Below are 57671 nucleotides of genomic sequence, written 5' to 3'. Positions count from 1 at the left end.
AGCGAGCTCTCCGGCCACACGACGAGGTCGGGCCGCGGGACCGCGCCGGACCGGACCCGGTCGATCAGCACGGAGGTCTCGGCGAGGCTGTTCGCGCGCAGGGTCCGACCGGCGTTGAACAGGCCGAGCCCGATGTCGGGGGCGTCGCCCTGCACGATCGCGACGGTGCGGGTGCCGTCCTGCGCGTCGACGGGCGGGGTCGGCACCGCGAGCAGCACGAGCACGACCGCCACGACCGGGACGAGGCCGACGACCCGGCGGGGACGCTGCAGGAACGCCGCCACGCAGAACCCGGCCGCGACCACCGCGACCGACACCAGCGGGGCCCCACCGATCGCGGCCAGCGGCAGGAACGGCCCGTCGACCTGCCCGAACGCGACCCGGCCCCAGGGGAAGCCGTTGAGGGGGAACCGGCTCTGCAGCCACTCCTGCGCGGTGAACGCGAGCGCCCCCCACACCGGTGCGGCGGGCAGCCGGGCGGCGAGGGCGACGAGCGCGCCGCCGAGCGCCGGGAACCCCGCCATCACCAGCGACAGCCCCACCCAGGGGAACGGGCCGTAGTCGCGGCCGAGGAAGTCCTGGATCCACATCAGGTGCGCGAGGTAGAAGGCGAACCCGAACAGCGCCCCGAGCAGCGCGGCGCGGCGCACCCGAACCCCGGACAGCGCCCACCAGAGCAGCGCGAACGCCACGATCGCGGTCCACCACACGGTGCGCGGCGGGAACGCCAGGTGCAGCAGCACCCCGCCGACGACGACCGCCGCGATCCGCAGCGCGAGTGCCTTCACCACACGGTCAGCATGATCCGGCCGCGGCGCGGGCCCGCGCGCGGGTCCGGGCGGCCACCGCCCCCACCACCGCGACGACGAGCAGCGCGCCCGCGTAGGCGACGACGAGCTGCATCGGCCGCCCGGAGAAGTCCCCCGCGAGCGGCGGCACCAGCACCGCGAACAGCGCCACGACGCCCGTCAGCGCCGCCCGCGGCCGCGGCGGGAGCGGCACGCAGGCCAGCGGGGTCAGGGCCCACAGCAGGTACCACGGGTGCAGCACCGGCCCGAGCACGACGACGGCGCCGAGCACCAGGCCGAGCGCCGTCGTCGCACCGGTCCGGCCGCGGGCCTGCGCGACGAGCACCCCGGCGGCGAGCAGCGCGGCGAGCACCGTCCCGGCGGTCCGCGTCGCCGTCAGGGCCGTGGCCGGGTCGGCGCCGAGCACGCCCGCGAGCGCCGCGGCCCAGTTGGTGGGCGCCATCCAGCTGAACAGCTGCCCGGGCGCGGACACCGCGCCGAGCCAGCTACCCCCGCCGGCGTCGACGGCCGACACCGCGAGCGCGGCCGCCGCGGCCACCCCCGCGACCAGCGCGACCGCCCCCCACCGGTGGGTACGGCCGGGCGCGGACCGGGCCGCGGCGACCGCCAGGACCACGAGCCCGGCCGCCGCGGGGGCCTTCACCAACGCCCCCAGTGCGACGAGCGCGGCGCCCGCGGCGAGCGCCGCCCACGGCCCGCGCAGCCCGACGGCGAGGCCCACGAGCAGCAGCGCGAGCATCGGGCCGTCGTTGTGCATCCCGCCGACGACGTGCCAGAGCACCAGCGGGTTCGCGACCCCCCACGCCAGCGCCGTCCCCGGTGGGATCCCGTGGGCACGGGCCAGGCGGACCACCGCCCACCCGATCCCCACCACCGCGACGACGGCGAGCAGCCGGTACGCCGCCACCCCGGCGACCACCCCGTCCCCGGCGACGGCGGCGACCGCCTTCTGCCACAGGTCGGTCACCGGCCCGTACGGCGACGGCGTCTCCCGCCAGTAGCCGTCGACCCGCGCGAGGACGGGCGACCCGGCGGGCAGCCCGGCCGCCGGACCGGTCCGGTGCGGATCGGCGCCGCCGAGCGCGACCATCCCCTGGGCGAGGTAGCTGTACACGTCGCGGGAGAACAGCGGCGGTGCGACGAGCAGTGGCGTGGCCCAGGCGAGCAGCGCCCGCACCGCCTGCGCCGGGACCACCGGTGCGCGCACCAGCAGCAGCCAGGCGACGACGACGAGCCCGGCCCCGGCGACGGCGGCGCCGAGCGCGACCGTCGAGCCGGGCCAGCGGACCACCGCCCAGGCCCCGCCGGTGAGCAGGACGGACCCGGCCGCACCGAGCGCGGTCGGCACCGCGACCCGACCCACGGGCGGGGTCAGCCGGTGGGGGCCGGGCCGTCGGAGGCCTGCAGCGCCGCACCGGCGGGGAGCCGGTCGGCCCCCCAGCTGCGTTCGATGTAGCCGACGATCGTGGCGATGTCCTCCGCGGGCACGCGCTCGGGCTCCCCGTGCTCCAGCGGGTCGCCGTGGAAGATGTAGAGCCGCGACGCGAACTGGTCGAACGGCAGCGACGCCTCGCCGAAGCGTTCCCCGTTGCCCGCCGTCGAGACGACGACGCCGTCGCCCCAGTCCTGCCCGCTGTCGTTGTTCGGGTTGTAGAAGTACACCCGCATCACGTCGTTCGGGTCCGGCGCGACCCGCAGGATCGCGATGGCGTGCCAGCCGACGTAGCGGGCGGCGCTGTCGGTGACCGCGATGCCCGCGGGCTGCGGGTGGATCAGCGGCTGGCCGCCGTTGTACCCGGGGTGGTAGCCGGCGTGGAACTGGCGCAGGAAGGCGTCGAGGTCGGTGAGGTTGCCGGTCCCGACGTCGACGTTGATGTGGAAGCCGCGCGCCGCCCACCAGCCGTGGAACTCCGGGTTGACCCAGCGGTGCGGGTCCCCGGGCCGGTCGGAGCAGCGGCGGCCCATCTCGGCGTAGATCCGGTCCAGGTGCGGGACGACGACCAGCGACACCGGGTCGAGGTCGATCGGCAGCTTCTCCGCGACCCCGGCTCCGCTCTCCTTCGACGAGATCCGCTGTCCCTCGAAGTGCATGACGATCTCGTCGTCGCGGGCCGCCCAGACGACCATCTGCAGCAGGTAGTCCGGGTCGTTGTAGGCCCACATCGACAGGGCGCGCGCGGACTGGCAGGTGGGGTTGTCGCCCTGCCCGACGCCGAGCGGCTGGCCCAGCATCGACAGCACGCCGGCCAGCAGCCGCACCTCGGGCTCGGGCTGCTCGCCGAACGCGGCGACCAGGCGCTGGCGGGCGGCCGGGCCGATCTCCAGCGCGATCTGGCGCCACAGCCCGGGCACGACCGGCGGCTCGTAGAGGATGCCGCGGTCGAGCAGCAGCGCCAGGCCGTAGATGCACTGCGCGGTGTGCGGGGTGACGGCCTCCTCGATCAGCCGGTGCACCAGGTCCCGGAAGCGCAGCAGGCAGTTCTTGCCGGTGTCGGACAGCCCGAGCGCCTCGGCGAGCAGGTAGTCGCTCTCGTGGCGCAGGAACTGCAGCAGCTCCGCGTGGTACGGCGACACGAGCCCGGTGTCGTGCATGGCCCGGGCGAACCCGGCGGCCTCGTACTGCAGGCCTCCGGTGTCCATCGCCTCCAGCCGGGAGCGGAAGACGTCGATCCCCGGGTCCTCGCGGCTCGCCTCGGTGGTCCCGAACAGCGCGGTGATCAGCCGGTCGAGTCCCTGCCCGGAGGACAGGTCGACGCTCGGGTCGCCGCGCCACACCGAAAGCCGGGTGATCAGCGACGACACCTGGTCGACCTGGATCGGGCGCTGGCGCAGGATCCGCCAGATCTCGGCGACCAGCTTGTCGAGGACGCTGTCGTAGCCGATGCCCTCGGCGATGTGACGGAACAGGTCGCGGATCATCTGGGCCGTCCGGCCCTCGTGGACCCGCTCCGCCTCGGTCGGCGGTGTGAACAGCAGCTCGAGGTTCATCGCCAGCACCTGGGACAGGAACTGGCGGGCCTCGTCGGCCGAGATCGCGGGGTGGTCGTACTCCCCGAGGGCGACCGCGAGCATCCGCAGCTCGCTGGTCGCCTCCATCACCACCGTGTCGGCGACGCCGCTGTGCAGCCCCGCCCCGACGAACGCCGGGACCAGGATGTCCGGCTGGGCCCAGTCGGTGCCGGCGAACACGCCGGCCTCCTCCAGGTCCCGGGCTCGGGCCTGCACGGCGGCGGGGCCCCCGTCCTGCAGCAGGACGCGGCGGAGCTGCTCCAGAACCCTGCGGATCTTCGTCGTCTTGCCGAAGTCCGGGGTCCGGGCCAGGTCCCGGGTGGCGTCGTCGAGCGAGACCAGGCGCCTGTCCAGCACCGAGGTCCCACTCGCGACGTCGACGGTCGGTTTCACACGGCTTCCCTCGTTCGGGCTCCACGGCCGTGGGCGGGTACCCGCCCTCAGACGTAGAAGTCGAGTTCTTCCTGCTTCTTCAACAGATCGCGCATCCGGTAGGGGTCGTCCCCGAAGAAGTAGAGCAGACCCCAGTGCGTGCCGAACGCGGTCCTCTTCGTCACGGTCTCCTCGACCGGCGACGTGAGGTCGTGCGACTCGTAGTAGTCGTCGTCCTCGGTCTCCTCGGGGATCCGCAGGCTGCTGACGACGCGGCGGCGCGGGTAGACCCCGAAGCAGCCGGCCACGCCGGAAGCCCCCTCGACCTCCTTCGGGAAGAAGGCGTCGATCTCCTCCTCGGTGGTCTTCGGGTCGAACGCCAGCACGAGGCCCTGGTAGGCGTTGAAGCCGTAGGAGCGCTCCAGCAGCTCGAAGACCTTGAAGCCCGGCGGCCGGTAGGCGACCTCGCCGAAGTACATCTCGCCGTCGGAGGTGACGAAGTACTCCGGGTGGACGAAGCCGAACTCGATGTCGAAGGTCTTGATCAGCTTCTCGATCTGCGCGGTGATCGCGGGCCGGTACTTCTCCAGCTCCGGGGTCGCCGGCACGAACACCGAGTAACCGAGGGTGACGTACTCGGAGATGTTGAGGAACTTGATCTTCCCGTTGTGCACCCACGCCTCGACGGCGAACTCCCACCCGTCGAGGTGGGACTCCATCAGGAGCGGGAACTCCTCGTCCGGGATGTTGTCGATGTCCTCATAGGTGCGCACCACGCGGTGCCCGAGGCAGCCCGCCTTGTCGAACGCCTTGATGTGGATCGGGTCGTTCGGGTCACCGTCGAGCTTCAGCAGGGTCTGGTTGACGCGCTTGAGGAAACGGACGATGTCGTCACGGTCGTGGGCCTCCTCGAAGATGCCCACCCGGATTCCGCCGAGCTGTGCGCGACGCTTCATCAGCGCCTTGTCCCGGAGCAGCATCGCCTGCCCGAACAGCCGCGGGTTGTCGAGCAGCACGGAATTGATTGCGCCGGCCCATTCCACGGTTTCCTCGAACAGCGGGATGGCGACGTCGACGCCCATCTCCTGCAAGGTCTCCGCGATCTCCATCGAGCGGTCGTTCAGCCGCTCGAAGTTCCACGGGACGTACGGGATCTCGTGTTCCTTGCAGTATTCCTCGGCCCAGTCCGGGGCGACGACGACGTACCGGCGGTCGAAGCGGTCGATCGCCTCCACCGCATTGAGACTCCACCCGAGAAGTGCGACGTATCCCTTTTCTGGATTTTTGGTGGCTGAGTCGGACCGAGGCATGGAAAAGCAACCTCCCGATTTCGACGAATTAAGGCGGCGAATGCTTGAGTCCACACCGTACCCCGAGTACGCCGGAGGGGCGGATCGTGGCGGCGGGACTCAGTCGTCGTCGGGTCCGGCCACACCGGAGAGCCGGACCAGCCTGCGCAGCCGCCCGGCGACGGTGTCCTTCGTCAGCGGCGGGTCGGCGAGACGGCCGAGCTCCGCCAGCGACAGCGACGGGTGCTCCAGACGCAGCAGTGCGGTCTCCCGCAGATGGGGGGCGACGTCGTCGCCGAGCGCGCGCAGCGCCACCCGGACCCGCTCGGTCGTCGCGGCGGCGGCCGTCGCGGCCCGGCGGGCGTTCACCGTCTGCAGCGACCCGTCCGCGGTGGTCGCGCCCCGCGGGGCGACCGGGACCCGGCTCAGCACCTCGGCCACGCCCGGCGCGCCGACACTGCGCAGCAGGGCCTCGGCGCTCTCCGGGTCCCGCACGACGACGCGGTGCTCGCTCACCGTCTCCTGCGGCGCGGCCAGCACCCCGAGCCCGCGGGCCGCCCCGACCAGGGCGAGCACGACGGCCGGGCCCGGGCAGGTGACGACCAGGCGGACCCGCCCGGCCGGCCGCACGACCCGGCCCCGCGCGATCAGCGCCCCACGCCAGACCCCGGCGGCCACGGCGGGCCCCGCCGCGACGACGGCGGGTGGCAGCCCGAGCACCGGCCGTCCGGTCCGGTCGACCAGACCCGTCGCCCGGGCCAGGTCGGTCCCTGGCGCCGTGACCCGCACCTGGTAGCGCAGGGTCGCGCCGCCGCCGGTCACGACCTCGGCCCGCAGCCCGCCGCGACCGTGCAGCGCCCCGAGCTCGGAGCGCATGCGCAGCGCGGGGGCCGGGGCGTCGAACTCGGCGTGGATCGTCGTCCTGCCGTCGCGGACGCCGACCTCCCCCGCCAGGCGCAGCTGGGTGACGAGCCCGGCGTGCCGGACACCGGGGCGCTCCTCGCGGACCGCCCCGAGCTCACGGTGCAGCTCGGCGGTCACGCGCTCCAGGTCGAACACGATCGTCTCCTGCGGATGGGAAGCGGCAGGGCGGGGACACATCCCCCGAGGTGCACCCCGCCCTGCCCGGAAGGGCGGAGCGCCGGAGGCGCCCCACCGTGGCGGGATTCAGTCCTCGGACGGGTCGGCGTGCATCGGGCAGCGCGGATCGATGCAGGGCCTGCTCTCGGCCCCGGCCCGGAACGCCGCGTTCGCGAGCACCGAACACAGGCAGCCCTGGGCCTTCGCCCGCGGCCCACCCGGTGCCAGATCGTCGACCGGCACCGGTTTCGGACCCGGCCGACCCCCGCCGTTCGCCCCCTCGGACATGGCTCCCCCTCCGCACGACTGCGCGCCCGGAGTTCCCCGTCGACGGGGCCCGTGCGCAGATACATCCGGCGGTCGCCACGAGGGTCCGAGACCTGCCGGGACGACCGGCTCGCGACGGTACCCTATACGCGGAGTAACGCCTATTTCGGCTCAACCCTCACGGGGAGTAGTGATTCGGGACTCAGAGTCAACCCCCGCCGCCGGGCCATGCCCTCGATCTGCGCCCAGATCAGGTCCGTCAGGTGGAGGGTGACGACGTCGCGGCCCGGCGCGTCCCCGGTCGTCCGGCCACGCAGCCACCACTCCGCGGTCGCCTGCACCGCACCGACCATCGACTGCGACCACACCCGGACCAGATCGGGCTCGTGGACGTCGAGCATCTCGGCGTAGGACCCGAGCAGGCCGGTCAGCGCGGACGCGATGAACTCCCGGCCCGCGTCGACGACCTCGCCCCGCTGGCCGGGGAGGCGGCGGCGGAACAGCAGGTCGACGCCCGGCGAGTCGTCGAGGAAGCCCATGACCGCGTCGATCGAGTCGTGGATGCGCGTCCACGCCGCGCTCTCCCGGTAGATGGCGGGCATGAGCCGTTCCATCAGGCGGTCGGTCGCCCGCTCGGCCATCGCGTCGAGCAGCGCGGCCCGGTCGCCGAAGTGCCGGTAGATCACCGGCTTGGTCACGCCGGCCTCGTGCGCCACCTGGTCCAGGCCGAAGTCCTGCCCGTCGCGGCCCAGCACGGCCAGCGCCGCGTCGACCACCTGTTCCCGACGGCGCGCGCGGTGCGCGTCCCAGCGCGTACTGCGGCCGTCGGACCGGAGGTCGTCCGCGGCCCCGGGTTCCGTGCGGTCGGACGACACGCCCACCATGCTCCTCCCTCGGCGGGCCCGGTGGGAGGAAGGCCGGGCCCCGGGCGACAGTGGATCACGAAGGCCGCCGGTCGACCCGGCGCGGCGCGGTTCATGACCGCGGCCACACCGACGATCACCGCCGGGCACCCGCGTGCGAGGCTCGCCCACGGACGCAGTGGGCGACGCGAGGAGGCGTGGTGCGACGGGTGGTCTGCCGGGAGTTCGCCGATCCGGAGCGGTTCGAGCTGGTGGAGGAGCCGGCCCCGGAGCCGGGACCGGGTGCGGTGCTCGTCGCCGTCGAGGCCGCCGCGGTCAGCTTCGTCGACGGGCTGATCGCCCGCGGCGGCTACCAGCTGCGACCGCCGCTGCCGTTCACACCCGGCACCGCGGTCGCCGGGACGACCCCGGACGGCAGGCGGGTCGCCGCCCTGCTCACGAGCTTCGGCGGGTTCGCCAGCCACGTCGTCGTCCCGGAGGACCGCCTGGTCCCGGTGCCCGACGGGGTCGACGCGGGCGTCGCGGCCAGCTCGATGGAGAGCCACGGGACGATCGCCTTCGCCTTCCGGGACCGGGTCACCGTCCGCCCGGGCGAGTGGGTCGTCGTGCTCGGGGCGAGCGGGGGGATCGGGCAGGCCGCGGTGGACCACGCCCGCGCCGCCGGGGCGCGGGTGCTCGCCGTCGCGTCCACACCGGACAAGCGCGCGGCCGCGCTCGCCGCCGGGGCCGAGGCCGCCGTCGGCTACGACGCCCTCAAGGACACGATCCGCGAACACACCGGCGGGGGCGCGGACGTCGTGATCGACCCGGTCGGCGGCGACGCCGCGGAGGCCGCGCTGCGGGCGCTGGGCTCCGGCGGCCGGTTCTGCGTGCTGGGCTTCACCTCCGGCGCGATCCCGAAGCTGCCCGCGAACGTCGTGCTGCTGCGGAACCGGACCGTCGTCGGCGTCGACTGGGGCGACTGGTCGCGCACCGACCCCGCCGCGTCGCGGGACCTGGCCGAGGACGTGCTGCGCCGGATCGGTGCCGGGGAGCTGAACCCGGCCCGCCCGCGGACCCTGCCCCTGGCCGACGCGGCGACCGCGACCCGCGCGTACGCCGAGCGCTCCGCGGTCGGGAAGCTCGTGCTCACGCCCTGACCCGGCGTGGTCGGCGCCGTCATCAACGCTGATGACAGGCGGTAATGGCCGCGTCACACCTCTCGATAGGCCGTTCGTCGGAGCGGGAGCAGCTCCGGTCGGGCCACCACGAGAGGACCTCCCATGACCGCCACCCAGCCCTGGGCCACCGTCGCCGAGCCGGTTCCGGCGCACCGCGGGAACACCCCCGCGACCGCGGGCTTCTGGCTGTCGGTGCTGGGCATGGTGGTCGGGTTCGTGCCGGTGTTCGGCCTGCTGGTCACGGTGCCCGCCGCACTGCTGTCGCACACCGGCCGCGCCCGGTTCCGGGCCGGCGGGGCGTCGACGCCGGGCCGCTCGACGGTCGGGATCGTGCTCGGCTGGACGGCCACCGCGCTCTGCGTGCTCATGACCGTCATCGGGATCGTCGGCGCGGCCACCGCTCCGGTGCGACCGCTCGCGGCGGCCCCGGCCGCTCCCGCCGCCCCGGCGGCGCCGGTGCTGCTGACGGTGCCCAACGTCGTCGGGATGACCGACGTGCAGGCGCGGGACACGCTCCGTGCCGCCGGGTTCACCCAGGTCGTCCTCGGCCCGTCGACCGGCTCGGTCGCCGGGGTCGCCGCCGGGACCGTCACCACCCAGCTGCCCGGCCCCGCGGCGCTCGCCTCCGCCGGTGACCCGATCACGATCGGCGAGGCAGCCGCCCCGCCCGTCCCGCCCGCTCCGGTCGTCGTGCCGCAGAGCGCCCCGGTCGCCGAGTCCGCCTCGCCGGCTGCGCCGCTGGTCGCCGACACCGACGTCGACCGGCCCTACGTCCCGGCCGCGCCGCAGCCCCTGGTCTCCTCCGGCTCGTCGTCCTCCGGCTCGTCCGGCGGCGGCTCGGCCTACTACAAGAACTGCGCCGCGGCCCGCGCCGCCGGGGCGGCCCCGCTGAGCAGCGGCGACCCGGGCTACCGCTCGGGCCTCGACCGCGACGGCGACGGCATCGCCTGCGAGTGAGCCGACCCACGTGACACGGTGCCCGGCGGGGCGGTCCCGCCGGGCACCGGCCCGGTTTCAGGCCGGCCGGCCCGTCACCCCGGCCCCGCCGTCGCCGGACACCGGAACCGTGTCCCATCCGTGCCGGCGCAGCCCCGCTGCAACGGCCGCGGGCGGAGCGCCCTCGTAGAGCACGTGCAGCACCCCTCCCGGAGCGAGCAGCGCGCGCAGCACCTCCAGCTCGGGGCCGGGGTCACGGGTCCAGAACAGGTTCACGTTCACCGTGAGCGCGACGTCGACCGTGCCGTCCTCGATCCGCAGCCCGGCCAGGTCGGACCGCACGACGGTGAGCACGCCGGCGTCGACGAAGGCCGCGCAGCGTTCGGCGGTCCGCGCGACGGCGACGGCCGAGCGGTCCACCGCGAGCATCCCGCCGCCCGCGACCGGGTCGAGCCGCGGGCAGACCAACGACGCCACCGCCCCCGGTCCGCAGCCCACCTCCAGCACACGGGTGCCGGGCCGCGCCCCGACGACGGCGGCCGCGAACCGCGCCCGAGCCGGGACCACCCGCGTCGCCACACCGGCGATCGTGGCACGGACCCGGCGCGGACAGGCATCATCGAGGAGGTGGACGAGGTGGTGGGACCCGAGCAGATCCGTATCTCCGACGCCGAACGCCAGGCCGTCGCCGACCGGCTGCGCGCCGCCCACGCCGAGGGCTACCTCGACCTCACCGAGTACGACGAGCGCCTGACCGAGGTCTGGCGGATGCGCACCCGCGGCGACCTGGGCCGGGTCACCCGGGACCTGCCCGCCTCCTCGGCCCCGTCCCGGCGCGACGGTGTGGTGTTCTCCGCGACGGCCGGGGGCGTCGCGATGCGGGTCCTGACGGTGATCTGGCTGTGCATCACCGCCGCGGCCGCCGCCGGGACCTCGGTGCTGGCGTTGCTGACCGACCTGAGCCCGTGGTGGTTCCTGGTCTTCTCCGCGCCGTCCGGTGCGGTGCTGCTGACGTTGTGGGTCGCGGGCGCGGGACGCCCGCGGCGCGGCGGCCGGTAGCCGCCGCGCCGGAGCCCGTCAGCTGCCCGCCTTCTCCTGCTCGTAGCGCTTGGTCATGGTGTCGACGGCGTCGAGCTGGGTCTGCGCGTGCTTCTCGCGCGTGGAGCTGGCCCGGTCCTTGGCCGCCAGGGTGCCCGCGGCCTGCCCCTGGAACTCGGGCACGACGTACTGGGCGATGAGCTCCCAGGACCGCTTCGTCGCCTCCGGGTTGGCCCACTCGTGGCCGAGCAGCAGCATCGCGCCGAACCCGCCGGACTGGTCGACGAGCTTCTGCACCTGGGCCTTCGCGTCCTCGACGGTGCCGATCGCGCCGATCCCGGCGTCGTTGATGAAGTCGATCATCTCCTTGGCGTCGCCGCCCTCGACCGCCATCTGCGGGAAGGCCGCGACCTTCTGGAAGTAGCGGAACCAGTGCTCGATGCCGTACTCGACCTCGCGGTAGGCCTGTTCCCGGGTCTCGGCGACGTGCATGAGGCCGACCAGGCGCCACTTGCTGCGGTCCGGCGCGGGCTGCCCGTGGTGGGCGGCGCGCTCCTCGACGACGCTCCAGTGGTGGGCCAGCGCGTCGAAGCCGTCCTGGGTGAGGGTGGCGCCGATGGACAGCAGGCCGATCCCGTGCTGCCCCGCCATTCGCGGCCCGGTCGGGGACGCGACGGCGGCGACCGCGATGTCGAAGCACGGGTCGCTGTAGGGCGCGAGCTGCAGCTGGGCGTCGATCAGGTTGTGGGTCCTGGTCTCGGCGTTCACGACCTCGCCGCGCAGCAGCCGCATGATGATGTCGAGGTTCACCTCGAGCAGCTCACGGGTGTCGGTGGGGTTCAGGCCGATCATCGACGAGTCGGTGGGCAGCGAGCCGGGCCCGCAGCCGAGCATCGTGCGTCCGCGGGTGAGGTGGTCGAGCATCACCATGCGGTCGGCCACCCACAGCGGGTTGTGGTAGCTGATGGAGGTGACGCCGGTCCCGAGCCTGATGTTCCGGGTCCGCTCCGCCGCCGCGGCGATGAAGATCTCGGGCGAGGCGATGATCTCCGAGCCCGCGGAGTGGTGTTCGCCGATCCACGCCTCGTCGAAGCCGAGCCGGTCGAGGTGTTCGACGAGCTCGAGGTCGCGCTGCAGCGCGAGGGTGGGGTTCTGACCGGGCTGGTGGAACGGGGCCAGGAAGGTGCCGAATCGCAGTCTGCTCACGGTGACTCCTCGTCGGTCCGGTGCCCACTCCGTCGAGGACACCGCCACGACAGTCCCTACCCGCCGTGACCGGCGTCACGCAAGCGTTGCACGACAGTGGCAGACCGGGTGAACGGCCGGTGTACGGACGTCCGTGACGACCCGATAGGTTCCGCGATCATGGGACACCGCGAGGAGCTTCTGGACGGGGCCGCGCAGTGCCTCTACGAGAAGGGGTTCGGCCGCACGACCGCACGGGACGTGGTGGCCGCTTCCGGGACGAACCTGGCCTCCATCGGCTACCACTTCGGTTCCAAGGACGCCCTGCTCACCGAGGCCCTGCTGCGGGCGACGACGGCCTGGGGCGAGGAGCTCGACCGGGCGCTCGCCGAACCCGCGGGCGGGACCACCGACCCGCAGCGCCGGGTCGAGGAGACCTGGAGCCGGGTGGTCGGCCTGTTCTCCACCCAGCGACGCCTGTGGGCCACCCACGTCGAGGCGCTCGCCCAGGCCGAGCGGCTGCCGGAGCTGCGCGCGAAGCTCGCCGAGGCCCAGCGGGAGGTCCGTGAGGGCCTGGCCCTGACCTTCCACACGCTGCCCGACGACCCGGCCGCCGCGGACCGCCGCGTGCACGTGCTCGGCTCCGTCTACCAGGCGCTGCTCACCGGGCTCATGGTCCAGTGGATGCTCGACCCCGACACCGCGCCGTCGGGTGTGGACATCGCCGAGGGCCTGCGCGCCATCGCCGACCGGGCCGACGCCTTCGCCTGATCCCCGGCGGGTCAGTGCCAGGGCTCGACCCGGCCGATGATCGTCCCGCCGCGGACCGCGCCGGGCTCGGCCACCCGCACGGTGAACGTCCCCAGCGCGAGGAAGCGCAGGGTGACCGTGCCCCCGGCGCTGACGTCGACGGCGCGGCCCTGCTCCGGCACCAGCACCCGGCGCGCGACGTCGCTGCCGACGGTGAGCACCACCGTCGTCCCGCGGCGCACCCGCACCGTCGGGACGGCGGGCTCCGGATGCGTCGCGGAGTGGTCGAACCGGACGGCGGTGAGGCCGTGCGAGTCGGCCTGGGCGGTGACCGTCGGGCCACTCGCGACGGTGCCGGCGGTCGATCCGACCGCACCGCAGCCCGCAGCGGCCGGGGAGAGGACGAGCACCCCGGCGAGCAGCAGCCGGGCCGGTCTCCGCATGCCTCCATGCTGCCGGATGCGCGGCCGACGACCCCGCCCGGTGCACCCGTTCGTGGCGTTCGGCACGATCGGGTCGTGAGCCCGCACCCCAGCGCCCCCGTTCCCCCGACGCTCTTCGACGACGAGCGCGAGCAGCGCTGGCGGTCCCGGTTCACCGCGGCGCGCATGTCGCGCCCCGGCTGGGCCCGCGACGCACCGGCCCGCTCGGTCTACGTCTCCAACGCGACCGGCACCTTCGAGATCCACGCCTGGGACCGCGACTCCGGGGAGCACCGCCAGGTCACCGACCGGCGCAACGGCACCACCTCGGCCGTGCTGCCGCCGGACGGCGGGCACGTCTGGTGGTTCGCCGACACCGACGGCGACGAGTTCGGCCACTGGGTCGCCCAGCCGTGGTCCTCCGGTGCGGGCACCGACACCGTGCCCGCCGTCCCCGGCGCGGGCGACGGCTACCCGGCGGGCCTGGAGATCGGCCGCCGGGTCACCGCGATCGGGGTGTCCACCGACGACGGCACCGTCCTGTCGGTGCACGAGCGCGGCTCCGGCACCGACGCCCGGGAGATCTACCGGCACACCGAGGACGCGGGCGTCGGCGCGCTGTCGGAGGACGAGACGCTGCTGGCGATCTCGCACTCCGAGCACGGCGACTCCCGCCACCCGTCGCTGCGGGTGCTCGACGTCGCCACCGGGGACACCGTCGCCGAGCTGCACGACGGGCCCGGCCGCGGCCTCGCCGCGCTGGAGTTCTCCCCCCTCGCGGGCGACCAGCGGCTGCTCGTCGGCCACGAGCGCCGCGGACGCGACGAGCTTCTGGTCTGGGACCCGACCACCGGTGAGGTCACCGAGCTCGCGGTCGACCTGCCCGGCGAGCTGGTCGGCGGGTTCGTCCCGGACGCCTCGGCGCTGCTCGTCGCGCACACCCACGCCGCCCGCACCCGGCTGTTCCGCTACGTCCTGGCCTCCGGCGAGCTGACCGAGCTGCCCACCGCGCCCGGCTGCGTCGGGTCCGCCGAGGTCCGCGACGACGGCACCGTGGAGTACTCCGCCTCGTCGGCGGCCACCCCGTCGCAGATCCGGGGGCTGCGCCCGGACGGCACCGACGACGTCCTGGTCGCCCCGCCCGGCGAGCGCCCGCCCGGCTCGGTCGCCGTCCGCGACGTGTGGACCGGGGTCCCGGCCGGGCAGGTGCACAGCCTGGTCGCCGAGGCGCCGCGCGTCGACGGCCGTCCGGCGCCCGCGGTGTTCGTGCTGCACGGCGGCCCGCACGCCGCCGACGAGGACCGTTTCGACGCCGGCCGCGCGACCTGGGTCGAGGCCGGGTTCACCGTCGTCGAGGTCAACTACCGGGGCTCCACCGGCTACGGCTCGGCCTGGCGGGACGCGATCGAGGGCAGGCCGGGGCTGACCGAGCTGGAGGACGTCGCCGCCGTCCAGGACGCGCTGGTCGCCGACGGCACCGTCGACCCGGACCGCTGCGCCGTCGACGGCTGGTCCTGGGGCGGGTACCTGTCGCTGCTCGCCGCCGGGACGCAGCCGCAGCGGTGGGCCGCGGCCGTCGCCGGGGTGCCGGTGGCCGACTACGTCGCCGCCTACGCCGACGAGATGGAGCAGCTGCGCGCGTTCGACCGGGCGCTGTTCGGCGGCTCCCCCGACGAGCTGCCCGACCTCTACCGGGAGGCCTCGCCGCTGACCTACGTCGACGAGGTCCGCGTACCGGTCCTGGTGCTGGCCGGGGAGAACGACCCGCGCTGCCCGATCCGGCAGATCGACAACTACCTCGACGCGCTGGCCGGACGCGGGGACGTGACCTACGAGGTCAGCCGGTTCGACGCCGGGCACGGCTCGCTGGTGGTGTCCGACCAGCTGGACCTGATCGCGACCGAGGTCGACTTCGTGCGGCGGGCGCTGGGCTAGTCGCCGAGCAGGCCCAGCACGTTCTCCGGCGGCCGGCCGACGACGGCCCGGTCGCCGTCGATCACCACGGGCCGCTCGATCAGCTTCGGCTCGGCGGCCAGCGCGTCGAGCAGGGTGTCCCGGTCGGCGCCGGCGAGGCCCTGCTCGCGGAACGCGGGCTCGCCGGTGCGGGTGATCGCGAGCGGGTCCTCGGTGCCGAGCGCGGCCAGGGCCCGCTCCAGCTCGGCGCGGGTCGGCGGGTCGTCGAGGTAGCGCCGCACCGTCGGTTCGACGCCGCGGTCGGTCAGCAGCGCGAGGGCGGCGCGGCTCTTCGAGCAGCGCGGGTTGTGCCAGATCTCCACCTGCCGAGCCTAGGACGCACAACGGCCCCGGGGTGTCCCCCGGGGCCGTCGCCGTGCCGAGCGGTCAGCCGCCGTTGCGGACGGCCTGCTCGATCCGGTCGCCGATGTCCTTGTCGACGTTGCGCCAGTACTCGAAGGCGCGCTGCAGGACGGGCTCGGTCACGCCGTCGAGCAGGTGCCCGGCGACGTTGCCGACGAACCGTTCGCGGGCGGCGTCGTCGAAGACCTCGCGGACCATGATCCCGGCCTGGCCCCAGTCGTCGTCCTCCTCGCGGAGGGAGTACGCACTGCGGACCATGTCGCCGTCGGCGTACCAGAGGGCCTCGGAGACCCGCTTCGGGTCGGCCGCCGGGCCGCCGTAGGAGTTCGGCGCGTAGATCGGGTCACGGGTGTTCGTGATCCGCATGGCGCCGTCCTTCTGGTAGTTGTTCACCTCGCTGCGGGGCGCGTTGACCGGGATCTGCTTGTAGTTGACACCGAGCCGGGCGCGGTGGGCGTCGGCGTAGGAGAACCCGCGGGCGAGCAGCATCTTGTCCGGCGACAGCCCGGTGCCGGGCACCAGGTTGTTCGGCTCGAACGCGGCCTGCTCCATCTCGGCGTGGTAGTCCTCGACGTTCCGGTCCAGCGTCAGCTTCCCGACCTTGATCAGCGGGTAGTCGCTGTGCGGCCACACCTTGGTCAGGTCGAACGGGTTGTACCGGTAGGTCTTCGCGTCGGCGAACGGCATGACCTGCACGTACAGCGTCCAGGACGGGTGGTTGCCCGCCTCGATCTCGTTGTAGAGGTCGGCCTGGTGGTAGTCGGGGTCCGAGCCGGCGAGGGTGTCGGCCTCGTCCTGGGTCAGGCACTCCACGCCCTGGTCGGACTTGAAGTGGTACTTCACCCAGACCATCTCGCCGGCCTCGTTGATCCAGCTGTAGGTGTGGCTGGAGTAGCCGTTCATCTGCCGCCAGGTCTTCGGGATGCCCCGGTCACCCATGAGCCAGGTGACCTGGTGCGCCGACTCCGGCGACAGCGTCCAGAAGTCCCACTGCATGTCGTGGTCGCGCAGGTTGTTCGCGACGCGCCGCTTCTGGCTGCGGATGAAGTGCTGGAACTTCATGGGGTCGCGGACGAAGAAGACCGGCGTGTTGTTGCCGACCATGTCCCAGTTGCCCTCGGTCGTCCACAGCTTCAGCGAGAAACCGCGCGGGTCGCGCCAGGTGTCGGGGCTGCCGCGCTCACCGGCGACGGTCGAGAAACGGATCACGCCACGGGACTCGACGCCGGGCTGGAGGAACGCGGCCTTGGTGTACTGCGAGACGTCCTCGGTGGTCTCGAACCGCGCGAACGCCCCACCGCCCTTCGCGTGCGGCTGACGCTCCGGGATGCGCTCCCGGTTGAAGTTCGCCATCTGCTCGATGAGGTAGTGGTCGTTGAGCAGGAGCGGGCCGTCGGGGCCGATCGTCAGCGAGTGCTCGTCGCTGGCGACCGGGCTGCCGGAGTCCGTGGTGGTGGGCTTGGGCTGGTGCGACGTGGTCACGGCCGAGCCTCCTCGTGCGCGTGGTGGGTGGGGCGGGCGGGCGGTGCCCCGCCGGGGCGACCGGGACGCTCCCGCGGCTGCGCGGCCGCGTCGCGGTCGGCGGTGTCCGTTCCCCCAGGGACTTCCCGTGCGGTCCCGGCCGAAACCCGAAACCGGTGCGCGACGACGACCGGGCGCGGGTCAGGATGGGGTCGTGCCCGACACCGCCGCCACCGCACCCCGCGCCGGCCTGGGCGCGTTCGCCGACGTGCTGCGCCTGCCCGGGGTCGGTGCGATCACCGCGATCGGCATGGCCGCACGCATCCCCGCGACGGCCGTCGGCGTCACCCTGACCCTGCACACCGTCACCACGCTCGGCTACGGCTTCGGCGCCGCCGGGCTCGTCGCCGCCGCGGTCCCGACCGGGATGGCGATCGGCGCCCCGCTGCTCGGCACGGTGGTCGACCGGCACGGGCTGCGCCCGGTCCTGGCGCTGACGATGACCGCGGGCCTGCTGTTCTGGTCGGTCGCGCCGCTGCTGGGCTACGCCGGTCTGCTCGGCGCCGCCTTCGTCGCCGGCATCCTGACCCTCCCGGTGTTCTCCCTGGTCCGGCAGGTCATCGCGGCCGCCGTCCCGGCCGGACGACGCCGCCCCGCGTTCGCGCTGGACTCGATGACCGTCGAGATCTCCTACATGACCGGGCCCGCCGTCGGGTCGCTGCTGACGGTGTGGCTGGGCTCGGCGACGACGATGCGCGTGATCGGCGCCGGGTTCGTCCTGGCCGGGATCGCGCTGTGGCGGCTCGACCCACCGGTCCGCGCCGACGGCGAGGGGGCCGCCCGCACCGGCCCCCGCCCTCCGCTGCGCAGCTGGCTGACCCGGCCGCTGGTCGGCGCGCTGCTGGCGGTGACCGCCGCGGTGATCGCGATCATGGGCACCGAGTTCGCGTTCATCGCCGCCCTCACCTCCTCCGGGCAGGCGTGGGCGATCGCGCTGGTCAACGCCGTGTGGTGCCTGGCGTCGCTGGTCGGCGGGTTCCTCTACGGCAGCGCCCGCCGCGGCCTGCCGCTGCCGCTGCTGCTCGCCGCGCTCGGGCTGGCGACGCTCCCGGCGGCACTGGCCTGGTCGTGGTGGAGCCTGCTGTTCCTGCTGCTCCCCGCGGGTCTGGCGACCGCGTCGACGCTCGCGGCGGGCAGTGCCGCGATCGGCGACCTCGCCCCGGACCGGGTGCGTGGCCTGGTCACCGGCCTGCAGGGCTCCGCGACGACGCTCGGCATCGCCATCGCGACCCCGCTGGCGGGGGTGCTGGTCGACACCGCCTCTCCCGGCGTGGCGATGCTGGTCTGCGGGTCGGTCGCGGTCGTCGCCGCCGGGGTGGCGGCGCCGCTGCTGCGCGCCCGGGCCTGACCGGCCGGGGCTGCACGGCCGTCGGCGTCACCGAGACGGTCGACGAGCGGTCGCGCAAGTCGGACACTGAGAGAGTCCACAGACGATCGGCGCAGCGCACCGTCCGGACGCGGCGGGCAGGTGTGCCCCTCGGGCAGACTGGACCGAGTGAGCGCACCGCCCCACCCCGACTCCGAGACCCAGCCCATCCCGAGTGGGCGGCCCCGTCGTCGGGGAGGTCGGGTGCGCTGGGGGTTCGCGCTGTTCCTCGGTGCCGCCGCCGCGCTCGCGACGCTGCCCGACCTCGTCGGTCTCGACGCGCACTCGCCGTTCGCGCAGGTCATCGCCTTCCGGCCGCTGATGGTCGCCGCGCTCGGCGTGCTGGTCGTGATCGGCCTCCTGATCACCCTGGCCGCCCGCCGGTTCTGGCCGGTCCCGGTCGTCCTCGCGCTGGTCGCGCTGGTCGGCGCCGCGCTGGTGCTCCCCCGCACCGTGGCGGGCCCCGCGCCCACCGGCGGGACCCCGCTGAAGGTGCTGGCGCTCAACGTCTACGAGGGCAACGCCGACACGCAGTCGCTCGCCGCGCTCGTCGCCGCGGAGAACCCCGACGTCGTCTCGATCCCGGAGGCGGGCGGCCGCTACGAGAGCGAGATCGCGCCGCTGCTGGAGCCGCTGGGCTACCGGACGGCGTCCAGCGTCGACCGCTGGGACCGCGACGTCACCGGCAACACCGTGGCCTGGTCGAACCGGCTCGGCGACGTCCGCACCCGGATCGGCAAGGACGTCCGCTTCGACTACATCGAGATCACCGGCGGCGGCCTGGGGAACCTGCGCTTCGTCGCGTTCCACTCCGTCGCCCCGGTCCCGCGCTCGGTCGGGCAGTGGCGCTCGGACCTGGAGACCGTCGCGAAGTGGTGTTCCGGGACGAGCCCGGCGATCGTCGCCGGCGACTTCAACGCGAGCCTCGACCACTCGGTGTTCCGCAACGCGATCCAGGGCTGCGGCGACGCGGGCTCGCAGACCGGCAACGGGCTGGCCGGGACCTGGCCGACCTGGGCGCCGTCGTGGCTGGGGCCGCAGATCGACCACATCGTCTACAACGGCGGGATCGCCGCCGAGTCGTTCGGGACGCGGCTGGTGCCCGGCACCGACCACCGCGCGATCGTGGCGACGCTGCGCCTGCCCTAGACCCGCACACGACGACGGCCGCCGCCCCGGGCTCCGGGACGGCGGCCGTCGTAGGTACGGAGGAGGTCAGCCGGCCGCGGCGACCGTCTCCGCCACCTCGTAGGTGTTCAGGGCTGCACCCTTGCGCAGGTTGTCCCCGCACACGAACAGCTCCAGGGTGTTCGGGAAGTCCAGCGACTGCCGGATCCGGCCCACCACGGTCGGGTCCCCGCCGACGGCGTCGGCCGGGGTCGGCCACTCGCCGGCGGCCGGGTCGTCCTTGACGACGATCGTCGGCTGCGCGCCGAGCACCTTGCGGGCGGCGTCCACCGAGACCTCCGAGGAGAAGGTCGCGTGGATCGCCAGCGCGTGCGTGGTGACGACCGGGACGCGCACGCAGGTCGCGGAGACCTTGAGCTCCTGGATCCCGAGGATCTTGCGGGACTCGTTGCGGACCTTCAGCTCCTCCGACGACCAGCCGTCGTCCTTGAGGGAGCCGGCCCACGGCACGACGTTGAGCACCAGCGGAGCCGGGAACGGCGAGTCGCCGCCGACCGGGATCCCGGCCTCGGTCAGGACGGCCGCGACGTCGCCGGCGGCCTTCCCGAGGTCCTTGCCGGCGACCGCGGACAGCTCGGCCTGCAGCTGGTCGATGCCGGGCTGACCGGCACCCGACGCGGCCTGGTACGACGACACGACCAGCGCCTCGAGCCCGAACTCGCGGTGCAGCGCACCCATCGCCGCCATCATCGACAGCGTCGTGCAGTTCGGGTTGGCGATGATGCTCTTGGGCCGCTCGGTCACCTTCTCCGGGTTGACCTCGGGCACGACGAGCGGGACCTCGGGGTCCATCCGGAACGCGCCGGAGTTGTCGACGGCGATCGCGCCGCGGGAGGCGGCGATCGGCGCCCACTCGGCGGAGACCTCGTCCGGCACGTCGAACATCGCGATGTCGACGCCGTCGAAGACCTCGGGCTTGAGCTCCAGGACGGTGATGTCCTGGCCGCGGACCGTCAGCACCTTGCCGGCGCTGCGCGCCGAGGCGATCAGGCGGATCTCGCCCCACGGCACCGACTCGCGGGAGTCGATGATCTCGATCATGGTGGTGCCGACGGCACCGGTCGCGCCGACGAGCGCGAGGACGGGCTTGTCCATGGCCATCTCAGCTCACCGGCCCGTTCCGGCGGCGACCACCGCGTCGTCCTCGGCGCCGAGCTCGAACGCCTCGTGCAGCGCCTGCACCGCGTCGTCCAGCTGGTCGGAGCGGCAGATCACCGAGATCCGGATCTCCGAGGTGTTCATGGTCTCGATGTTGATCCCGGCGTCGGAGAGCGCCTCGCAGAACTTCGCGGTGACGCCGGGGTGGTTGCGCATGCCCGCGCCGACCAGGGACACCTTGCCGATGTCGTTGTCGTAGATCAGCTCGGCGAACCCGATCTCGGCCTTCGCGCGCTCCAGCGCCGCGACGGCGGTGTCACCGTCGGTGCGGGGCAGCGAGAAGGTGATGTCGGTCTTCTTGTCCGCCACGTTGGAGATGTTCTGCAGGACCATGTCGATGTTGATCTCCGCGTCGGCGACCGTGCGGAAGATCTTCGCGGCCATGCCGGGGGTGTCCGGCACACCGGTGACGGTGATCTTGCCTTCGGACCGGTCGTGGGCGACGCCGGTGATGATCGGATTCTCCAACGGGATCTCCTCGATCGAGCCGGAGACCAGGGTGCCCGGCTTGTCGTTGTAGGAACTGCGCACCCGCAGCGGGACGCCGTAGCGGCGGGCGTACTCGACGGCGCGCAGGTGCAGCACCTTGGCGCCGGACGCGGCGAGCTCGAGCATCTCCTCGTAGGTCACCGTCTCGAGCAGGCTCGCCTTGGAGACGATCCGCGGGTCGGCGGTGTAGACGCCGTCGACGTCGGAGTAGATCTCGCAGACGTCGGCGTTCAGCGCGGCCGCGAGCGCGACGGCGGTGGTGTCCGAGCCGCCGCGGCCCAGCGTGGTGATGTCGCGGGAGTCCGCGCTCATGCCCTGGAAGCCGGCGACGAGCACGATGTGCCCCTCGTCGAGGGCCTCACGCAGGCGCCACGGGTTCACCTCGGTGATGCGGGCGTCACCGTGCTTCGAGGTGGTGAGCATGCCCGCCTGCGAGCCGGTGAACGACCGGGCCTCCGCGCCGAGGGCGTGGATCGCCATCGCGACGAGTGCGTTCGAGATCCGCTCACCGGAGGTGAGCAGCATGTCCATCTCCCGCAGCGGGGGCTTCGGGGAGATCTGCTCGGCGAGATCGGTCAGCTCGTCGGTGGTGTCCCCCATGGCGGACACGACGACGACGACATCGTGGCCCTCCTTGCGGGTACGGACGATGCGCTCGGCGACCTTCTTGATCCGCTCCGCGTTCTCGACCGACGAACCGCCGTACTTCTGCACGACGAGGGCCACGCCGACCTCCAATCCTGGCTCCGCGGTGGAGCCGTCGGGTGCTCTCTCTTCGACCGCCGGGATGCGCAGGTGACGCATCGGCGGCGCTGGTCGGAACGGAACAGTACCGGCGAGCGCCGTCCGTTTTCAGGATCTGGACGGTCACCGATGACCCAGACCACACGGGCTCGCCCGCGGACCCCGCGCTCGGGTATGCGCGCGGGCCGCACGGCACCGGACCGGGGGCTCAGGCCCGGACGGGCTGCTGCCTGCCGCGGTGCCGGCGGACCGCGTCGGTGTTGCCGCAGCGTGCGCTGCAGTAGCGCTGCCTGCCGTTGCGGGAGACATCGGCGTAGACGCGGGTGCAGCCCTCGGCGGCGCACCGGCCGAGCCGGTCCATCCCCCGGGTCGCCAGGTGGGTGGCGGTGCCGGTCGCGAGCAGGGCGCGCAGCACACCGGCCAGGCCCAGACCGTCGTCGCGGTGGTGCAGGTGCCAGTGGCCGTCGTGGTCGGTGAGGCGTGGCGGCCCGGTCGACTCGGCGAGCAGGGCGTTGAGCAGCCGTGCCCGTTCCGCGCCCGGCTCGGCGTCGACGACCCCCTCCCACCGGCGCAGGAAGTCGAGCACCGCCGGCAGGTCGGCGCCGACCGGGTCCCAGTCGCGCGTCACCCCGGCGGCGAGGCAGCGCGCGACGAGCTCCCCGGTCGACGACGGCGGCGCGTTCACCAGGTCGGCGGCGAGGAGCGCCGGATCACGTCCGTAAGGGTTGATGTGCACTGACCCATTACAGCAACGTCGTCGTCGTGAGTACACCCCTGGACCACGAGTGGGAGACGACGTCGCGGCACCGCACCGCCGACGGCGTCGTGAGCTACCAGCGCTGCCGGTGCGGGGCCTGGCGGATCCGGCTCGCCGCGCCCCGCACCGCGACCGTCGCGGCGAGCGCCGGACGCGCCCGCGGGCTCAGGTGAGCAGCTTCTTCTGGACCTTGCCCATCGGGTTGCGGGGCAGGCCGTCGAGGAAGACGACCTCGCGGGGGCGTTTGTGCCAGGACAGCTGTGCGGCGACGTGGTCGATCAGCGCCTGGGCGTCGTGTCCGTCGCCGACGACGTAGGCGACGATCTTCTGGCCGAGGTCGGGGTCGGGGGCGCCGACGACGGCGACCTCGGACACGGCGGGGTGGTCGAGCAGGACGGCCTCGATCTCGCCGGACCCGATCCGGTAGCCGCCGGACTTGATGAGGTCGGTGGACTCGCGGCCGACGATGCGGTGGAACCCGCCCGCGTCGCGGACGGCGAGGTCACCGGTGCGGAACCAGCCCTCGCCGGCCCAGCACTCGTCGTTCGCGTCCGGGCGGTTCAGGTAGCCGTCGAACAGCATCGGGCCGCGGACCTCGAGGCGCCCGACGGTCTCGCCGTCGTCGGGGACGTCCTCGGGTGCCTCGTCGGACGCGGGGAGCAGCCGGGTCTCGGCGCCCGGGAGGGGCAGTCCGACCCAGCCGGCGCGGCGTTCCCCGGAGGCGTGTGCGGACAGGGTGATCATGGTTTCGGTCATGCCGTAGCGCTCCACCGGTGCCTGCCCGGTGAGGGCGGCGATCCGGTCGAACAGTGATGCGGGCAGGGGTGCGCTGCCGGAGACGAGGAGCCGGGCCCGGCCGAGTGCGCGGGCGGCGTCGGGTTCGTCGACGATCCGGTTCCACACCGTCGGCACCCCGAAGTACATCGACGCGTCGACCGCGGCGTAGCGGGCGGGTTGCGGCTTCACGGTGTGCACGACGCGGGAGCCGCGGCGCAGTGATCCGAGGACGCCGAGGATCAGGCCGTGGACGTGGAACAGGGGCAGGCCGTGGGCGACGGTGTCGTCGGGGGTCCAGTCCCAGACCTCGTACAGGGCGTCGAGGCCGGCGGCGATCGCGGCGCCGGAGAGCTGGGCGCCCTTGGGGCGTCCGGTGGTGCCGGAGGTGTAGAGCAGCATCGCGGTGGCGGCGGGGTCGACCGGGCGCGGGCCGATCGGCTGCGCCCCCGGGACGACGACCGGCAGGTCGACCCCTTCGGGCAGCTCCCCGGCCCAGGCCGTCGCACCCGAGTCGGAGAGCACGTGGCCGCGCTCGGCGGGCCCGGAGTCCGGCGGGACGGGCACGACCGGGACGCCGGCGAGGATGGCGGCGGTGATGGCGACGACGGTGTCGATCGAGGCGGTCGCGTGGACGGCGAGGGGGCCGTGGTCGGGGATGCCGGCGGCGAGGCGGCCGGCCCGGTCGAGGAGCTCGGCGCGGGACAGCACGTCGTCGCCGACGGTGACGGCACGCTCCAGGTCCCGGGGATCGGTCAGCGAGGTGAGCAGCAAGGTCGGTCTCCCGGTCGTGGGGGTCGGTACGAGATCGGTGGAGGGTGGGTGCCCGCGGCGCGCGGGATCTCCTCCGCGAGCGCGGCCCGCATCCGGGCGACGAACGCGGCGGGCTCGTCGGCGGCGTCCGGACACTCGTCGACGATCCGGTCCACCGCCCCGAGCGCCAGCAGGTCGGCGCTGCGCACCCGCTGCGCGGCGACGGTCTCCGGTGCCCGGTCCGGTGTGCCGTGCACGATGACCGAGGCCCCCTCCGGCGGGAGCGGGGTCAGCCACGCGTGCCGGGCCGCGAGGACCCGGTCGGCGGGCAGCAGCGCCAGGGCCGCACCGCCGCCGCCCTGCCCGAGCAGCACCGACACGACGGGACCCCCCGGCCCGCCGGGCCCGGCCAGGCAGCGCGCGATCTCCCCGGCCAGCGCTCCCTGCTCGGCAGCGGGTGACAGCTCGGCACCGGCGGTGTCGACGACCGTCACCAGGGGCAGGCCCAGCTCCCCGGCGAGCCGGGCACCCCGGCGGGCCACCCGCAGGTCGGCGGGCCCGACCGGACGGGTGGCGGTCCGGTCCTGCCCGACCAGGACGCACGGCGACGTCCCGAACCGGGTCAGGCACAGCACGGTCGCCGCGGCCGTCTCCCCCGCGCCGGTGCCGTGCAGCAGCACGGTGTCCGGGTCGGTGAGCAGGTCGCGCACGCCCGGCCGGTCCGGGCGCCGCGTCGCGGTGACCGAGGTCCACGCGTCGGGCACCGGTCCCGGCGCCGGGCCGGGCTCCGGCGCCGGGGGCACCGGCGTCGGGGCGTGGCGGGTGAGCGCGACGACCCGGCGCAGGAACCCCGCGAACCCGGCGGTGTCGAGCACGGCGTCGACGACACCGTGCCGGTACAGGTTCTCCGCGGTCTGCACCCCGTCCGGGAACGCGGACCCGGTCAGCCCCCGGAACACCTTCGGCCCGAGGAACCCGACGAGCGCCCCGGGCTCGGCGACGGTGACCGACCCGAGCGACCCCCAGGACGCGAGCGACCCGCCGGTCGTGGGGTGCCGCAGGTGCACGACGACCGGCAGCCCGGCCCGGCGGTGCGCGGCGACGGCCCGGGCGATCCCCGACATCGCGAGGAACGCCGCGGCCCCGTCCTGCATCCGCGTCCCGCCGGAGGCCGGTGCCAGCACCAGCGGGAGCCGGGCCGTCGTCGCCCGCCCGGCCGCCGCGACGATCCGGGCGGCCGCGACGGTGCCGACCGACCCGGCGAGGAAGCCGAACTCGCTGCAGACCACCGCCACCCGGAGCCCGCCGGCCCGGCCCTCGCCGGTCACGACGGACTCGTCGGTCCCGGCGCGGGCACGGGCCCGGTCGAGCTCGGCGCGGTACCCGGTGGACGCCCCGGGCGGGGGTCCCGCCGGGGTGTCCCAGGACCGGAAGGAGCCGGGGTCGAGCACCGCGTCCAGGTAGCGGGACGACGCCGGACGGACGGGCTCGGGGACCGTCACCGCTGCCCCGCCACTCAGCCCAGGTCGACGATGGCGGCGACCGGGCCGCCGCCCTCGGGACCCTGGTGGGCTGCGGACACCGACACGAACACCGCCGGGTCGCCGGTCACGGCCGCGGTGACCCCGCCGACGCAGGACTTGATCTGCCGGTGCCAGTGCACGTCGGAGTCGTCGAGCATCGCGTTGCGCCGGCCGCGGACGGTGCCGTCCTGCGACGCCTCGCACTTGAGGAACACGTTGACCAGGCGGCCGTCCAGGTCGGAGGTGTGCGGCCGCTCGGGCAGGTCCAGGCCCGCGTCGCGGATCGCGTTCCAGATGCCGTCGGCGTCGAGCGCGTCGGTCATGACCGAGTGCCCGATCCGGTAGCGGCCACCGACCCCGGTCGCGTTCCCGACCACGACGACCTGCGCCCGGTCCAGCTCGACGCCCGACGAGCAGGACGCCACCGCGGAGTAGAGGTCGCGGTCGTGCATGACGTCGGCGTCGGTCGGCATCTCGATCTCGCCGAGCGCGACGGCGACGCCGAGCGCGGTGCACCCGTTGGACAGGTCCATCGACTCGTGGGTGTGCTCGGTCCACACGGTCTTCCCGCGGGACTTGGCGTCGCGGATGGTGTGGATGGTCAGCAGCGGGGTCTTGGTCTGGACGTAGTGCACGTCGGCGGGGTCGGTGATGCCGGCCTTCTTCATCGCGGCCTGCACCGCGTCGGCCACCTTGGTGATCATCGGCGTGCGGCCGATGTCCTCCGGGGCCAGCTGCTCGCTCATCGCGAAACCGACGGTCAGACGGGGCTCGTCGGAGGGGACGACGTCCTCCGGCGGGACGGTCGCGAAGATCGTCGCGTGCGGGCTGATGACGCCGTCGGTGCCGCCGGACCAGACGATCGGGACCTCCCGGACCTGCTCGGCCGGGGCGCCCTTCCCGATCAGCACCTCGCGGAAGGCGCGGTCGGCGATGATGCGGGTGTAGTCGTTGACCCCGCCGTTCCCCTCGGTCTTGCCGATGATCGCGACGACCCGGCCGGCCTGCAGGACCCCGTCGTCGATCAGCGTCGCGAGCTCGCTCGCGTCGGCCACGGAGTGGATCGGGACCTTGCGCACCTCGATGGCGTCGGGCATGACGGACTCTCCTTCTCCAGCGGTCTCAGGACGGGACGACGACGGTTCCGGCGCCGCCGGTGACGGCCTCGGTGATGTGGGTGAGGTCGGTGATCACGGCGCGGGTGCCGCCGTTCTCGACGAAGCGGCAGGCCGCGTCGACCTTGGGGCCCATCGAGCCGCCGGCGAAGTGCCCGTCGGCGGCGTGCGCGCGCAGCTTCTCGACACCGATCGTGCCGAGGGCCTCGGCGGCCGGGGTCCCGAAGCGGAGCACCGCGTGGGGCACGTCGGTGCCGATGACGAGCACGTCGGCGCCGACGGTGCGGGCGAGCAGCGCGGCACCGAGGTCCTTGTCGATGACGGCCTCGACGCCGGCCAGCTCGCCGGTGGGCCGTCGCACGACCGGGATCCCGCCGCCGCCGTTGCCGACGACGACGAACCCGGCGTCGACCAGGGCACGGATCGCCGGCCCGTCGACGATCTCCAGCGGCTCGGGCGAGCCGACCACCCGGCGCCAGCCCCGCTCGCCCCGGTCCTGCCAGGTCTGGCCGTGCTCGACCAGGACGGCGGCCTCGTCGGCGGGCAGGTAGCGCCCGACCGGCTTCGACGGCCGGAGCAGGCCCGGGTCGTCGGCCGAGACCCGGGTGCGGGTCACCACGGCGGCGGTGCGCCGGTCGACCCCGGCCGCGGCCAGCGCCGCGTCCAGCGCCGTGGTCAGGACGAAGCCGAGCGTCCCCTGGGTCTGCGCGCCGCACCAGTCCAGCCCGACCGGCGGGACGACGGCGGCCGCCAGCTCGTTCTTGACCAGCAGGTTCCCGACCTGCGGGCCGTTGCCGTGGGTGATGACGACGTCGTGGTCGCGGGCCAGCAGCCCGGCCACCGCCCCGGCGGCGACCCGCGCCGCGGCGATCTGGTCCTCCGGCCGCGCGCTGCCGTCGGCGGCGGTCATGGCGTTGCCGCCCAGTGCCAGCAGGACTCTCACGACGACGAACCTAGGAGCAGGGTGGCCGTCGTCTCACCGTCGTGGGCGACGGAAACCGCGCCGGTTCGATGGCAGGAGTTGCCGAAGGTCACGGGTGGTCCTTCCCGAGGAGGTGGGCGAGCGGACGGGTGCCGACGGGCAGGCCGTGGCGGTCGTAGTAGGCGAACATCGCGTCGAGGACCGGGCCGAGACCGGACGGTCCGGGGACCCGCTCGGCGGTCGTGCCCGCCTCCGCCGCCAGCTCGGCGACGGTGGCGGTGCGCGACGCGAGCTCGTAGGTGGCGCCCTCGTGGCCGGGTTCGGTCAGGACGATCGCGGCGGCCGCCCCGACCTCGTCGAGGTCGGCGAACCCGAAGACGGCGTGCACGTCGTAGGGCACCCGGACCGGCCCGGTCAGGTCCAGGTTCTGCAGGTAGGCGCCGGGCTGCAGGACCGTCCAGCGCAGCCCGGACCGGCGGACGACGTCCTCGGTCCGGGCCTTGCCCAGGTGGTGGGGCATGTCGGGGGCGTACGGCGCGGCCACCGAGTGGTAGCCGACCCGGGTGACGCCCGCGGTGCGCAGCCCGTCGAGCCAGCCCGCGACCAGCGCCGGCTCGTCCGGGTGCAGGTTCGGGGCGATCAGGTAGGCGGCGTCGGCGCCGGCCGCGGCCCCGACGACGGCGTCCGCCCGCCCCAGCGGGACGGCGGTGGCGCCCCGCGCCCGCAGCGCGGCCGCCACCGCCCGTCCGGTCTTGCCGTTGCCCCCGCAGATCACGACCCGCACGGCGGGCCTCAGAGCCGGTCGACGTCGGCGTGCGTGGCGCCCCCGGCCAGGGACGCGTAGCCGGGGCCGCGGTCGAAGAACGCGTCGTCGTCGCGGGACCACGCGGCCCGGCCCGCCCGCTCGGCCGTGGTGGCCGCCGCGTCGAAGCCGAGGGTGTCGTCGTCGAGGTCCCCGGTCAGGACGACGCCGTAGTCGGCCAGGGCCGCCGCGGCGGACACCTTGCGCCACACCACGTCGCGCACGACGGCCGCCGGGTCGCGGCGCAGCGGGTCGCCCCAGCCGCCACCGCCGGTCGTCCGCACCCGGATCACCTCACCGGCGCGGACCGGCTCGGCGTCGGCCAGCGCGTCGACCTCCCGCTCGTTCGGCCCGCCCGGGTCGATGACGACCTCGAACGGCCGCCCGGCCTTCCCGCCGCGCACCCCCCAGCAGGCCAGGATCGACCGGTCCGCGATCGACATGAAGTGCGCGTCCTTCAGCATCCGGACGTGCTTCTCGTAGCCGAGGCCGCCGCGGAACTCCCCGGCGCCGCCGGAGTCGGTGGCCAGCGACAGCGACTCGACGCGGAACGGGAAGCGGGCCTCGGTGAACTCGGTGGGCAGGTTCCGCGAGTCGGGGACGACGTGGATGGTGTCCTCGCCGTCGGCGTAGTAGCGGCCGCCGGAGCCGCCGCCGAGCACCTCGCGCATGAGGTAGGGGCGGCCCTCCAGGTCCTCGCCGTAGACGCCGGTGTAGCGGATCGTCTCCTGGTCGGCGGGCATCCGGCCGTCGACTGCCTTGGCGACGACACCGGCGAGCACCCCGAGCAGCCGCAGGATGACGAAGGTGCGCGCGTTGGTCGGCGCCGGGAACACCGGGGTCAGCAGCGTCCCGGGCGGCGGGAACCGCATCTCGATCAGCGGGACGATGCCCTCGTTGACGTCGAGCTCGGCCATCCGCTCCGGGGAGTCGGCGAGGTTGCGCAGGATCGGCGCGAGCCACTTCTTGAGGAAGACGCCGTCGGAGTAGTCGCCGCAGTGGTTGATCGGCCCCTTGGCCTGCGGGGAGGTGCCGGCGAAGTCCAGGATCAGCCGCTCGCCGTCGGGGTCGTCGGGGCCGGTCCGGGTGAGCGTGATCCGCTGGGCGTGCAGCCGGGGCTCCTCGACGCCGTCGTGCTCGGCGTAGTCCTCCCAGGTCCAGGTCCCGACCGGGATCCGGCCGACGATCTCGCGGCGGTAGGTCTCGGTGGTGCGGGAGATGATCGCGTCGAAGCAGGACTCGACGGTCTCGATGCCGTAGCGGTCGAACAGCTCGCCGAGGCGCCGGGCGCCCATCAGGCAGGCCGAGCACTCGGCGTCGAGGTCGGCGGCCAGCGAGTCGGGCATCCGCGAGTTGCGGGTCATGATCGCCAGGGCGGCCCGGTTGGGGACACCCGCGTCCCACAGCCGGATCGGCGGGACCATCAGTCCCTCCTCGAACACGCTGGTGGCGTTCGAGGGCATCGAGCCGGGGACCGCGCCGCCGATGTCGTCGTGGTGGCCGAAGGCCTGCACGAACGCGACGACGCGCCGGTCGCCGGCCGGCCCGGCGAAGACCGGGACGGTCACGCACAGGTCGGGCAGGTGCCCGATGCCGCCCTCGGAGCGGTAGACGTCGTTGTGGAAGAAGACGTCGCCCTCGCGCATCTGGTCCAGCGGGAACTCGCGGGCGATCGGGTGCACCAGCGCGGAGTAGGACCGGCCGGTGAGCTTGCGCAGCCGCCGGTCGTGGATGCCGGCGCGGAAGTCGTGCGCGTCGCGGATCATCGGGCTGCGGCTGGTGCGGGCGATGGCGGTCTCGACCTCCATCTCCACGCTGGCCAGCGAGCCCTGCACGATCTCGACGAGGACCGGGTCGGCGCTCGCCCCGGCGTCGTCGGTCAGCGGGCCGAAGGGGAACGCGGTGGGGGCGCGGCGCGAGCCGGTGTCGGCCGGGCGGTCGGTCGCCGTCGTCGCTGTGGTCACTGGTCGGCCTTCCGGGTCACGATGATGTTCAGGCGGGTGTCGACGCGGGCGGTGAAGCCCGGGTGCAGCGGGACGGTGGAGCCGAACTCCTCGACGATCGCCGGCCCGTCGACGACCGCGCCGGGGACGAGGTCGGCCCGCCGGTACACCGGGGTGTCGACGAAGCCCTGCGCGGCGTCGAAGCAGACCGGGCGCCGGCCCGCCTCGGCGACGACCGGGTCGGCGACGAGGTCGTGGGTGGCGATCTCCGGGCGGCGGATCGGGCCGATGCCCGAGACCCGCAGGTTGACCCACTCGACCTGCTGGCCGGGGTCGCCGGCGAAGTCGTAGCCGTAGAGGGCCCGGTGCGCGGCGTGGAAGGCGTCGGCGACCGTGACCAGGGCGTCCGGGGTGACCGGCCCGTCCGGCACCGGCACGCGGACCTCGAAGGCCTGCCCGAAGTAGCGCAGGTCGGCGGTGCGGACGAAGCCGTGCTGCGCGGCCGGGAAGCCCTCCCGGTCCAGCGCGGCGGCGGCCTGCGCGGTGAGGTCGTCGACGATGCGGGACACGTCGGCCGGGTCGAGCCCGTCGGCCAGCGCGACGTGGGTCTGCACGTAGTCGTTCTTCACGTCCACGGTGAGCAGCCCGAACGCGGAGACGTTGCCGGGGTTCGGCGGGACCAGGACGGTCGGGACGCCGAGCACGTCGACGAGCCGGCACAGCAGCAGGGAGCCCGAGCCGCCGAAGGTGGTGAGGGCGAAGTCGCGGACGTCGAGGCCCCGCTTGACGGTGACCTGGCGCAGCGCGTTGGCCTGGTTCCAGGCCGAGATCTCCAGGACGCCGGTGGCGCACGCCTCCGGGGTCAGGTCGAGCTCCTTGGCCAGGGCCTCGATCCCGGCGCGGGCGGCGTCGACGTCGAGCGGGATCTCCCCGCCGAGCAGGTGCGGGGGGATGCGGCCGAGGAAGACGTGCGCGTCGGTGATGGTCACCTCGGTGCCACCCTTGCCGTAGCAGAGCGGGCCGGGGTCGGCGCCGGCCGAGTGCGGGCCGACCTTGAGGGTGCCCTCCGGGGAGATCCAGGCGACCGAGCCACCGCCGGCGCCGACGGTCACGACGTCGATCATCGGGATCTTGGACGGGAACTGCCCGACCGAGCCCTCGGTGGTGAGCGTCGGCTCGCCGCCGACGACGACGCTGACGTCGGTGGAGGTGCCGCCGCCGTCGGAGGTGAGGACCCGGTCGTAGCCGGCCTCCTGGGCGATCAGCGCGGCACCGAGCGCACCGGCCGCGGGCCCGGACAGGACGGTCGTGATCGGCTGGTGGACGACCTCGTCGGCGGACAGGACACCGCCGTTGGACTTCATGACGTAGAACGGGATCTCGCGGCCGTCGTAGGCGGTCAGCCGGTTCTTGATGTTGGAGACGTAGGCCGACAGCCGCGGCTTCACGGCGGCGTCGACCAGGACCGTGGTGGCCCGCTCGAACTCGCGGTACTCACGCAGGACCTCGCTGGACAGCGACACGACGGCGGCCGGGTGCTCCTCGGCGAGGATCTCCCGCATCCGCTCCTCGTGGGTGGGGTCGGCGTAGGCGTGCAGGAAGCAGACGCCCAGGGTGTCGACGCCGTGGTCGCGGAACCAGCGGGCGGTCGCGCGGGCCCCGGCCTCGTCGAACGGGCGGACCTCGGCGCCGGTGAAGTCGAGCCGGCCCTCCACGCCGCGGACCAGGTCGCGGGGCACGATCCGGTTCGGCTTGACCCAGAAGTAGGAGTTGCCGTAGCCGTCCGGGACGGACTGGCGGGCGATCTCCAGCATGGCCTCGTAGCCCGCGGTGGTCACGAAGCCGAGCCGGTCGACCTTGCCCTCGAGCAGCTGGTTGGTGGCGACGGTCGTCCCGTGGCTGACGGCCTCGATGTCCGCCCCGGTCGCGCCCAGCAGCTCCAGGACCTTGTCGATGCCGGCGAGGAAGCCGTCGGCCGGGTTGGCCGGGGTGGAGGGCGTCTTGGTCGTGACGAGCTCGCCCGCCCGTTCGTCGAAGGCGACGACGTCGGTGAACGTGCCACCGGTGTCGATGCCGATCCGGATGCGCCGGGTCATCGGGGGTCCTTCCTGCCTGGGGTCGGTGAGTTCGATTGAACTCACCGACCGAGCCGGAGGACATGGCGACTTTTGCCGTCAAACTGCCATTCGACTGGCACTCTTCGCCAGTGTCTCGACGGCGGCCGCGACCTCCAGGAGGTAGCGGTCGGCGCCGTGGCGGGCCACGATCTGCACACCCACCGGGAGCCCGTCCGGGGTGGTCCCGAACGGCACCGAGACGGCCGGGCAGCCGGTCACGGTGATCAGGTAGGCCGAGCGCATCCAGTCCAAGTAGGAGTCCATCGGCATCCCGTCGACGGTGTCCGGGAACTCCCGGTCGGCCGGGAACGGCGGGACCTGCGACACCGGCAGCACCAGCACGTCGTGGTCGGTGAAGTACTCCCGCATCCGCTGCGCCAACGTGGTGCGCCGCTGGAACGCGACGGCGACGTCCGCGCCGGTCAGCGACTCCCCCGCCCGGATGTTCGCGGCCAGCGAGGACTTGAACTCCGTCGGGTGCACGGCCAGCTGCAGGCCGAACCGGGCCTGGAAGTGCCACGCGCGCAGGGTGCGGAAGCACTCGTCGGCGCCGGTGAGGTCCGGGACCGTGCCGGTCACCGCCGCACCCGCCCCCGCCAGTGCCGCCCCGGCCGCCTCGACGACCGCCCGGACCTCGCGGTCCACGACGAACGCGCCGTCGAGGTCGGCGGACAGCCCGACCCGCAGACCGGCGAGGGGCGCCGGGACGACCGGCGCCCCGAACGCGGAGCCGGGGTCACCGAGCGCCTGCGGCGCCCGCGGGTCCGGCCCGGCGAGCACCGACAGCAGCAGCGCCAGGTCGTCGACGGTGCGGGCCATCGGGCCGCCGGTCGAGGTGGTCTCCCACATGTTCGCCGTCGGCCACTCCGGCACCCGCCCCCACGACGGCCGCAGTCCGACCACCCCGCAGAACGACGCCGGGTTGCGCAGCGAGCCGCCCATGTCCGAGCCCTCGGCCAGCGGCACCATCCCGGCCGCCAGCGCGCACGCCGCCCCGCCCGAGGACCCCCCGGCCGACCGGGTCGGGTCGTGCGGGTTGAGCGTGGTGCCGAAGACCCGGTTGAAGGTGTGCGAGCCGGCCGCGAACTCGGGGACGTTGGTCTTGCCGATCGTCACCGCACCGGCCGCCCGTACCCGCTCCACCAGCAGCTCGTCGGCGTCCGGGACGTGCTCGGCGAACAGCGGGGAGCCGTAGGTGGTGCGCCAGCCGGCGACGGCGTGGGTGTCCTTGAACGCGAACGGCAGGCCGTGCAGCGGGCCGGGCTCGGCCCCGGCGGCCAGCGCCCGGTCGGCGGCCTCGGCCCCGGCGCGGGCGCGTTCCTCGTCGAGGGAGACGATCGCGTTGAGCCGGGGGTTGCGCAGCGCGATCCGCTCCAGGTGCAGGTCGAGCAGCTCGCGCGCGGAGATCTCCTTGGCCCGGACCGCGGCGGCCTGTTCGCGGGCCGGGGTCGCGACGGTGATGTCGGCGGTCACCGGCGACGCCCGATCACGGCGCCGACCAGCACGCCGAGCAGCGCGACCGCCGCGCCGATCCCGATGCCCCGGGTGAGTTCCCCCGCGTCACCGCCCCCGGCGGCGGACGCGGTCGTGAACACCCCCGCGCCCGTCACCGGCTCGGCGTAGGCCGGGGCGCCGACGAGCGGTGCGCCCGGCTCCGTCACGGCGGCGGCCGGCCCGGCGGCGACGGGCACCGCGCCCACCCCGCCCGCGCCGATCGTCGCGCCGACGGCGTCGAAGAACTGGCCCGCCATCCGCTTGGACACGCTGGCGAGCATCCGTTGGCCGACACCGCCGACCATGCCGCCGACCGTCGCGTCGGCGGTGTAGCCGATCCGGGTGCCGCCCGCGCCGAGGTCGTCGAAGGTGACGTCGACGACGGCGTCGACCGTGCCCGGTCCGCCCGCCCCGTTCAGGGTCATGACCAGCGACTCGTGCGGCTCCAGCTTCGACAGCGCGCAGCTGCCGGTGTAGGTGCCCTTGATCGCGGCGACCCCGGCGGTCACGGTCATCGCGTAGGCGTTCTCGCCGGTGGACTCCAGCCGTTCGCAGCCGGGGATGGTCGCGACCAGCACCCGCGGGTCGAGCAGCGCCTCCCAGACCCGCTCGACCGGGTGCTCGACGACGTTGCTGCCACTGATCTTCACGAGCGGTGCTCCTCACGCAGGCTGAACAGGTCCGACGGGGAGATCGGCATCGCGGTGACGGGGAAGCCCTCGGCGTCCTCCACCGCGGCGGCGATCACCGCCGACACCGGGATGACACCGGCCTCGCCCGCCCCCTTGATACCGAGGGGGTTGAGCGGCGACGGCGTCTCCAGGTGGTCGATCTCGATCCCGTCGGGGACCTCGGACACATAGGGCATCAGGAAGTCCATGAAGGACGCGTTGAGCAGCTGGCCGGACTCGTCGTAGGCCATCCGCTCGTACAGCGCGCCGCCGACGCCCTGGGCGACGCCGCCGTGGATCTGCCCCTCGACGACCATCGGGTTGATCAGGTGCCCGCAGTCGTGGACGACGGCGTAGCGCAGGATCCGGATCTCGGCGGTGTCCGGGTCGGTCTCGACGATCGCGGCGTGCATCCCGGAGGCGTAGGTCGCCCGCGGCGGGCTGTGGAAGTCGGTGCCCTCCAGGCCCGGCTGCTCCCCCTCGGGGACCGGCAGCGCGTCGGTGTCCCCGACCGAGAACTGGGTGGCGGCCTTCGACGCCTCGTCGAAGGCGTAGCGCAGCGGGTTGGACAGCACCGACAGCGTGCCCAGCGGGATCGACCGCTCGGTGCCCCGCACCCCCACCACGCCGTCGACGATCTCCAGGTCCGCGACGTCGGCCTCGAGCGCGTCGGCGGCCAGCCGCAGCGCCTTCTCCTTCGTCCTCCGCGCGGCCTTGAGGATCGCCGAACCGGACATGACCGCGGCCCGGGAGGCGAACGTGCCGACCGCGTAGGGCATCCGGCGGGTGTCGCCGGTGACGACCTCGACGTCGGAGAACCGCACACCCAGCTCGTCGGCGACGATCTGGGCGAACGCGGTCTCGTGGCTCTGGCCCTGGGTGGTGAGCCCGGTCGCGACCTTGACCTCGCCGGTGGTCTCGACGTGCACGTGCGCACCCTCGTAGGGGCCGACGCCGGTGCCCTCGACGTAGCAGGCCAGGCCGATCCCGACGGTCCGGCCCTGCTCGGCGCACTCGCGGCGGAAGGACGCGAACCCGTCCCAGTCGATCAGCTTGCGCAGCTTCTCCAGCGACGCCGGGTAGTCGCCCGAGTCGTACTCCAGCGGCCTGCCGTCCTGGAAGATCAGGCCGTGGTCGTAGGGGAACTCGTGCGGCTGGATGAAGTTCGCCGCGCGGACCTCGGTGCGGTCGCGGCCCAGGTACGCCGCGATCGCGTCCATCGTGCGCTCCATGGCGTAGCAGCCCTGGGGGCGCCCGGCGCCGCGGTAGGGCGTCACGATCACGGTGTTGGTGTAGAGCGAGGAGAAGACCACCCGGTAGGCGCCCGGCTTGTACGGGCCGAGCAGCTGGGTCGAGGTGATGATCGGGACGATCAGGCCGTACGGGGTGTAGGCGCCGTGGTCGTGCCAGAACTCGACGTCGAGGCCGAGCAGCCGGCCGTCGTCGTCGAAGCCGACCTCGACGTGCTGGACCTGGCCGCGCTCGTGTGCGGAGGAGACGAAGTGCTCGCGCCGGTCCTCCACGAACTTCACCGGCCTGCCCAGTGCGCGGGCGGCCATCGGGACCAGCAGCTCCTCCGGCCACGGGTGGACGATCTTGACGCCGAAGCCGCCGCCGACGTCCGGGGTGATGACGTCGACCCGGCCGATGTCCAGGCCCAGCTTCGCCGCGACGGCGGCGCGGACCCCGGTCGAGCTCTGGGTGGAGGTCCACAGGACCAGCCGGCCGGTGGCGGGGTCCCAGCGGGCGACGGTGCCGCGGCCCTCCATCGGCATGCACGCGCTGCGCTCGATCTCCAGGTCCAGCTCCAGGCGGTGCGGCGCCGCGGCGATCGCGGCCGGGGCGTCGCCGACGGCCTGCTCCATCCGGGCGCCGACGTTGCCGGGCACGTCGTCGTGCACGAGCCGCGCGGCCGCGCGCGACGCCTCGATCCCGACGACGGCGGGCAGCACCTCGTAGTCGACGACGATCCGGTCGACGGCGTCCTCGGCGACGTAGCGGTCCTCGGCGACGACGAACGCGATCGCCTCCCCGACGTGGTTCACCTCGTCGCGGGCCAGCGCGAACTGGGTCCGGCCGTGGGTCAGTGCGGGGTGCGGGATGAGCACGGGCAGCGGCTCGGCCATCGGGCCGGTCAGGTCGTCGTGGGTGTAGACGGCGTGCACGCCCGGCACGTCGAGGACGCCGGACACGTCGATGTCGCGGATGCGGGCGTGTGCGTGCGGGGAGCGCAGCACCGCCGCGTGCAGCACGCCGGGGCCCGGGTCGATGTCGTCGACGTAGCGTCCGCCGCCGCGCAGGAACCGCTGGTCCTCGACCCGCTGGACGCGCTGGCCCATGAGCTTGGTGGTCACCGGGCGGCCCCGATCTCCGCGCTGATCTCGGCGGCCCGCTCGACCGCCGTGACGATGTTCTGGTAGCCGGTGCAGCGGCAGAGGTTCCCGCCGATCATGTCGCGGGCCCGCTCCCGAGTGGGGCAGGGGTCGCGGCGTAGCCCGGCGGTGATCGTCGTCAGGAAGCCCGGGGTGCAGAAGCCGCACTGCAGGCCGTGGCACTCGGCGAAGGCCTGCTGCACCGGGGACAGCGACCCGTCCGGCTCGGTCAGGCCCTCGACGGTGGTGATCGCGCAGGACTGCGCGGCGACGGCGAGCATCAGGCAGGCCCGCGCGGGCTCGCCGTCGACCAGGATCGTGCAGGCCCCGCAGACCCCGTGCTCGCAACCGACGTGGGTGCCGGTCAGGCCGAGGTCGTGACGCAGCGCGTCGGACAGCAGCCGTCGCGCCGGTACCCGCAGGTCGTGGACGACGTCGTTCACCGTCAGCCGGATGTCGTGGAGCGTCTCGCTCATCGCCCGCCTCCCTGCGCGGTCGCGTTCCCGGTCGCCGCGGCCACGACCCGGTCGGTCAGGACCCGCACCAGCTGCCGCCGGTAGGCCGCGGTGGCGTGGATGTCGGTGGACGGGTCCAGGTGTTCGAGTGCGGCGTCGGCCCGGTCGGCCGGGGCGACACCGGTCAGGTCGACGACCACCGGGACGTCGCTCACCGACAGGTAGCCGACCCGGATCCGGTCGCCGTCGACGACCGCCGCCGCACCGACCAGGGCGTAGTCGCCGTGTCGGCGGGCGACCTCGTCGAAGGCGACGCCCGCGCCCGGCGGCAGGCCGGGGAAGAACGCCGACACGGCGATCTCGTCGGGCCCTACCGCCGACTCCAGCGGGCCGACGAACAGGTCCCGCGCCGGGATCGTCCGGCGCCCGGCGGGCCCCTCGACGTCGAGCGAGCCCTCCAGCAGCCGCAGCACGACCGGCATCTCGGCGGCGGCGTCGGCGTGTACGAGGGACCCGACGGTCGTGCCGCGGTTGCGGATCGTGGGGTGCGCGACGTGGGCCAGCGCGGCGGGCACCAGCGGCTGGACCCTGGCGAGCAGCGGTGACTCCAGGACCGCGGTGTGCCGGGCCAGCGCGCCGACCCGGACACCCCCGTCGACCTCGGTGATCGTGTCCAGGCCGGGTACGCCGTTGATGTCGACGACCAGGGACGGTGCGGCCAGCCGCATGGACAGCAGCGGCACGAGGCTCTGTCCGCCGGCCATCACCTTCCCGTCCGGCGCCGCGAGCGCGGCGACGGCCCCGGCCAGGTCGGTCGGGCGGACGTAGTCGAAGGGTGCGGGTTTCACGAGCTCTCCTTCGCCTCCCCGTCGTCGACGCGGGTCACCATCGTCCCGGCGGGCGTCCCGGACGGGCCGGGTGTCGCGGACCGCCGGTCGCGCAGCGCGACGGCGTGGAAGTAGATGATCACCAGGATCGTGCCGAGCGCGATGCCGCCCAGCTCGAACCCGTTGTCCAGGTCCAGCGCGACGCCGCCGATGCCGGCGACCATGCCCGCCGCGAGGCCGACGAGGTTGCGGGGCTCGCCGAAGTCGACCCCGTTCTCCACCCAGATCTTGGCGCCGACCAGCGCGATCATCCCGTAGAGCACGAGCGTGATGCCGCCGAGCACGCCGCCCGGGATCGCCGCGACCAGCACGCCGAACTTGGGGCACAGGCCGAGGAGGATCGCCACGGCGGCCGCGACGTAGTAGGCCGCGGTGGAGTACACCCGGGTGGCGCTCATGACGCCGATGTTCTCGGCGTAGGTCGTCGTCGGGGACCCGCCGAACAGGCTGGCCAGCGCGGTGGCGGCGCCGTCCGCGCCGAGCGCGCGGCCCATGTAGGGGTCGAGGTCGTCGCCGGTCATCTCGGCGACCGCCTTGACGTGGCCCAGGTTCTCGGCGACCAGCGCGATGACACCGGGGAGCACGAGCAGCACGAACATCAGCGAGAAGCTGGGCGCGTGCACGACGGCCACGCCGTCCTTCAGGGTGCCGCTCGGCAGGCCGAACCAGGCGGCGTCGGCCAGGCCGTCGAAGGACACGCGGGAGTGCGGCTCCGGGGTGCAGTCCGCGCCGCCGCAGGAGGTGATCGGCCCGCTCAGGAGGTCGAGCAGCCAGGACAGCACGAACCCGAAGACGAGCGCGAGGAACACCGCGATCCGTCCCCAGAACCCGCGGAACAGCACCGCGGCGCAGACCAGGAACGTCGCGGTGAGCAGCGCGGTCCACTGGTCCACCGGCCAGTACACCGACGCGACGACCGGGGCCAGGTTGAAGCCGATCAGCATGACGACCGCGCCGGTCACCGCGGGCGGGAGCACCCGGTGCACGAGCCGGGCCCCGGCGAAGTGCACGAACACACCGATCGCGAGCAGCACCAGGCCGGAGACCATGATCGCGCCGGTCACGGCGGCGGAGTCACCGCCGGCCGCCCGGATCGCCGCGACACCGCCGACGAAGGCGGCGCTGGTGCCGAGGTAGCTCGGTACCAGGTTCTTGCAGACGACCAGGAACAGGATCGTGCACAGCCCGGAGAACAGGATCGCGAGGTTGGGGTCCAGCCCCATGACCACGGGGAACACGAAGGTCGCCCCGAACATCGCGACGACGTGCTGCACCCCCAGCCCGACCGTCTTCCCCCACGGGAGCCGCTGACGGGGCGCGACCGCCTCTCCCGGACCGGGATCGACCACTTCCCACCTGAACATCGACATGGCGATCCCTTCACTTCAGCGACCGGAGACCCGACTCAAGCTAATGAGACCCAGGTCGCACCTCGACGGCTACTACTGCCGATTGACCGGTCGATCCACTGGCACGAATTGATGACGCCAGCACGATGCATGCATGCGTCGGCGCTCCGGTTTCCGCCGGATGTCGGTCGCGTTCCCGCCCGGTCAGCCGCCGATGCGCAGCGCCTGCAGCGCCACCGCGACGTCGAGTCGCAGGTTAGGGTCCGTCGACAGCGGACCGAGCAGCCGTTCCAGCTTGGAGACCCGGTACCGCATCGTGTTGTAGTGGAAGAACTGCACCCGCGCCGCCTCGGCCACGTTGAAGTTCGTGTCCAGCAGGACCTGCAGGGTCTCCCGCAGCTCGGCGGCCTCGGTGGTGGCCTCGGCCAGCGGGCCCAGCGCGTCGCGGACGAACGAGTCCAGCTCCGCCGGGTCCGGCACGAGCGCGAGCAGCCGGTGCAGGCCGAGCTGGTCGAAGAAGGTCGTGCTGCCGCCGCCGGAGATGCGGCGGCCCACCTCGACCGCCCGCCGCGCCTGGGCGTAGGCGCCGGGCAGGGCGTCGAGGTCGGGCACCGGGCGGCTGACCCCGGCCGAGAACTGCCGCCGTCCGCCGCCCTTGTCCCCGGCGACGGCGGTGACGGCCCGCCGCACGATGTCGCGCCCGGGGGGTGACCCGGGGTCGGCATCGACCGGCAGCAGGGTCACGACCTCGGAGGAGAAGTCGACGGTGGGGATGCCGTCCCCCAGCCCGGAGCAGACCTGGCGCCACCCCGCCGAGAACCGCTTCTGCCAGGCGCGCCACTGCTCGGCGGGGACCCGTGCGTCGATCGGGTCGAGCTCGGCGGTCAGCACCACCATGGGGCGGCGCAGGTTCCAGCCGAAGGTGTCCGCGTGCTCGGCGACGTAGGCGGGGTCGGCGGTACGGCGCAGCAGCAGGTCCCGCAGGAAGTCGCCCTGGTACTTGGTCTCGACGGCGGTGACCGCCTCCTCACGGGTGATCAGCAGCGCGGCCACCGCGGCGGCGCGCTCCAGCGCCTGCACGTCGTCCGGGGCGAGCCGGGCGGCCAGGCGCACGCAGACCAGCCGGGCGAGGTTCTGCCCGCCGGCCGCGACCCGCAGGGTGCGGGCCTCCCCGCCCGCGACCCGGACGCCGTCGATCCCCATCCGCTCCACGCGCAGCCGGCCCGTCGGGTCGACGAGCTCGTGCTCGGTCAGCATCCGGAGCTGGTCCTCCGACAGCGCCGACGCCCGCTCCCGGCCGTCGGTGGAGGTGACCGCGACGCCCACGTCGAGCACCCGCCCGACCTCGGCCGCGATCCCCGCGAGGTCCCCGCCCTCCAGCGCGATCCGGGTGAGCCCGGTGTGCAGCGCATCGAGCCGGGCCAGCGCCTCACGCGCCGGGATCTCCGGGTCCCCGCTCTCGTCCGTCAGCAACTGTTGCCGTCCCTTCGGGTGGAAGGTGGCACAAGTTAACATCGGTCGGCGCGCCTGCCCAGGCTAGTTTCGGATCCGTGATCGGAGTCAGCGCACCCGTCCGGGTCCGCGACCTGCTGCGGCGGGCCGCGGACGGACCGGTCCGGGTCGTGCACCGCGGGCCCGATGCCGTCTACCTCGCCGTCCACGACGACGACGGCCGCGAGGCCTGCGTCGGCGTCCTCGGCGCGGACGCGGTGGCAGTGCCCTGCGGCCTGCGGTCCCGGCTCCCCGTGCTCGCCGTCGGCACGGCCGCCGTGCGCGGCGGGGTCCTGCACCTCGACGCCGAGCCGGTCGCCGTCCGGCGGCTGGTCGACACCCGGGTCCCCGCGCGGTCCCCGCTGCGCCGCACCGGGCTCCGGCCGGCCCCCGGCCTGCCGGCCGCGGTGACACCGGCCGCCGTCGCCGGGCTCGTCGGACGCGGCGAGGGCCTCACCCCGCTCGGAGACGACGTCCTGTGCGGCTGGCTCGCCCTGCACCGGGCCGCCGGCGCCCCCACCCCGGGGGTGGACGCCGCCGTCCGGGCCCACCTGCACCGCACCACGCTGCTGTCCGCCGAGCTCCTGCGGTGCGCACTGCGCGGTGAGGTCGTACCCCAGTTCGCCGCGCTGGTCACCGCCCTCGGCACGCCGGCCGAGCCCGCGGCGCTGGCCGCGCTCACCGCCGTCGGGCACACCTCCGGGGCCGCGATGGTCCACGGCGCCGCGCTCGCCCTGTCCGCCCTGCACACCGAAGGAGTCGCCGCATGACGACGACACACGTCGAGGTCCGGCCCGGCGCCTACGCCGACTCGGTCACCCTGCTCCGGGTCAGCCGCACCGCCCAGCAGCTCGACGGGGTGGTCGCCGCGCAGGTCGCCATGGCCACCCCGCTCAACATCGAGGTCCTGACCGGCATGGGGTTCACCGTCCCCGCCGGGACCGGCGCCAACGACCTGGTCGTCGCCCTGCGGCTGACCGGCGACGACGCGCTGTCCGCCGCCGTGGCCGGTGTCGACCGGGCCCTCGCCGAGGCGAACCGCCCGGCGCCGGGCGGCGGGGAGGGCGGCACCGTCGCACCGCCGCGCACCACCGCCACCGCGCTGGACCGGGCACCGGGCTCGGTCGTGCTCGTCTCGGTGCCCGGGCCCCACGCCACCGTCGAGGCGATGGACGCCCTCGACGCAGGCAGCGACGTCATGATCTTCAGCGACAACGTGCCGGTGGAGCAGGAGGTCGCGCTCAAGCGGGCCGCCGCCGAGCGGTCCCTGCTGGTCATGGGCCCGGACTGCGGGACGGCCGTGCTGGACGGGCTCGGCCTGGGGTTCGCGAACACCGTGGAGCCCGGCCCGGTGGGGATCGTCGCCGCGTCCGGGACCGGGTGCCAGCAGGTGATGGCGCTGCTCGACCACGCCGGGGTCGGCGTGCACGCCGCGCTCGGCGTCGGCGGACGGGACCTGTCCGCGGCGGTCGGCGGCCTCGCCACCCGGGAGGCCCTGCGCCGCCTCGACGCCGACCCGGCCGTCGAGCTGATCGTGCTGGTGTCCAAGCCGCCCGCGGCCGAGGTCGCCGAGGAGATCGACCGGGTGGTCGCGACGCTCGCGACACCGGTCGAGTACGCGCTGCTCGGGCCGGGCAGGCCCGACCTGACCGCGGCGACCGAGGCCGTCCTGGCCCGGCTGGGCCGCCCCGTCCCGGACTGGCCGGTGCACGGCACCGCGCGCCCGGCGAACGGGGGTCACCTGCTGCGCGGGCTGTTCGTCGGCGGCACCCTCGCGACCGAGGCCGCCCAGGTCGCGGGCGCGGAGGCGGCCGGGGCCGGGCACACCTTCGTCGACTTCGGCGACGACGACTGGACCCGCGGCCGCGCCCACCCGATGATCGACCCGACGGTGCGCCTGGAGCACCTCGCGGCGGCGCTGGCCGACCCGGGGACCGCCGTCGTCCTGCTCGACCTGGTGCTGGGACACGGCGCCGAGCCGGACCCGGTCTCCGTGCTGGCCCCCGCGATCGCCGGGGCCCGGGTACCGGTCGTGGTCTCCGTCGTCGGGACCGCCGCCGACCCGCAGGGCCTGTCCGCCCAGATCGACGCGCTGGTCGACGCCGGTGCCGAGGTCCACCTCTCGCACGCCCGCGCCACCCGCCGGGCACTCGCACTCCTCCCCGCCGACGCGACGATCGGAGCCGCTCGATGACCGTCCCCCCGCTGGTGAGCACCGGCACCGACCTGCTCGCCGACGCCGCCGCCGACCAGGCCGTCCCGGTCACCCGGGTCGACTGGCGCCCGCCGATGGACGGCACCGCGGCCGATCTCGCGACCGTCGCCACCGACCCGCTGCGCCGGACGGCGAACGAGCGCGCACTGGCCGCGATGCTCGACGTCACCGCGACGCTCGTCGACGTGGCCCCGGCCTCGGAGGTCCTCGGCCTCGCCCCGGGCGAGTTCCTGCACGCCGGGCCGCCGATCACCTGGGAACGTGCGTCCGGCCCGCTCCGCGGTGCCCTGATGGGCGGCGCGGCGCTGGAGGGCCTGGTCACCGACCCGGAGGACGCGGAGGCGCTGTTCGCGTCCGGCTCCTCGGTGTCGCTGGAGCCGTGCCACCACCGGGGGACGGTCGGCCCGATGGCCGGCGTCGTCACCCCGGGCATGTGGATGTTCGTGCTGGAGGACGCGGCCACCGGCCGTCGCACCCACTGCTCGCTCAACGAGGGCCTGGGCAAGGTCCTGCGCTACGGCGCGTACGGCCCGGAGGTCATCCGGCGGCTGCGCTGGATGGGCGACGTGCTGGGCCCACTGCTGCGTGGTGCCGTCCGGGCCCGGCGGGACGCGGGCGAGCCGGTCGACGTGACCGGGGTGCTCACCCAGATGCTGCAGATGGGCGACGAGGCGCACAACCGCAACCGGGCGGGGACCCTGATGCTCCTGCGGGACCTGGGCCCGGACCTCGTCGCGACGGCGGCCGCCGCGGGTGTCCCGAGCACCGACGTCGCGGAGGCGCTGCGGTTCGTCGGCGGCAACGACCACTTCTTCCTGAACCTCGCCATGCCCGCGTGCAAGCTGGCCCTGGACGCCGCCCGGGACGTCGAGGGCTCCACCATGGTGGTGGCGATGGCGCGCAACGGGACCGACTTCGGGATCCAGGTCTCCGGCACCGGCGACGAGTGGTTCACCGGCCCGGCCCAGCTGGCCGACGGCCTGTTCCTGGGCGACTACGGCCCGGCCGACGCCAACCCCGACATCGGCGACTCGGCCATCACCGAGACGGCCGGGATCGGGGGCTTCGCCATGGCCACCGCCCCGGCGATCGTGCGGTTCGTCGGCGGGACCGTGCCGGACGCACTGGCGACCACCCGCCGGATGCGCGAGATCACGCTCGGGGAGAGCCGGCGGTGGACCGTCCCGGTGCTGGAGTTCGCCGGGGTCCCCAGCGGCATCGACGTCACCCGGGTCTGCCGGACGGGCATCCTCCCGCAGATCAACACCGGGATGGCCGGGCGCGTCGCGGGCGTCGGGCAGGTCGGGGCGGGGCTCGTCACCCCGCCGGCCGGGATCTTCCCGAAGGCGCTCGCCCGGCTGGCGGAGCGGACGGTCCTCAGACGCGGCGCAGCAGCCTGACCACGACCGTGGTGATGATCAGCCACAGGATCGCCGCGACGCCGTAGTTGAGCGTGACGGCCATCTTCGGCTGGGCCGGGGTGAACAGGTCACCGAGCCCGAGGTTCAGCTGGGCCGCCCAGGAGGACACGAACTCGGTGAGGAAGTTCGCCGGGTTGGCGTCGAGCAGGGTCAGCACGATGTGCGCGACCAGGATGGCCACGATCACCAGGCCCACGATCCGCACGATCGTCGCGATGATCCCCATGCCCTGCCGCACGGTCGTACCCACGGTTGCCGCCATCACAAACCCCTTCGTCACGGACGGCGTCATGGTTGCACCGCCGCACCCTCACTGCCCTTCCAACGAGGGGAAACGCCCCTGGTTGTGATCACTTCGTTGCGAGCCGGGGCTCGGGGGCCGGGTTCGACCGTGCGGGTGGCGACTTGCCGCGCAACGGGGGTTCGGGTCTACGGTAGGAGGCATGGCGCGCCTGCTCCTTCGCCGCCGCGGCGGGGTCTGAACCGACCGGCCCCTCGTCGCGGGGTTTCGCGTGTCCGCCGGTCGCCACGACGGCACGACGACGGAGCATTCCCGTGACCACCTCTCCCGACGCCTACGAAGCCCGCGCCCGCAGCAACGTCCGCACCCCCGAGGGCGCGCCGCACGCGGCCCAGCCCGCCTGGAACCGCCAGCGCGGCTCGCAGATGCCGGTCCACCGGTACAAGCCCTTCCATCAGCTGGTCGAGCCGGTCTCGCTGCCCGACCGCACCTGGCCGGACAAGGTCATCGACACCGCGCCGCTGTGGTGCGCGGTCGACCTGCGTGACGGCAACCAGGCGCTGATCGACCCGATGAGCCCGCTGCGCAAGCGGCGCATGTTCGACCTGCTGGTACGCATGGGCTACAAGCAGATCGAGGTCGGCTTCCCGGCGGCGAGCCAGACCGACTTCGACTTCGTCCGCGAGATCATCGAGCAGGGCGCGATCCCGGAGGACGTGCAGATCCAGGTCCTGACCCAGGCCCGCCCGGAGCTGATCCAGCGGACCTTCGAGGCCTGCGAGGGCGCGCACTCGGCGATCGTCCACCTCTACAACTCGACGTCGATCCTGCAGCGCCGGGTCGTCTTCCGCTCCGACCGCGCGGGCATCACCAAGATCGCCACCGACGGCGCGGAGGAGGTCAGCAAGTTCGCCGAGAAGTACCCGGCGACCGACTGGACCTTCCAGTACTCGCCGGAGTCCTACACCGGCACCGAGCTGGAGTACGCCGTCGAGATCACCAACGCGGTGAGCGCGATCTGGCAGCCGACGCCCGAGCACCCGATGATCGTCAACCTGCCGGCGACGGTCGAGATGGCGACGCCGAACGTCTACGCGGACTCCATCGAGTGGATGCACCGCAACCTGGCCCGCCGCGACTCGCTGGTGCTGTCGCTGCACCCGCACAACGACCGCGGCACCGGCATCGCCGCCGCCGAGCTGGGCTACCAGGCCGGTGCCGACCGGATCGAGGGCTGCCTGTTCGGCAACGGCGAGCGCACCGGCAACGTCGACCTGGTCGCGCTGGGCATGAACATGTTCACCCAGGGCATCGACCCGCAGATCGACTTCTCCGACATCGACGAGGTCCGGCGCACCGTCGAGTACTGCAACCAGCTGCCGGTGCACGAGCGCCACCCGTGGGGCGGCGACCTGGTCTACACCGCGTTCTCCGGCTCCCACCAGGACGCGATCAACAAGGGCTTCGCCGCGATGGAGGCCGACGCCGCGGAGGCCGGGCACCCGGTCGCCGACCACACCTGGGAGGTCCCGTACCTGCCGGTGGACCCGAAGGACATCGGCCGCACCTACGAGGCCGTCATCCGGGTCAACAGCCAGTCCGGCAAGGGCGGCATCGCCTACATCATGAAGACCGAGCACCAGCTCGACCTGCCGCGCCGGCTGCAGATCGAGTTCAGCCACGTCATCCAGGCCTTCACCGACACCGAGGGCGGCGAGGTCGAGCCCAAGGCCATGCGCGACGCGTTCGACGTCGAGTACCTGGGCCGCGAGACCCCGCTCAAGCTGGTGCGCCACCGCATCCACAGCGACGGCGAGGGCCGCGACGAGATCGTCGCGACCGTGCGCGTCGAGTCCGACCTCCACGAGATCGCCGGCTCTGGCAACGGGCCGATCGCGGCGTTCGTCGACGCGCTGGCCGGGATCGGGTTCGACGTGCGGGTACTCGACTACCACGAGCACGCGATGGGCGGCGGTGACGACGCCCGCGCCGCGGCCTACGTCGAGTGCGCCGTCGAGGAGAAAGTGTTCTGGGGCGTCGGGATCGACAGCTCGATCACCAGCGCCAGCCTCAAGGGCGTCGTGAGCGCGATCAACCGCGCCCTGCGCTGACCGCTCCGGCCCGGCCCGCCCGCGTCGTGCGGGCGGGCCGGGGACCGGGTCAGCGGCCGATCGCGTCGCCGAGGGTGATCTGCTGGTCGGGGACCTCCGGGCCGCTGCCCGGGCCGACGGCGGCGTCGGCCTCCTCCGCGGTCACCTCGTGCGGGGTGATCCGCCCGTCGCGGACGGCCTCGGCGTGGTGGCAGGCGACCCGGTGCCCCGAGGTGTCGCCGTCGAGCACGCGCAGCTGCGGGCGCTCGGTGGAGCACCGGTCGTCCTGGCGCCACGGGCAGCGGGTGTGGAAGCGGCACCCGGACGGCGGCGCGGCGGGCGAGGGCAGGTCCCCGGACAGCAGGATCCGCTCGCGGGTGTCCTCCACGGTCGGGTCCGGCTGGGGCACCGCCGAGAGCAGGGCCCGGGTGTAGGGGTGCAGCGGACCGTCGTAGAGCGCGCGGGCGGGCGCCTCCTCCACGATCGACCCGAGGTACATCACCCCGACCCGGTCCGAGACGTGCCGCACGACGGCCAGGTCGTGCGCGATCACCAGGTAGGTCAGGCCGAGCTCGCGCTGCAGCGAGCGCAGCAGGTTGAGCACCTGGGCCTGCACCGACACGTCCAGCGCCGAGACCGGCTCGTCGGCGACGACGAGGTCGGGCTCCACGCACAGCGCCCGGGCGATCCCGATGCGCTGACGCTGCCCGCCGGAGAACTCGTGCGGGTAGCGGCGCAGCGCGGACTCCGGCAGCCCGACCGCGCGCATGAGCTCGGCGAGCCGGTCCGGACCGGCCTCGATCCCGTGCGCGGCCAGGCCCTCGCGCAGCAGCGACCCGACCGACTGCCGCGGGTCCAGGCTGGACATCGGGTCCTGGAACACCATCTGGAACCGTCGGCGCATCCGGCGCAGCGGCTCCCCCTTCAGCGCGGCGACGTCGGTGCCGTCGAAGGACACCGTGCCCGCGGTCGGCTCGGTGAGCTTGAGGATCGCCCGCCCGAGGGTCGACTTGCCGCAGCCGGACTCGCCGACCAGGCCGTAGGTCTCGCCGCGCTCGATCCGCAGCGAGACGCCGTCGACGGCCCGGACGTGCCCGACGGTGCGCTGCACCAGCACACCCCGGGTGATCGGGAAGTGGACCTGCAGGTCCTCGACCTCCAGCAGGGGGCTCATGCCGTCGCTCCGATCGGCTCGGGGTTGTGGCAGCGCAGCAGCCGACCCGCCTCGTCGTCGGCCACCGGGGTGACCGAGGTGCAGGTCTCCAGCGCCCGCGGGCAGCGCGGCGCGAACGCGCAGGCGTGGTCCCAGGGCAGGTTGTCCGACACCGACCCGGTGATCGCGGGCAGCTCCGCGGCGGGGTCGGAGTCCAGCCGGGGGATCGACCGGATGAGTCCCGAGGTGTACGGGTGGCGCGGGCCCCCGAACAGGGCGTGCCGCTCCGCGCGTTCCACGACCCGGCCGCCGTAGAGGACGTTGACCCGGTCGCAGAGCCCCGCGACGACGCCCAGGTCGTGCGTGATCATGATCAGTGCCGTTCCCGTCTCGGCGACGAGCTCGCGCAGCAGCTCCAGGATCTGGGCCTGGATGGTGACGTCGAGGGCGGTGGTCGGCTCGTCGGCGATGAGCAGCTTCGGCCGGCAGGCGAGCGCGATCGCGATCAGCGCACGCTGGCGCATCCCGCCCGACATCTGGTGCGGGTAGGCCGACACGCGTCGTGCCGGGTCGGGGATGCCGACCCGCTCCAGCAGGGAGACGGCCTCCGTGCGGGCCTCGTCCTTGCTCATCCCGCGGTGCCGGGTGAGCGCCTCGGTGATCTGGACACCCACCGGGACGACCGGGTTCAGCGACGAGAGCGGGTCCTGGAAGACCATCCCGATGTCGCGGCCGCGCCGCTCGCGCAGCTCGGCGTCGGACAGGGTGAGCAGGTCGACGGACTCGTCCCCGGAGGAGAACAGCACCGAGCCGCCCACCCGGGGGGTGCGGCCCGGCAGCAGCCCCATGATCGCCAGGGAGGTCACGGACTTGCCGCAGCCGGACTCGCCGACCAGGCCGACGACCTCGCCGGGGCGGACGTCGAACGACACCCCGTCGACGGCGACGACGTCGGCCTCACCCCGCCGCACGAAGCGCACGGACAGGTCCTGGACCTGCAACAACGGGTTCATCGGAGGTGTGGTCATCGCCGGCCTTTCGGGTCGATGGCCTCGCGCAGCGACTCGCCGAGCAGCGTGAACCCGAGCGCGACGACGATGATCGCGATCGCCGGGTAGACCGCCAGCCCGGGCCGGACGTCGAGGTAGGGCTGCGCGGAGGCGAGCATCAGGCCCCACTCGGCGCGGGCCGGGTCGGCGTCGCCGAGGCCGAGGAAGGACAGCGCGGCCGCGTCGAGGATCGCCGTCGCCAGAGTCAGCGTGGCCTGCACGATCACCGGGCCGATCGCGTTGGGCAGCATGTGCCGCAGCACGACCGCCCGTCGCCTCACGCCGAGCGCGGTGGCCGCGAGGACGTGGTCGGAGTCGCGCTGGGCGAGCATCGACCCGCGCAGCAGCCGCGCGAAGATCGGCACGTTCACCAGCGCGACGGCGATGATGACCGTCGTCTGGCTGGGCCGGGCGGCCAGCGCCGCGACCGAGATCGCGAGCAGCAGCGACGGGATCGACAGCAGCACGTCGGTGACGCGCATGAGGACGGTGTCGATCCAGCCGCCGAACGCGCCGGCGAGCACACCGATGACCAGGCCAGCCGCGAGCCCGAACACAGTCGCGAGCACGCCGACGAGCAGGGTCTGGCGCGACGCCAGGATCATCCGGGAGAACTCGTCGCGGCCGTTCTGGTCGCTGCCGAGCAGGAAGCCGGGCTGCGGCCCGGGGATCGAGCCGGGGCGCAGCTGGTCGAGCAGCTGCGGGAACGCCTGGGCCGGGTCGTGCGGGGCCAGCAGCGGCGCGAACACCGAGACCAGCACGAACAGCCCGATGATCACCGCCCCGACGATCGCGGTGGGGCTGCGGCGCAGCCGGCGCAGCGCGTCCGCGGACAGGCTGCGGCCGGCGGTGTCGTCGATCCGGTCCTTCCGCCGCTGCGCCCAGGTGGTCGGTGCGCTCATCGCAGCCTCACCCTCGGGTCGATCACGGCGTAGGACAGGTCGACGAGCAGGTTGACCAGCACGTAGATCAGCGCGCCGAGCAGCACCACGGCCTGCAGCCGCGGGTAGTCGCGGCGCTCGATGCCCTCGGCGATCAGGGTGCCGATGCCGGGCCGGTTGAACACCTTCTCGGTCAGCACCGCGCCGGCGAGGAGCAGGCCGGTCTGCAGGCCGATCGTCGTGGAGACCGGCAGCAGCGCGTTGCGCAGGACGTGCCGGCCGCGGACGGTGCCCGGCGCGAGGCCCTTGGCGTTGGCGGTGCGGACGAAGTCGGACTCCAGCACGTCGAGCACCGACGCCCGGGTGATCCGCACGATGACGGCGAGCGGGATCGTCGCCAGCGTGACGGCCGGCAGCACGAGGTGCAGCAGCGAGTCCCAGCTGGCGTCGAACTCGCGGGTCAGCAGGCCGTCGAGGGTGGGGAAGCCGGTGACCGAGGTGGCGTCGATGCCGGTCGACTGCAGCCCGGACGGCGGGAACAGGCCGAGGTCGACGGCCAGGAACTGCTTGAGCACGTAGCCGAGGAAGAACACCGGTACGGCGACGCCGACCAGCGTCCCGACGATGGTCAGGTTGTCCCAGATCCCGCCGCGGTGGCGGGCGGCGAGGTAGCCGAGCGGGATCCCGAGGGCGACGGCGAGCAGCAGCGCCGACAGGGACAGCTCGATCGTCCCCGGCAGCGCCCGGCCGAGCTCGGTGATCACCGGGTCGCCGGTGACGAGGGAGGCGCCGAAGTCGCCGGTCAGCGCCCGGCCGAGGTAGTGCAGGTACTGGATCGGGATGGGCTGGTCCAGGCCCAGTGTCTTGTTCAGTGCCGCGATCGACTCCGGGGTCGCCTTGTCTCCGAGCAGCGCACCGGCCGGTCCGCCGGGCAGCGACCGCAGCCAGGCGAACAACAGGACGGACAGGATGAGCAGCGTCGGGACGACCTGGAGCAGGCGGCGCGCGACGAAGCGCAGCATGCGTGGATGTCCTCAGTGGTGGGAGGCGGGACACGCGACCGGGCGCCGCGGGATCTCCGCGGCGCCCGGGGCACGGTCAGTTCTTGCTGACGGAGACGAAGCGCTCGTCGGTCAGCGGCGACGGGATCACGCCCTGCACGTTCGGTCCGACGACGATCGCCGGGCCGGTGGTCAGGATCGGCACGGCCGGCAGGTACTTGGCCATGATGTCCTTGTTCGCCTGCTGGTACGCGGCGGCGTGACCGGCCGGGTCCGGGATGGCGTCGGCCTTGGCCAGCTCGGCGAACATCGCCGGGTCCTGCGCCCCGAACTCGGCCTTCTCCCGGCCGAAGAACGTGCCGACGAAGTTGCCGGCGTCGTTGTAGTCACCGGTCCAGCCGAGCATGTGCAGGTCGTGCTTGCCGGCCTTCTGGACGTCGTCCTTGTAGCCGCCGTTCCACGGCCGCGCGACCGGGTTGACCGTGATGCCGACGGCCTTCAGGTTCGCCGACATCGCCGAGAACAGGTCCGCCGGGTTCGGCATGTAGGGCCGGGTGATCTCGGTCGGGTAGTAGAAGTTCAGCGTCAGGTTCTGCGCGCCGGCCTCGGCGAGCAGCTGCTTGGCCTTCTCCGGGTCGTACGGGTACTGGGTGACGTCGTCGGCGTAGCCCGCGACGGTCGGCGGCACGAACTCCTTCGCGACGGCGGAGCCCTCCGGCATCTTGGTGCGGACCAGCGACTCGCGGTCGATCGCGTAGGCGAGCGCCTGGCGGACCCGCAGGTCCTTGAGCTTCGGGTTGTTCTTGGTGTTGATGCCCATGTAGAGCAGCGAGAACGGCTGGCGGATCAGCACCTGGTCGCCCTGGTCCTTCAGGGTCTGGTAGTCCGCCGGGGACGGGTAGTCGTAGCCGTCGATGGTGCCGGCGGCCAGCTCCTGCTTGCGGGCGTTCTCGTCCGGGATGATCTTGAAGATGAGCCGGTCGAGCTTGGCCTTCTCGCCCCAGTACTGGTCGTTGCGGACCAGGGTGATCGTGTTGTTCGCCTTGTCGAAGCTCTCGAACTTGAACGGCCCGGTGCCCGTCGGGTGCTCGTTCGCGTAGGCGGGGTAGGTGAAGGAGTCACCGCTCTGGGTGACGGCGTCGGCGTCGTACTGCTTGAGCGCCGCCGGGCTGGAGATCGAGAACGACGTGAGGCCGAAGGCGGCCGGGAACGCGCCCTTGAACTTGTTCAGCGCCAGGACGGCGGTGTTCGGGCTCTGCGCCGTGCAGGACTTGTAGAGCGGGGTACCCGAGGCGTCGCCCTCGTTCTTGGCGAAGCCCTCGAAGACGTCGCCGTAGTAGATCATCTGGCTCTGCGCCGCGGCGCCCTTCATGGTGAACCAGCGGTCGAAGTTCGCGCAGACCGCGGTCGCGTCGAGCGGCGTGCCGTCGTGGAACGTGACGCCCTCGCGGAGGGTGAACGTCCAGGTCTTGCCGTCCGGGGTGGACTTCCACTCGGTGGCCAGGCCGGGCTCGAGCTCGGTGGTCCCGGGCTTGTAGGTGATCAGCGTGTCGAACATCTGCCGGGCCGGGCGGAAGCTCTCGCCGTCGTCGTTGAAGATCGGGTCGAAGTTCTTCGGCGCACCCGCGGCGCCGAACACGAACGTCCCCCCGGCGGCGTCGCCACCCGCTCCGCGCTCCGAGCTCGCGCAGGCGGTCATGCCCACTGCGAGCACGCCCGCCATGACCGCCGTCATCCACCGTCTGCGCATTCCGGTCCCCTCGTCGGCAGAGGCGTCCACCCGATGTGTGCGTGAGGACACCTGATGACGGGGAAACCTATAGCGGTCCGTTACCAACCGGTAGACCCTTGCGTCACGATAGTGCTACGAACTGGTACGCACGTCCCGTTCGTCCGGGCCGTCGTCGACGGCCGACCGGTGCGCGTCCCGGTGGGCCGACACCGCGGCCCGCGAGGCGTCCTCGTCGAGCGCGGCGGCCCGGACCTCGTCGAAGACCTCGCGGTAGGTGCGCAGGTCGGCGGGCGACTCCAGGAACGACTCCCCCGCGTGCCCCTCGGTGTGGACGACGTCGGGGCCGAGCTCGTCGGGGACGGTCAGGATCGCGAAGCGGCCGGCGTGCGCCCGCTGCGGCCCGGCGCCGAACGGGAGCACGCGCAGCGTCACGTCGGGCAGGCCCGACAGCGTGAGCAGCCGGTCGAGCTGCTCGGCCATCACCGCGGGGCCGCCGGTCGCGCGGGTAAGTACGGCCTCGTCGACGACGGCGTCGAGCACCAGCGGCGGCGTCGCGGTGAGCGCCTCGTGGCGACGTCCGCGCAGCCGCACGAGCTGGTCGATCTCCCAGTCCGGGCGCCCCGGGAGCCGGGCACGCAGCGCGGCGTGCGCGTAGGCGGGCGTCTGGAGCAGCCCGTGCAGCACGGTCAGGTCGAACGCGGCGACGGCGGTCGCGTCGGACTCGGCGGCGGCGTAGCGCCCCGGCGACGGCAGGAAGTGCGGGTCGCTGCGCAGGCCCTCGGTGAACGGCTCCCACCAGCCGCGGGTGCGGCTCTCGGTGACCAGCCGCTCGAGCATCTCCGCCTCGACCCCGGCGACCCCGCCGTAGACCTCGACCAGCGCGGCGACGTCGGCCGGGCGCGGCACCCCCTTGCCGTTCTCCAGCCTGCTGATCTTCGACGTCGAGCAGCCCACGCCGCCCGCGGCGTCCTCCAGCTTCAGACCGGCGTTGACGCGCAGCCTGCGCAGCTCGGCACCCAGCCGTCGTCGCGCGCCGGTCGGCTCCTGCTCCACCTCGCGCCCCCTCCGTGGCCCCGCCGTGCAATCTACAGTTCTGTGCAATTCCCTGTGCCTGCAATTGCACGGAGGCGCATCGTCGTGCATCCTGGAGTCACCCGGACGTGACGGCAGACACACCGACCGTGGCGACCGGGGACCACGGACCGACCGCGACACACGAAGGGAGATTGACATGATCCGCAGGACGCAGGTGCCGCACACAGGCACGCACCACAGCGCCCGTACCGGGCGGTGGTCGCCGTGATCGCGCTGGTGGCGGTGGCCCTGGCGGGGCTGGCCACGCTGGTCGTCTCGGCGATCGTGATCGGGGTGACCGACCGGCGCCAGAGCGAGGCGTGGCGCAGGATCGCCGAGCAGCGACGCCGGGAGTGGGAGCGCAGGCAGCGCCAGCTCCACGGCCGGCCGCACCACGTGGACGCGTGGGGCGACGAGGATTCCGACTGACACCACTGTCGGGACCCACCAGGAAGGACGGCGCAGCGGCGGGGGGTTGCTGCGCCGGGTGGCCGGTCACGACCGGGGCGACGCGCCCGGGGCGGACCGGCCCGTTCTGTGTCCGGGGCCTAGAGGGCCCGCCGGCCGGCGAGCGCGCGGCCGAGGGTCATCTCGTCGGCGAACTCCAGGTCGCCGCCCATCGGCAGGCCGGACGCGAGCCGCGTGACGCTCAGGCCCGGGAAGTCGCGCAGCAGCCGGACCAGGTAGGTCGCGGTCGCCTCGCCCTCGGTGTTGGGGTCGGTCGCGATGATGACCTCGGAGATCTCGGTCTCGTCGGTCGCCGGACCGGTGCCGCCGAGGCGGGCGAGCAGCTCGCGGATCCGCAGCGTGTCCGGGCCGATCCCGGCCAGCGGGTCGAGCGCGCCGCCGAGCACGTGGTAGCGCCCCTTGAACTCCCGGGTCCGCTCGACGGCCAGGACGTCCTTGGGCTCCTCGACCACGCACACCAGCGTCGGGTCGCGTCGCGCGTCGGAGCAGTAGCGGCAGCGGGTGTCCGACGCGACGTTGCCGCACACGTCGCAGAACGCGACGCCCTGCTTGACCGTCTGCAGGACCTCCTGGAGCCGGTTGATGTCGGCCGGGTCCGCGGCGAGCAGGTGGAACGCGATGCGCTGGGCGCTCTTCGGACCGACCCCGGGCAGGCGTCCCAGCTCGTCGATCAGGTCCTGGACCGGTCCTTCGAACACCTCAGGCGCCCGGGAGGCCCAGGCCGCCCATGTCGAGACCGCCGGCGAGCGGACCCATCTTCTCCTGCTGCAGCTCCTGCGCACGGCGGACTGCGTCGGCGAGCGCGCCGGCGACGAGGTCCTGCAGGGTCTCGACGTCCTCCGGGTCCACGACCTTCGGGTCGATCCGCACCGAGCGCGGCTCCAGCCCCGCGGTGACGGTGACCTCGACCAGCCCGTTCCCGGCCTGGCCGGTGACCTCGGCGGTCGCGAGCTCGGCCTGGGCCTGCTGGAGCTGCTGCTGCATCTTCTGGGCCTGCTGCAGGATCATCTGCATGTCGGGCTGACCGGGTTGCACGCGTACCCCTCGCTGTCGGGTCCGGCTCGCGCGATCGGGGGCTTCCCCGGCGCGACCGGCGCGGACGTGTCCTTCTCCCAGGGTAGACGTGTCAGGCTGACCGACCGTGCGCGCCCTGATCCGTTCCGCCACAGCCGTCCTCCCGGCCGTCGTCGCGCTGCTGTGCGCCGGCTGCGGCGCAGCGGCACCGGCCCCGCCCTCGGTCGACGCGACCCCGGTGCCGGCCGCGACGACCCGCTCGCTGCCCACCACCCCGGCGCCGGTCCCCGCCCCCGTCGTGCTGCTCGACCCCGGGCACAACGGCGGCAACGCCGCGGACCCGGCCGCGGTGAACCGGCCGGTCCCCGACGGGCGCGGCGGGACCAAACCGTGCAACACGACCGGCACGTCCACGAACGCCGGCTACGCCGAGCACACCTTCACCTGGGACCTGGCCGGGCGGCTGCGGTCCCGGCTGGAGGCCGCCGGTGTGCGGGTGGTGCTCACCCGCCCCGGCGACGACGGCGTCGGCCCCTGCGTCGACGCCCGCGGGGCGGCGGGCGGCCGGGCCGGTGCGGCGCTGGCCGTGTCGCTGCACGCGGACGGCGCGGCGGCCTCGGCCCGAGGGTTCCACGTCGCCTACGCCGAGCCCGCGGTGCACGGGACCGGACCGGCGTCGCTGCGCCTGGCCACCGGGCTGCGGGACGCGCTGCGCTCGGCCGGGTTCGCCCCGGCCGGCTACATCGGCCGCGACGGGCTCGACGGCCGCGAGGACCTGGCCGGCCTGAACACCTCGACCGTGCCGACCGCGCTGGTGGAGGCGGGCAACATGCGCAACGCCGGCGACGCCGCCGTGCTCACCGACCCAGCCGGGCGGGACCGGATCGCGGCGGCGGTGGCCACGGCGGTGCTGGCGCAGCTGCGCCGCTGACCACCCGCGACCCGGCCACCCCGCCCGGGCCGGGAGTCAGCGCGGGTCGATCGCGCGTGCCCCCAGGTGCGAGGTGAGGATCTCCAGCGCGGCGGCCTCGGGGTCGCGACGGGCACCCGGTGACGCCGCCTCGGCCGCGGCCTCGGCGAGCATGTCCTCCTCCTCGGCGGCCTGGTTCCGTACCGGGGCGGGTCGTGCACCCGGACCGTCGCCCCCCTGCGGTCCGGCCTCACGAGGGTCCGGCGGTGCGTCCTCCGGCGGCGGCTCCGGCGGCAGCGGGACGTCGGAGTCCCCCGCGGGACGGCGGGTGGGCCGCCCGCCCTGCTCGCGCTGCGGGGCGTCGCGCTGGGAGGGGCGCTGCGGCACCGCCCGCTGCGCGCGTTCCGGTGTGGCGGCGCGACGCGCGGTCGCGGCCTCCCCGGTGTCGCAGTGGACCCGCCACTGGACCCCGAGGACGGCGCGCAGCGCATCGGCGATCACGTCGGTGTTGCGCGCCTCGGACAGCCGGCGGGCCAGCGGCGGGGCGCCGATCGCGAGGACCAGGGTGTCGCCGTCGACCGCCCGGACGGTGGCGTTGACCAGCAGCGCCTCGGTGCTGCGGCTGCGCTGGCGGACGGCGGCGAGGATCTCCGGCCAGACCCGGCGGACCGCCGTCGCGTCCAGCGACGACGCCGACGACACCGGCTGCGCCGACTCCGGCGGTACGGCGTCGGTGGGGGCGCCGTCGCGGGGCGGGGCGGGGCGACGGGGTGGGGCCTCCTGCGCGGCGGGCTCCTCGGCCCCGCCCGCTCCCGGCCCGTCCGCCGGTCGACCGTCCGCCGCCGGACCGTCCTCCCCGCTTCCGTCCGCCCGACGACCGCCCGCGCCCGGGCCGTCCTCCGGGGCCGGGCCGGCGGTCGCCGGAGCGCGTTCCGCGGAACGCTCCGCACCGGACTCCGTACCGGCGGAGGGAGCAGCGGGCCTGCCCGGGGACGCCGCCTCCGTCGCGGGCCCGCCCGGTCCGCATGGTCCGGT

53 protein-coding genes (2 of these 53 only partly in view) are annotated in these 57671 nt (G+C 74.0%); 14 read left to right on the top strand and 39 right to left on the bottom strand.

The features are described 5' to 3' along the window. From lnt to KPL57_RS34585, 7 genes are all read right to left on the bottom strand, one after another. A protein-coding gene (gene lnt / locus KPL57_RS34615; protein WP_226354791.1) for an apolipoprotein N-acyltransferase crosses the window boundary here: on the bottom strand, nt 1-791 show its 5' portion. 694 nt of this gene lie to the left of the window's left edge; the window shows 791 of its 1485 coding nt (coding positions 1-791); the start codon lies at nt 789-791; its stop codon lies beyond the left edge, outside the window. A gap of 4 nt (nt 792-795) precedes the next feature. Further along, entirely contained in the window at nt 796-2157 is a 1362-nt protein-coding gene (gene mptB, locus KPL57_RS34610) for a polyprenol phosphomannose-dependent alpha 1,6 mannosyltransferase MptB (protein ID WP_226354790.1), read from the bottom strand. 23 nt (nt 2158-2180) lie between these two features. After that, a complete protein-coding gene (locus KPL57_RS34605; protein WP_226354789.1) occupies nt 2181-4211 on the bottom strand; it encodes a hypothetical protein in 2031 nt (676 codons plus the stop codon). A gap of 47 nt (nt 4212-4258) precedes the next feature. Continuing rightward, complete coding sequence (locus KPL57_RS34600) at nt 4259-5500, bottom strand: acetyl-CoA carboxylase biotin carboxylase subunit family protein (protein WP_062399604.1); 1242 nt, start codon at nt 5498-5500, stop codon at nt 4259-4261. 99 nt (nt 5501-5599) lie between these two features. After that, complete coding sequence (whiA, locus tag KPL57_RS34595) at nt 5600-6538, bottom strand: DNA-binding protein WhiA (protein WP_226354788.1); 939 nt, start codon at nt 6536-6538, stop codon at nt 5600-5602. Between the two features lie 108 nt (nt 6539-6646). Next, entirely contained in the window at nt 6647-6802 is a 156-nt protein-coding gene (locus tag KPL57_RS34590) for a hypothetical protein (RefSeq protein WP_226354787.1), read from the bottom strand. Nucleotides 6803-6987: 185 nt separating this feature from the next. After that, complete coding sequence (locus KPL57_RS34585; protein ID WP_226354786.1) at nt 6988-7710, bottom strand: TetR/AcrR family transcriptional regulator; 723 nt, start codon at nt 7708-7710, stop codon at nt 6988-6990. Nucleotides 7711-7889: 179 nt separating this feature from the next. On the opposite strand from KPL57_RS34585, the gene KPL57_RS34580 reads away from it, so the two are divergent. Next, a complete protein-coding gene (locus KPL57_RS34580) occupies nt 7890-8828 on the top strand; it encodes an NADPH:quinone oxidoreductase family protein (protein ID WP_226354785.1) in 939 nt (312 codons plus the stop codon). 123 nt (nt 8829-8951) lie between these two features. After that, on the top strand, nt 8952-9806 hold the full coding sequence (locus KPL57_RS34575; RefSeq protein WP_226354784.1) for an excalibur calcium-binding domain-containing protein: 855 nt from the start codon (nt 8952-8954) through the stop codon (nt 9804-9806). Between the two features lie 57 nt (nt 9807-9863). Here KPL57_RS34575 and KPL57_RS34570 read toward each other — a convergent pair whose 3' ends face one another. Then, entirely contained in the window at nt 9864-10364 is a 501-nt protein-coding gene (locus tag KPL57_RS34570; protein ID WP_226354783.1) for a bifunctional 2-polyprenyl-6-hydroxyphenol methylase/3-demethylubiquinol 3-O-methyltransferase UbiG, read from the bottom strand. 48 nt (nt 10365-10412) lie between these two features. Here KPL57_RS34570 and KPL57_RS34565 point away from each other — a divergent pair, with 48 nt between their 5' ends. Continuing rightward, the gene (locus tag KPL57_RS34565; RefSeq protein WP_226354782.1) at nt 10413-10844 is read left to right on the top strand and encodes a DUF1707 domain-containing protein; all 432 of its coding nucleotides are present in this window, start codon (nt 10413-10415) and stop codon (nt 10842-10844) included. A gap of 18 nt (nt 10845-10862) precedes the next feature. Here the strand turns inward: KPL57_RS34565 and KPL57_RS34560 are convergent, their stop codons facing one another. After that, a complete protein-coding gene (locus KPL57_RS34560; RefSeq protein ID WP_226354781.1) occupies nt 10863-12029 on the bottom strand; it encodes an LLM class flavin-dependent oxidoreductase in 1167 nt (388 codons plus the stop codon). Between the two features lie 159 nt (nt 12030-12188). Here KPL57_RS34560 and KPL57_RS34555 point away from each other — a divergent pair, with 159 nt between their 5' ends. After that, complete coding sequence (locus tag KPL57_RS34555) at nt 12189-12779, top strand: TetR/AcrR family transcriptional regulator (RefSeq protein WP_062399584.1); 591 nt, start codon at nt 12189-12191, stop codon at nt 12777-12779. A gap of 11 nt (nt 12780-12790) precedes the next feature. On the opposite strand, the gene KPL57_RS34550 is transcribed toward KPL57_RS34555, so the two are convergent. After that, complete coding sequence (locus KPL57_RS34550) at nt 12791-13201, bottom strand: hypothetical protein (protein WP_226354780.1); 411 nt, start codon at nt 13199-13201, stop codon at nt 12791-12793. A gap of 75 nt (nt 13202-13276) precedes the next feature. On the opposite strand from KPL57_RS34550, the gene KPL57_RS34545 reads away from it, so the two are divergent. Further along, nucleotides 13277-15115 carry a prolyl oligopeptidase family serine peptidase gene (locus tag KPL57_RS34545; protein ID WP_226354779.1) on the top strand — a complete coding sequence of 613 codons (1839 nt, stop codon included), beginning with the start codon at nt 13277-13279 and terminating at the stop codon, nt 15113-15115. On the opposite strand, the gene arsC is transcribed toward KPL57_RS34545, so the two are convergent. After that, entirely contained in the window at nt 15112-15456 is a 345-nt protein-coding gene (gene arsC / locus KPL57_RS34540) for an arsenate reductase (glutaredoxin) (RefSeq protein WP_073575768.1), read from the bottom strand. The genes KPL57_RS34545 and arsC overlap by 4 nt on opposite strands. A 64-nt stretch (nt 15457-15520) precedes the next feature. Next, nucleotides 15521-16978: a catalase gene (locus KPL57_RS34535; protein ID WP_226354778.1), complete on the bottom strand. Its 1458-nt coding sequence runs from the start codon at nt 16976-16978 to the stop codon at nt 15521-15523. A 193-nt stretch (nt 16979-17171) separates the two neighbouring features. On the opposite strand from KPL57_RS34535, the gene KPL57_RS34530 reads away from it, so the two are divergent. Continuing rightward, nucleotides 17172-18365 carry an MFS transporter gene (locus tag KPL57_RS34530; protein WP_226354777.1) on the top strand — a complete coding sequence of 398 codons (1194 nt, stop codon included), beginning with the start codon at nt 17172-17174 and terminating at the stop codon, nt 18363-18365. A gap of 222 nt (nt 18366-18587) precedes the next feature. After that, nucleotides 18588-19532, top strand: coding sequence for an endonuclease/exonuclease/phosphatase family protein (locus tag KPL57_RS34525; protein ID WP_226354776.1), 945 nt, complete (start codon nt 18588-18590; stop codon nt 19530-19532). A 66-nt stretch (nt 19533-19598) separates the two neighbouring features. On the opposite strand, the gene KPL57_RS34520 is transcribed toward KPL57_RS34525, so the two are convergent. The 3 genes from KPL57_RS34520 to KPL57_RS34510 all read right to left on the bottom strand — a co-directional run bounded on the left by KPL57_RS34520 (nt 19599) and on the right by KPL57_RS34510 (nt 22698). Further along, entirely contained in the window at nt 19599-20672 is a 1074-nt protein-coding gene (locus KPL57_RS34520; protein WP_226354775.1) for an aspartate-semialdehyde dehydrogenase, read from the bottom strand. Between the two features lie 6 nt (nt 20673-20678). Continuing rightward, a complete protein-coding gene (locus KPL57_RS34515; RefSeq protein WP_226354774.1) occupies nt 20679-21944 on the bottom strand; it encodes an aspartate kinase in 1266 nt (421 codons plus the stop codon). Nucleotides 21945-22170: 226 nt separating this feature from the next. Next, nucleotides 22171-22698: a CGNR zinc finger domain-containing protein gene (locus KPL57_RS34510; RefSeq protein WP_226354773.1), complete on the bottom strand. Its 528-nt coding sequence runs from the start codon at nt 22696-22698 to the stop codon at nt 22171-22173. A gap of 26 nt (nt 22699-22724) precedes the next feature. On the opposite strand from KPL57_RS34510, the gene KPL57_RS34505 reads away from it, so the two are divergent. Then, nucleotides 22725-22892 carry a hypothetical protein gene (locus tag KPL57_RS34505; RefSeq protein ID WP_226354772.1) on the top strand — a complete coding sequence of 56 codons (168 nt, stop codon included), beginning with the start codon at nt 22725-22727 and terminating at the stop codon, nt 22890-22892. On the opposite strand, the gene KPL57_RS34500 is transcribed toward KPL57_RS34505, so the two are convergent. The 14 genes from KPL57_RS34500 to KPL57_RS34435 all read right to left on the bottom strand — a co-directional run bounded on the left by KPL57_RS34500 (nt 22885) and on the right by KPL57_RS34435 (nt 41369). Continuing rightward, complete coding sequence (locus tag KPL57_RS34500; protein WP_226354771.1) at nt 22885-24267, bottom strand: acyl-CoA synthetase; 1383 nt, start codon at nt 24265-24267, stop codon at nt 22885-22887. The two genes, KPL57_RS34505 and KPL57_RS34500, sit on opposite strands and share 8 nt — an antisense overlap. Continuing rightward, complete coding sequence (locus KPL57_RS34495) at nt 24249-25748, bottom strand: carboxyl transferase domain-containing protein (protein ID WP_226354770.1); 1500 nt, start codon at nt 25746-25748, stop codon at nt 24249-24251. The genes KPL57_RS34500 and KPL57_RS34495 overlap by 19 nt, the downstream gene beginning before the upstream one ends. Before the next feature lie 14 nt (nt 25749-25762). Then, nucleotides 25763-26866, bottom strand: a complete 1104-nt coding sequence (locus KPL57_RS34490) for a ring-opening amidohydrolase (RefSeq protein ID WP_226354769.1) — start codon at nt 26864-26866, stop codon at nt 25763-25765. A gap of 25 nt (nt 26867-26891) precedes the next feature. Next, nucleotides 26892-27827, bottom strand: coding sequence for a carbamate kinase (locus tag KPL57_RS34485; protein WP_226354768.1), 936 nt, complete (start codon nt 27825-27827; stop codon nt 26892-26894). A gap of 88 nt (nt 27828-27915) precedes the next feature. Further along, nucleotides 27916-28590, bottom strand: a complete 675-nt coding sequence (locus tag KPL57_RS34480) for an SDR family oxidoreductase (RefSeq protein ID WP_226354767.1) — start codon at nt 28588-28590, stop codon at nt 27916-27918. An 8-nt stretch (nt 28591-28598) separates the two neighbouring features. After that, nucleotides 28599-30572 (bottom strand): hydantoinase B/oxoprolinase family protein, encoded by a 1974-nt coding sequence (locus KPL57_RS34475; RefSeq protein WP_226354766.1) that lies wholly within the window; start codon nt 30570-30572, stop codon nt 28599-28601. Next, nucleotides 30569-32647, bottom strand: a complete 2079-nt coding sequence (locus tag KPL57_RS34470) for a hydantoinase/oxoprolinase family protein (protein WP_226354765.1) — start codon at nt 32645-32647, stop codon at nt 30569-30571. Before KPL57_RS34470 ends, KPL57_RS34475 begins: the two co-directional genes overlap by 4 nt. A 78-nt stretch (nt 32648-32725) precedes the next feature. Continuing rightward, nucleotides 32726-34141, bottom strand: a complete 1416-nt coding sequence (locus KPL57_RS34465; RefSeq protein WP_226354764.1) for an amidase — start codon at nt 34139-34141, stop codon at nt 32726-32728. Further along, on the bottom strand, nt 34138-34812 hold the full coding sequence (locus KPL57_RS34460; protein ID WP_226354763.1) for a carbon monoxide dehydrogenase subunit G: 675 nt from the start codon (nt 34810-34812) through the stop codon (nt 34138-34140). Before KPL57_RS34460 ends, KPL57_RS34465 begins: the two co-directional genes overlap by 4 nt. Further along, entirely contained in the window at nt 34809-37187 is a 2379-nt protein-coding gene (cutA, locus tag KPL57_RS34455; RefSeq protein WP_226354762.1) for an aerobic carbon-monoxide dehydrogenase large subunit, read from the bottom strand. The genes KPL57_RS34460 and cutA overlap by 4 nt, the downstream gene beginning before the upstream one ends. Further along, on the bottom strand, nt 37184-37681 hold the full coding sequence (locus KPL57_RS34450) for a (2Fe-2S)-binding protein (RefSeq protein WP_226354761.1): 498 nt from the start codon (nt 37679-37681) through the stop codon (nt 37184-37186). The genes cutA and KPL57_RS34450 overlap by 4 nt, the downstream gene beginning before the upstream one ends. Next, complete coding sequence (locus KPL57_RS34445; protein WP_226354760.1) at nt 37678-38508, bottom strand: xanthine dehydrogenase family protein subunit M; 831 nt, start codon at nt 38506-38508, stop codon at nt 37678-37680. The genes KPL57_RS34450 and KPL57_RS34445 overlap by 4 nt, the downstream gene beginning before the upstream one ends. Continuing rightward, complete coding sequence (locus KPL57_RS34440; protein ID WP_226356626.1) at nt 38505-39911, bottom strand: uracil-xanthine permease family protein; 1407 nt, start codon at nt 39909-39911, stop codon at nt 38505-38507. The genes KPL57_RS34445 and KPL57_RS34440 overlap by 4 nt, the downstream gene beginning before the upstream one ends. 189 nt (nt 39912-40100) lie before the next feature. Continuing rightward, nucleotides 40101-41369 (bottom strand): CdaR family transcriptional regulator, encoded by a 1269-nt coding sequence (locus KPL57_RS34435; protein WP_226354759.1) that lies wholly within the window; start codon nt 41367-41369, stop codon nt 40101-40103. A 77-nt stretch (nt 41370-41446) separates the two neighbouring features. Here KPL57_RS34435 and KPL57_RS34430 point away from each other — a divergent pair, with 77 nt between their 5' ends. From KPL57_RS34430 to KPL57_RS34420, 3 genes are read left to right on the top strand one after another with little or no spacing between them, the layout of a single operon-like run. Continuing rightward, nucleotides 41447-42157 carry a DUF2877 domain-containing protein gene (locus KPL57_RS34430; protein WP_226354758.1) on the top strand — a complete coding sequence of 237 codons (711 nt, stop codon included), beginning with the start codon at nt 41447-41449 and terminating at the stop codon, nt 42155-42157. After that, on the top strand, nt 42154-43581 hold the full coding sequence (locus tag KPL57_RS34425) for an FdrA family protein (protein WP_226354757.1): 1428 nt from the start codon (nt 42154-42156) through the stop codon (nt 43579-43581). Before KPL57_RS34430 ends, KPL57_RS34425 begins: the two co-directional genes overlap by 4 nt. Beyond that, complete coding sequence (locus KPL57_RS34420) at nt 43578-45002, top strand: DUF1116 domain-containing protein (RefSeq protein WP_226354756.1); 1425 nt, start codon at nt 43578-43580, stop codon at nt 45000-45002. The genes KPL57_RS34425 and KPL57_RS34420 overlap by 4 nt, the downstream gene beginning before the upstream one ends. Here the strand turns inward: KPL57_RS34420 and KPL57_RS34415 are convergent. Further along, the gene (locus KPL57_RS34415; RefSeq protein ID WP_226354755.1) at nt 44980-45285 is read right to left on the bottom strand and encodes a hypothetical protein; all 306 of its coding nucleotides are present in this window, start codon (nt 45283-45285) and stop codon (nt 44980-44982) included. The two genes, KPL57_RS34420 and KPL57_RS34415, sit on opposite strands and share 23 nt — an antisense overlap. A 293-nt stretch (nt 45286-45578) precedes the next feature. Between KPL57_RS34415 and leuA the strand changes: the two genes are divergently transcribed. Further along, entirely contained in the window at nt 45579-47375 is a 1797-nt protein-coding gene (leuA, locus tag KPL57_RS34410) for a 2-isopropylmalate synthase (RefSeq protein WP_226354754.1), read from the top strand. 49 nt (nt 47376-47424) lie between these two features. Here the strand turns inward: leuA and KPL57_RS34405 are convergent, their stop codons facing one another. From KPL57_RS34405 to KPL57_RS34380, 6 genes are all read right to left on the bottom strand, one after another. Next, nucleotides 47425-48528: an ABC transporter ATP-binding protein gene (locus KPL57_RS34405; protein WP_226354753.1), complete on the bottom strand. Its 1104-nt coding sequence runs from the start codon at nt 48526-48528 to the stop codon at nt 47425-47427. Continuing rightward, the gene (locus KPL57_RS34400; protein ID WP_304580126.1) at nt 48525-49535 is read right to left on the bottom strand and encodes an ABC transporter ATP-binding protein; all 1011 of its coding nucleotides are present in this window, start codon (nt 49533-49535) and stop codon (nt 48525-48527) included. Before KPL57_RS34400 ends, KPL57_RS34405 begins: the two co-directional genes overlap by 4 nt. Beyond that, nucleotides 49532-50458, bottom strand: a complete 927-nt coding sequence (locus KPL57_RS34395; RefSeq protein WP_226354752.1) for an ABC transporter permease — start codon at nt 50456-50458, stop codon at nt 49532-49534. Before KPL57_RS34395 ends, KPL57_RS34400 begins: the two co-directional genes overlap by 4 nt. Then, nucleotides 50455-51459 (bottom strand): ABC transporter permease, encoded by a 1005-nt coding sequence (locus KPL57_RS34390; protein ID WP_062399555.1) that lies wholly within the window; start codon nt 51457-51459, stop codon nt 50455-50457. Before KPL57_RS34390 ends, KPL57_RS34395 begins: the two co-directional genes overlap by 4 nt. A gap of 76 nt (nt 51460-51535) precedes the next feature. Continuing rightward, on the bottom strand, nt 51536-53173 hold the full coding sequence (locus KPL57_RS34385; RefSeq protein ID WP_226354751.1) for an ABC transporter substrate-binding protein: 1638 nt from the start codon (nt 53171-53173) through the stop codon (nt 51536-51538). A gap of 129 nt (nt 53174-53302) precedes the next feature. Beyond that, entirely contained in the window at nt 53303-54223 is a 921-nt protein-coding gene (locus KPL57_RS34380; protein WP_226354750.1) for a helix-turn-helix transcriptional regulator, read from the bottom strand. A gap of 246 nt (nt 54224-54469) precedes the next feature. On the opposite strand from KPL57_RS34380, the gene KPL57_RS34375 reads away from it, so the two are divergent. Then, nucleotides 54470-54673: a hypothetical protein gene (locus tag KPL57_RS34375; protein WP_226354749.1), complete on the top strand. Its 204-nt coding sequence runs from the start codon at nt 54470-54472 to the stop codon at nt 54671-54673. 119 nt (nt 54674-54792) lie between these two features. Here KPL57_RS34375 and recR read toward each other — a convergent pair whose 3' ends face one another. Together recR and KPL57_RS34365 are read right to left on the bottom strand one after the other, a co-directional pair. Next, nucleotides 54793-55410, bottom strand: coding sequence for a recombination mediator RecR (recR, locus tag KPL57_RS34370; protein WP_062399547.1), 618 nt, complete (start codon nt 55408-55410; stop codon nt 54793-54795). A gap of 1 nt (nt 55411) precedes the next feature. Next, nucleotides 55412-55726: a YbaB/EbfC family nucleoid-associated protein gene (locus KPL57_RS34365; protein WP_060713646.1), complete on the bottom strand. Its 315-nt coding sequence runs from the start codon at nt 55724-55726 to the stop codon at nt 55412-55414. Nucleotides 55727-55853: 127 nt separating this feature from the next. On the opposite strand from KPL57_RS34365, the gene KPL57_RS34360 reads away from it, so the two are divergent. Further along, nucleotides 55854-56657, top strand: coding sequence for an N-acetylmuramoyl-L-alanine amidase (locus KPL57_RS34360; RefSeq protein ID WP_308253067.1), 804 nt, complete (start codon nt 55854-55856; stop codon nt 56655-56657). A 36-nt stretch (nt 56658-56693) separates the two neighbouring features. Here KPL57_RS34360 and KPL57_RS34355 read toward each other — a convergent pair whose 3' ends face one another. Continuing rightward, nucleotides 56694-57671, bottom strand: partial view of a DNA polymerase III subunit gamma and tau gene (locus tag KPL57_RS34355; protein ID WP_226354748.1) — the final stretch only. Its footprint extends 1554 nt past the window's final position; 978 of the gene's 2532 nt are visible here — the last part of the coding sequence; its start codon lies beyond the right edge, outside the window; it ends in the stop codon at nt 56694-56696.

Source organism: Pseudonocardia sp. ICBG601 (genome assembly GCF_020496245.1).
This window is presented reverse-complemented; position numbering and strand designations above follow the sequence as displayed.

Excerpts from the sequence above, each read along its gene's own strand:
- KPL57_RS34385 (WP_226354751.1), bottom strand. The coding sequence starts at position 53,173 with ATGACGGCGGTCATGGCGGGCGTGCTCGCAGTGGGCATGACCGCCTGC.
- KPL57_RS34520 (WP_226354775.1), bottom strand. The coding sequence starts at position 20,672 with ATGGCCATGGACAAGCCCGTCCTCGCGCTCGTCGGCGCGACCGGTGCC.
- KPL57_RS34420 (WP_226354756.1), top strand. The coding sequence starts at position 43,578 with ATGACCGTCCCCCCGCTGGTGAGCACCGGCACCGACCTGCTCGCCGAC.
- KPL57_RS34365 (WP_060713646.1), bottom strand. The coding sequence starts at position 55,726 with ATGCAGATGATCCTGCAGCAGGCCCAGAAGATGCAGCAGCAGCTCCAG.
- KPL57_RS34470 (WP_226354765.1), bottom strand. The coding sequence starts at position 32,647 with ATGACCCGGCGCATCCGGATCGGCATCGACACCGGTGGCACGTTCACC.
- KPL57_RS34600 (WP_062399604.1), bottom strand. The coding sequence starts at position 5,500 with ATGCCTCGGTCCGACTCAGCCACCAAAAATCCAGAAAAGGGATACGTC.
- KPL57_RS34395 (WP_226354752.1), bottom strand. The coding sequence starts at position 50,458 with ATGAGCGCACCGACCACCTGGGCGCAGCGGCGGAAGGACCGGATCGAC.
- KPL57_RS34490 (WP_226354769.1), bottom strand. The coding sequence starts at position 26,866 with ATGCCCGACGCCATCGAGGTGCGCAAGGTCCCGATCCACTCCGTGGCC.
- KPL57_RS34405 (WP_226354753.1), bottom strand. The coding sequence starts at position 48,528 with ATGAGCCCCCTGCTGGAGGTCGAGGACCTGCAGGTCCACTTCCCGATC.
- KPL57_RS34585 (WP_226354786.1), bottom strand. The coding sequence starts at position 7,710 with ATGGTGGGCGTGTCGTCCGACCGCACGGAACCCGGGGCCGCGGACGAC.
- KPL57_RS34415 (WP_226354755.1), bottom strand. The coding sequence starts at position 45,285 with ATGGCGGCAACCGTGGGTACGACCGTGCGGCAGGGCATGGGGATCATC.
- KPL57_RS34575 (WP_226354784.1), top strand. The coding sequence starts at position 8,952 with ATGACCGCCACCCAGCCCTGGGCCACCGTCGCCGAGCCGGTTCCGGCG.
- KPL57_RS34450 (WP_226354761.1), bottom strand. The coding sequence starts at position 37,681 with ATGAGCGAGACGCTCCACGACATCCGGCTGACGGTGAACGACGTCGTC.
- KPL57_RS34425 (WP_226354757.1), top strand. The coding sequence starts at position 42,154 with ATGACGACGACACACGTCGAGGTCCGGCCCGGCGCCTACGCCGACTCG.
- KPL57_RS34390 (WP_062399555.1), bottom strand. The coding sequence starts at position 51,459 with ATGCTGCGCTTCGTCGCGCGCCGCCTGCTCCAGGTCGTCCCGACGCTG.
- KPL57_RS34550 (WP_226354780.1), bottom strand. The coding sequence starts at position 13,201 with ATGCGGAGACCGGCCCGGCTGCTGCTCGCCGGGGTGCTCGTCCTCTCC.
- KPL57_RS34555 (WP_062399584.1), top strand. The coding sequence starts at position 12,189 with ATGGGACACCGCGAGGAGCTTCTGGACGGGGCCGCGCAGTGCCTCTAC.
- KPL57_RS34400 (WP_304580126.1), bottom strand. The coding sequence starts at position 49,535 with ATGACCACACCTCCGATGAACCCGTTGTTGCAGGTCCAGGACCTGTCC.
- KPL57_RS34440 (WP_226356626.1), bottom strand. The coding sequence starts at position 39,911 with ATGTTCAGGTGGGAAGTGGTCGATCCCGGTCCGGGAGAGGCGGTCGCG.